The organism is Chryseobacterium sp. JUb7 (genome assembly GCF_024806495.1).
Lineage (GTDB): Bacteria > Bacteroidota > Bacteroidia > Flavobacteriales > Weeksellaceae > Chryseobacterium.
Map to the genome: position 1 here is coordinate 230,686 of NZ_JANUFF010000006.1, position 57,671 is coordinate 288,356.

General features: G+C 35.0%; 48 protein-coding genes (2 of these 48 only partly in view). 11 read left to right on the forward strand and 37 right to left on the reverse strand.

The window, feature by feature from the left end:
* Together M2373_RS13320 and M2373_RS13325 are read right to left on the reverse strand one after the other, a co-directional pair.
* Positions 1-1,339, reverse strand: partial view of a RagB/SusD family nutrient uptake outer membrane protein gene (locus M2373_RS13320; protein WP_259111535.1) — the 5' portion only. It extends 200 nt beyond the left edge of the window; 1,339 of the gene's 1,539 nt are visible here — the first part of the coding sequence; the start codon lies at positions 1,337-1,339; the stop codon falls past the left edge of the window.
* Between the two features lie 11 nt (positions 1,340-1,350).
* On the reverse strand, positions 1,351-4,458 hold the full coding sequence (locus tag M2373_RS13325; RefSeq protein WP_259111536.1) for a TonB-dependent receptor: 3,108 nt from the start codon (positions 4,456-4,458) through the stop codon (positions 1,351-1,353).
* 936 nt (positions 4,459-5,394) lie between these two features.
* Between M2373_RS13325 and M2373_RS13330 the strand changes: the two genes are divergently transcribed.
* The 3 genes from M2373_RS13330 to M2373_RS13340 all read left to right on the forward strand — a co-directional run bounded on the left by M2373_RS13330 (position 5,395) and on the right by M2373_RS13340 (position 7,239).
* The gene (locus M2373_RS13330) at positions 5,395-5,958 is read left to right on the forward strand and encodes a hypothetical protein (protein ID WP_259111537.1); all 564 of its coding nucleotides are present in this window, start codon (positions 5,395-5,397) and stop codon (positions 5,956-5,958) included.
* 83 nt (positions 5,959-6,041) lie between these two features.
* Positions 6,042-6,749 (forward strand): ABC transporter ATP-binding protein, encoded by a 708-nt coding sequence (locus tag M2373_RS13335; protein ID WP_259111538.1) that lies wholly within the window; start codon positions 6,042-6,044, stop codon positions 6,747-6,749.
* A gap of 49 nt (positions 6,750-6,798) precedes the next feature.
* Positions 6,799-7,239 carry a hypothetical protein gene (locus tag M2373_RS13340; RefSeq protein ID WP_259111539.1) on the forward strand — a complete coding sequence of 147 codons (441 nt, stop codon included), beginning with the start codon at positions 6,799-6,801 and terminating at the stop codon, positions 7,237-7,239.
* A gap of 34 nt (positions 7,240-7,273) precedes the next feature.
* Here the strand turns inward: M2373_RS13340 and M2373_RS13345 are convergent, their stop codons facing one another.
* From M2373_RS13345 to M2373_RS13440, 21 genes are all read right to left on the reverse strand, one after another.
* Positions 7,274-8,074: a patatin-like phospholipase family protein gene (locus M2373_RS13345; RefSeq protein WP_259111540.1), complete on the reverse strand. Its 801-nt coding sequence runs from the start codon at positions 8,072-8,074 to the stop codon at positions 7,274-7,276.
* Positions 8,075-8,235: 161 nt separating this feature from the next.
* Positions 8,236-8,835 (reverse strand): hypothetical protein, encoded by a 600-nt coding sequence (locus M2373_RS13350; RefSeq protein ID WP_259111541.1) that lies wholly within the window; start codon positions 8,833-8,835, stop codon positions 8,236-8,238.
* A gap of 64 nt (positions 8,836-8,899) precedes the next feature.
* Positions 8,900-9,514 carry a PH domain-containing protein gene (locus M2373_RS13355; protein WP_259111542.1) on the reverse strand — a complete coding sequence of 205 codons (615 nt, stop codon included), beginning with the start codon at positions 9,512-9,514 and terminating at the stop codon, positions 8,900-8,902.
* 292 nt (positions 9,515-9,806) lie between these two features.
* Complete coding sequence (gene lpdA, locus M2373_RS13360) at positions 9,807-11,195, reverse strand: dihydrolipoyl dehydrogenase (RefSeq protein ID WP_259111543.1); 1,389 nt, start codon at positions 11,193-11,195, stop codon at positions 9,807-9,809.
* Between the two features lie 230 nt (positions 11,196-11,425).
* A complete protein-coding gene (locus tag M2373_RS13365) occupies positions 11,426-11,686 on the reverse strand; it encodes a hypothetical protein (protein WP_259111544.1) in 261 nt (86 codons plus the stop codon).
* Between the two features lie 116 nt (positions 11,687-11,802).
* Complete coding sequence (locus M2373_RS13370; protein ID WP_259111545.1) at positions 11,803-12,225, reverse strand: hypothetical protein; 423 nt, start codon at positions 12,223-12,225, stop codon at positions 11,803-11,805.
* Positions 12,226-12,380: 155 nt separating this feature from the next.
* Positions 12,381-15,044 carry a beta-glucosidase gene (locus M2373_RS13375; protein WP_259111546.1) on the reverse strand — a complete coding sequence of 888 codons (2,664 nt, stop codon included), beginning with the start codon at positions 15,042-15,044 and terminating at the stop codon, positions 12,381-12,383.
* A gap of 244 nt (positions 15,045-15,288) precedes the next feature.
* Complete coding sequence (locus M2373_RS13380; protein WP_259111547.1) at positions 15,289-16,731, reverse strand: alpha-L-fucosidase; 1,443 nt, start codon at positions 16,729-16,731, stop codon at positions 15,289-15,291.
* A 129-nt stretch (positions 16,732-16,860) separates the two neighbouring features.
* Positions 16,861-17,358 carry a DUF1731 domain-containing protein gene (locus M2373_RS22540; protein ID WP_310468454.1) on the reverse strand — a complete coding sequence of 166 codons (498 nt, stop codon included), beginning with the start codon at positions 17,356-17,358 and terminating at the stop codon, positions 16,861-16,863.
* Between the two features lie 27 nt (positions 17,359-17,385).
* Entirely contained in the window at positions 17,386-17,760 is a 375-nt protein-coding gene (locus tag M2373_RS22545) for an NAD-dependent epimerase/dehydratase family protein (RefSeq protein ID WP_310468456.1), read from the reverse strand.
* Positions 17,761-17,869: 109 nt separating this feature from the next.
* Positions 17,870-18,595 (reverse strand): YqjF family protein, encoded by a 726-nt coding sequence (locus M2373_RS13390; protein WP_259111548.1) that lies wholly within the window; start codon positions 18,593-18,595, stop codon positions 17,870-17,872.
* Positions 18,596-18,733: 138 nt separating this feature from the next.
* Positions 18,734-19,192 (reverse strand): SRPBCC family protein, encoded by a 459-nt coding sequence (locus M2373_RS13395; protein WP_259111549.1) that lies wholly within the window; start codon positions 19,190-19,192, stop codon positions 18,734-18,736.
* 75 nt (positions 19,193-19,267) lie between these two features.
* Entirely contained in the window at positions 19,268-20,050 is a 783-nt protein-coding gene (locus M2373_RS13400; protein WP_259111550.1) for a fatty acid desaturase, read from the reverse strand.
* An 11-nt stretch (positions 20,051-20,061) separates the two neighbouring features.
* The gene (locus tag M2373_RS13405; protein ID WP_259111551.1) at positions 20,062-20,874 is read right to left on the reverse strand and encodes a DUF393 domain-containing protein; all 813 of its coding nucleotides are present in this window, start codon (positions 20,872-20,874) and stop codon (positions 20,062-20,064) included.
* Positions 20,875-21,361: 487 nt separating this feature from the next.
* Positions 21,362-21,763: a hypothetical protein gene (locus tag M2373_RS13410; protein WP_259111552.1), complete on the reverse strand. Its 402-nt coding sequence runs from the start codon at positions 21,761-21,763 to the stop codon at positions 21,362-21,364.
* Between the two features lie 7 nt (positions 21,764-21,770).
* Positions 21,771-22,115 carry a hypothetical protein gene (locus M2373_RS13415; RefSeq protein ID WP_259111553.1) on the reverse strand — a complete coding sequence of 115 codons (345 nt, stop codon included), beginning with the start codon at positions 22,113-22,115 and terminating at the stop codon, positions 21,771-21,773.
* Between the two features lie 70 nt (positions 22,116-22,185).
* A complete protein-coding gene (locus M2373_RS13420; protein ID WP_259111554.1) occupies positions 22,186-22,689 on the reverse strand; it encodes a GbsR/MarR family transcriptional regulator in 504 nt (167 codons plus the stop codon).
* Between the two features lie 250 nt (positions 22,690-22,939).
* Entirely contained in the window at positions 22,940-27,508 is a 4,569-nt protein-coding gene (locus tag M2373_RS13425) for a TonB-dependent receptor plug domain-containing protein (RefSeq protein WP_259111555.1), read from the reverse strand.
* A gap of 3 nt (positions 27,509-27,511) precedes the next feature.
* A complete protein-coding gene (locus tag M2373_RS13430; RefSeq protein WP_259111556.1) occupies positions 27,512-30,277 on the reverse strand; it encodes a hypothetical protein in 2,766 nt (921 codons plus the stop codon).
* Between the two features lie 222 nt (positions 30,278-30,499).
* Positions 30,500-31,603, reverse strand: coding sequence for a TonB-dependent receptor plug domain-containing protein (locus M2373_RS13435; RefSeq protein ID WP_259111557.1), 1,104 nt, complete (start codon positions 31,601-31,603; stop codon positions 30,500-30,502).
* Between the two features lie 12 nt (positions 31,604-31,615).
* Complete coding sequence (locus M2373_RS13440; RefSeq protein ID WP_259111558.1) at positions 31,616-32,134, reverse strand: RNA polymerase sigma factor; 519 nt, start codon at positions 32,132-32,134, stop codon at positions 31,616-31,618.
* A gap of 562 nt (positions 32,135-32,696) precedes the next feature.
* On the opposite strand from M2373_RS13440, the gene M2373_RS13445 reads away from it, so the two are divergent.
* Positions 32,697-33,899, forward strand: coding sequence for an aminopeptidase C (locus M2373_RS13445; protein WP_259111559.1), 1,203 nt, complete (start codon positions 32,697-32,699; stop codon positions 33,897-33,899).
* Between the two features lie 177 nt (positions 33,900-34,076).
* Positions 34,077-34,238 carry a bacteriocin-like protein gene (locus M2373_RS13450; RefSeq protein ID WP_259111560.1) on the forward strand — a complete coding sequence of 54 codons (162 nt, stop codon included), beginning with the start codon at positions 34,077-34,079 and terminating at the stop codon, positions 34,236-34,238.
* Between the two features lie 175 nt (positions 34,239-34,413).
* On the opposite strand, the gene M2373_RS13455 is transcribed toward M2373_RS13450, so the two are convergent.
* The gene (locus M2373_RS13455; protein WP_259111561.1) at positions 34,414-35,475 is read right to left on the reverse strand and encodes an NADH:flavin oxidoreductase; all 1,062 of its coding nucleotides are present in this window, start codon (positions 35,473-35,475) and stop codon (positions 34,414-34,416) included.
* 164 nt (positions 35,476-35,639) lie between these two features.
* On the opposite strand from M2373_RS13455, the gene M2373_RS13460 reads away from it, so the two are divergent.
* On the forward strand, positions 35,640-36,029 hold the full coding sequence (locus tag M2373_RS13460) for a helix-turn-helix domain-containing protein (RefSeq protein WP_259111562.1): 390 nt from the start codon (positions 35,640-35,642) through the stop codon (positions 36,027-36,029).
* A gap of 47 nt (positions 36,030-36,076) precedes the next feature.
* On the opposite strand, the gene M2373_RS13465 is transcribed toward M2373_RS13460, so the two are convergent.
* From M2373_RS13465 to queA, 7 genes are all read right to left on the reverse strand, one after another.
* The gene (locus M2373_RS13465) at positions 36,077-36,817 is read right to left on the reverse strand and encodes a class I SAM-dependent methyltransferase (protein WP_259111563.1); all 741 of its coding nucleotides are present in this window, start codon (positions 36,815-36,817) and stop codon (positions 36,077-36,079) included.
* Positions 36,818-36,911: 94 nt separating this feature from the next.
* Positions 36,912-39,344, reverse strand: coding sequence for a transketolase C-terminal domain-containing protein (locus M2373_RS13470; RefSeq protein WP_259111564.1), 2,433 nt, complete (start codon positions 39,342-39,344; stop codon positions 36,912-36,914).
* 431 nt (positions 39,345-39,775) lie between these two features.
* On the reverse strand, positions 39,776-40,753 hold the full coding sequence (locus tag M2373_RS13475; RefSeq protein WP_259111565.1) for a polyprenyl synthetase family protein: 978 nt from the start codon (positions 40,751-40,753) through the stop codon (positions 39,776-39,778).
* 72 nt (positions 40,754-40,825) lie between these two features.
* Positions 40,826-41,704: a hypothetical protein gene (locus M2373_RS13480; RefSeq protein WP_259111566.1), complete on the reverse strand. Its 879-nt coding sequence runs from the start codon at positions 41,702-41,704 to the stop codon at positions 40,826-40,828.
* Between the two features lie 181 nt (positions 41,705-41,885).
* Entirely contained in the window at positions 41,886-42,824 is a 939-nt protein-coding gene (locus tag M2373_RS13485) for a sterol desaturase family protein (protein ID WP_259111567.1), read from the reverse strand.
* Between the two features lie 73 nt (positions 42,825-42,897).
* A complete protein-coding gene (gene rlmN / locus M2373_RS13490; protein ID WP_259111568.1) occupies positions 42,898-43,932 on the reverse strand; it encodes a 23S rRNA (adenine(2503)-C(2))-methyltransferase RlmN in 1,035 nt (344 codons plus the stop codon).
* Positions 43,933-44,004: 72 nt separating this feature from the next.
* Positions 44,005-45,054 (reverse strand): tRNA preQ1(34) S-adenosylmethionine ribosyltransferase-isomerase QueA, encoded by a 1,050-nt coding sequence (gene queA, locus M2373_RS13495; protein WP_259111569.1) that lies wholly within the window; start codon positions 45,052-45,054, stop codon positions 44,005-44,007.
* A gap of 180 nt (positions 45,055-45,234) precedes the next feature.
* On the opposite strand from queA, the gene M2373_RS13500 reads away from it, so the two are divergent.
* The 4 genes from M2373_RS13500 (at position 45,235) to M2373_RS13515 (ending at position 49,422) form a co-directional block, all read left to right on the forward strand.
* On the forward strand, positions 45,235-45,927 hold the full coding sequence (locus tag M2373_RS13500) for an AIM24 family protein (RefSeq protein ID WP_259111570.1): 693 nt from the start codon (positions 45,235-45,237) through the stop codon (positions 45,925-45,927).
* A gap of 180 nt (positions 45,928-46,107) precedes the next feature.
* A complete protein-coding gene (locus M2373_RS13505; protein WP_259111571.1) occupies positions 46,108-47,499 on the forward strand; it encodes a Gfo/Idh/MocA family protein in 1,392 nt (463 codons plus the stop codon).
* The gene (locus M2373_RS13510) at positions 47,489-48,397 is read left to right on the forward strand and encodes a sugar phosphate nucleotidyltransferase (RefSeq protein ID WP_259111572.1); all 909 of its coding nucleotides are present in this window, start codon (positions 47,489-47,491) and stop codon (positions 48,395-48,397) included. Before M2373_RS13505 ends, M2373_RS13510 begins: the two co-directional genes overlap by 11 nt.
* Positions 48,388-49,422 (forward strand): phosphotransferase enzyme family protein, encoded by a 1,035-nt coding sequence (locus M2373_RS13515; protein ID WP_259111573.1) that lies wholly within the window; start codon positions 48,388-48,390, stop codon positions 49,420-49,422. The genes M2373_RS13510 and M2373_RS13515 overlap by 10 nt, the downstream gene beginning before the upstream one ends.
* A 257-nt stretch (positions 49,423-49,679) precedes the next feature.
* Here the strand turns inward: M2373_RS13515 and M2373_RS13520 are convergent, their stop codons facing one another.
* On the reverse strand, positions 49,680-50,168 hold the full coding sequence (locus tag M2373_RS13520; RefSeq protein WP_259111574.1) for a DNA-deoxyinosine glycosylase: 489 nt from the start codon (positions 50,166-50,168) through the stop codon (positions 49,680-49,682).
* A 124-nt stretch (positions 50,169-50,292) separates the two neighbouring features.
* Positions 50,293-52,287, reverse strand: a complete 1,995-nt coding sequence (locus tag M2373_RS13525; RefSeq protein WP_259111575.1) for a S9 family peptidase — start codon at positions 52,285-52,287, stop codon at positions 50,293-50,295.
* 118 nt (positions 52,288-52,405) lie between these two features.
* Between M2373_RS13525 and M2373_RS13530 the strand changes: the two genes are divergently transcribed.
* The gene (locus M2373_RS13530; protein WP_259111576.1) at positions 52,406-53,272 is read left to right on the forward strand and encodes a T9SS type A sorting domain-containing protein; all 867 of its coding nucleotides are present in this window, start codon (positions 52,406-52,408) and stop codon (positions 53,270-53,272) included.
* Positions 53,273-53,333: 61 nt separating this feature from the next.
* Here the strand turns inward: M2373_RS13530 and M2373_RS13535 are convergent, their stop codons facing one another.
* From M2373_RS13535 to M2373_RS13550, 4 genes are all read right to left on the reverse strand, one after another.
* Positions 53,334-53,675, reverse strand: coding sequence for a phage holin family protein (locus M2373_RS13535; RefSeq protein WP_259111577.1), 342 nt, complete (start codon positions 53,673-53,675; stop codon positions 53,334-53,336).
* Between the two features lie 222 nt (positions 53,676-53,897).
* A complete protein-coding gene (locus M2373_RS13540; RefSeq protein WP_259111578.1) occupies positions 53,898-54,782 on the reverse strand; it encodes a glycerophosphodiester phosphodiesterase family protein in 885 nt (294 codons plus the stop codon).
* Positions 54,783-54,789: 7 nt separating this feature from the next.
* Entirely contained in the window at positions 54,790-56,190 is a 1,401-nt protein-coding gene (locus tag M2373_RS13545; RefSeq protein WP_259111579.1) for a RagB/SusD family nutrient uptake outer membrane protein, read from the reverse strand.
* A 23-nt stretch (positions 56,191-56,213) separates the two neighbouring features.
* Positions 56,214-57,671, reverse strand: the 3' end of a protein-coding gene (locus tag M2373_RS13550; RefSeq protein ID WP_259111580.1) for a SusC/RagA family TonB-linked outer membrane protein. The gene runs 1,755 nt beyond the window's last position; 1,458 of the gene's 3,213 nt are visible here — the last part of the coding sequence; its start codon lies beyond the right edge, outside the window; the stop codon is at positions 56,214-56,216.

A 57,671-nucleotide genomic window follows, 5' to 3' on the forward strand; every position in this document is an offset into this window, starting at 1 on the left:
CCGTTGTAAAATCACTTCCTGAAATAGAGGTAGAAAGTGGGGTAAGTCCTGCTCTTTGGCGGATTTTATTAACATAAGGAACAGCTGCGGCGGTATTTCCTTCAGCATTTAAAACTTCAGCATACATTAAAAGCACATCTTCATAGCGGATAATCGGGAAATTAATCGGCCAGTCATAACGGTTGGTCAATACAATCCCCGGTTCACGGAATTTCACAAAATAATTGGCATTATCTACCTGTCCGTTTTGTGCTATAAATTGAGTTTTAATGGTTAAAGGACGTCTTAGGTCTCCCGTTTCATACGCATTGATCAACGATTGGGAAACTCCTAGTTCAGCAGCACTAAACAAACTTCCCTGAGGATTATATAAAGGATCATTGATTCCAAAATTCGGAGAAACATAACTTGGCAAATAAGAGCCCTGTGATAAGCCTCCATTGATATGCTGGATTTCAAAAACATGGTATTTGTTATCATTTGCACTCTTAAACAGATCTGCATAATTAGCAGCAAAAGTAACAAACTGACCTTCTCCCTGAATCACTGTATCTAAATGACTTTTTGCTTTCTGTAAATAAGAGCCATTGTTCAGAGGATATCCATTTCCGGTAAGATATATTCTTCCCAACATCGCATGGGCAGCTGACTTCGTTACTCTGCCTTTATTTTTGGCATCATATACGTTTTTTAAACCTGCAACAGAAGCTTCAATTTCTGAAGTTACAAAATCATAAAGGCTGGCTAAGTCTGTTCTCGGGATAGAAACAGCTTCTTCGGGAGTTACCGGATGATCTATCAGTGGTACTTTTCCAAAATTTCGCATCAGTTCGAAATAGGCATATGCTCTTAAAAAACGGGTTTCTGAGCGGTATTGTTCCTTTGTCGCCGAATCAGCAAAAGGAACGGCATCTATTCTTTCCAAAATCATATTGGCATAGGAAATTAACTGATATGCATCTTCCCAGAGAATTTCTACCTCTTCCGTTGAAGAAGTATCCTGAAAACGGTTGATCGCATAATAATCCCTGTTTCCGTTTTGTGAAATAGCATTAAAGTTATTGGAACGGACTTCTGATGCCAGTAAATAAAAATTAACATCAAAACCACCTCTTGAAGAAGAATTCACCATTGCAGAATAAACCCCTGAAACGGCCTGACTGATTTGCAGTTCTGTAGTATAAAAAGAAGTTTGCGTAATATTATTTTCAGGCTCCAGCATTAAATCTTTTTCACAGCTCAGCATTCCGAATGTTAAGGTTCCCCATATCAATGCCTTGCCTAAAGTTTTAAAATGTAGTGGAAAAAGAGGTGTATTTTTATTGTGTACTGTTTTCATTTTTAAAAAATTTAGAAGTTAAAGTTTAGACCCATCATATATACTTTAGCATTGGGATACGCACCGTAATCTGTACCGTCTGACTGTACAGACTCCGGATTATAACCACCGTAATAGTGATCTTTTCTCCAGACGTTTTCTAAACTGACATAAATTCTGAGATTAGAAATTTTTAATTTGCTTACCAGATCCTGAGAAAAACTATATCCTAATGTTACATTTTTAAGCTGGATGTAAGTGGCATCATACAGCCATCTCGTATCCAGCAGACTGCCTGTAGTCCCATCCAGTCTTGGAGTTTTTCCATCTCCCGGACTCTCATCGGAACGCCATCGGTTTGCCCAGTTTCCCATTACATTTGTGGTAGTCCCCATCCCTGTGCGATCGATTGCACGACCTAGTAAAGCATAGCTGTATCCTCCTTTTTGTCCCTGGAAAAATACTGAGAGATCAAAGCCTTTATAAGAGAAAGTATTGGTAAATCCCCAATAATAATCAGGAGTAGGTCCTCCGATGATATGACGGTCTTTTTCATCAATCACACCATCTCCGTTCACATCTCTGTACTTCACATCTCCGGCGATTGCTCCGTTTGTTTTAGCAACACCGGCATTGCTGATGTCTGCTGAAGATAATACTCCAATGGCTTCATACAGATAAAATGAATTCAGCTCTTCTCCTACTTTTATAATATTTGTGCTGTTGCTGAACCCCGTATAAATCGGTGCATTATCACTTCCTAACTGCAGCACCTTATTATTATTAAATGAGATATTAGCTGAAGTATTCCATTTAAATGGTCCCGTTAAATTTTTCGTACTTAACTCTAATTCCAGTCCTCTGTTCTGAACAGAACCTACATTTTTCCACATCGTTGAATAACCGGTTACTGAAGGTATCGGCAGCTCCAGAAGGAGGTCTTTTGTTTTTTTGATATAATAATCAGCTGTAAAATCAATTCTGTTAAATAATCCCAGTTCAAAACCAAAATCAGAAGACTGGGTCTTTTCCCATGTCAGATCACGATTGGCAATCGTATTAGGAATTAAACCATTCGATAAGTTTCCACCAAAAGAATAATTTCCACCCGCCAGCGTTCCGAATGCTCTGTAATCGCCGATTGAATTATTTCCGTTTTCACCCCAACTGTATCTGAATTTCAGATTATTAAGCCATTTTACATCTTTTAAAAAATTCTCTTCATCTACTTTCCAGGCTGTTCCGAACGCTGCAAATGTTCCCCACAGATTATTCCAGCCAAATCTTGAAGATCCGTCTCTACGAATACTTGCTGACAGCATATATTTCTTTTTGTAATCATAATTAACACGTCCGAAGACAGAAAGCAGCATCCACTCTGAAGCAGTATATTCTGAGTTAAGTACCGATGCAGACTGCGTAAAATTGAATGTTTTTAAATCATCATTTGGAAAACCTTTATTTCGGTTGTATTGAGAGGTTACTCTATAATTTTCAGCACTGTATCCTGCAATAGCATTGATCGTATGATCATCAAAAGATTTTTTATAAGTCAGCAAAGCTTCACCCAGATATCTGTTGTAATTTACCGTTCTGCGGCTGGCAATACTTACCTGTCCCGGAATATTGGTGATCAGATCAAAAGTCGGGGTATAGCCATTATTGAGATTGAAATTATTGGTTGCCCCACCTGAAATTTTTAAATTAAGACTCGGTAAAATATCATAGGACATATACAGACTGGAAAATAACCTGAATTCATTAGTGTTATTCGTGGTTTCTTCCATTACTCCGATAGGACTCTGTGTAGAACCTGCCCATCTGTACCTTGTATTATTCCAGAAATTGGTGTAAAGTCCTGCATTCAATTCTGCTACAGGAACCATAGAAAGCATTTTATGCGCTAAATTATCTTTTCCGTCAACCGTTGCCCCGTAACTTTTTGAATAACTTGGACGTAGTGCAATCCCTGCTTTCAATTTATCTGAAATGTTCACATCAATCACAGCACTTAAATTAAATCGGTTAAAACCGGTATTGATAGCCAGACCTTCCTGATCAAAATAAGCTCCGGAAATCATATATTTCACATTCTTATTTCCTCCCCGAACCGATAACTGATAATTCTGGATAGATGCCGGACGGTAAAACGCATCCTGCCAGTCAATATTGGCCACCTGATTCGTCCCCCATCGCGGATCAATCATATAGTTGATATTAGCCAGATTATAATCCGTGGTATTGGCCAGATTAAAATAATTGGCCCTAACAGCATAGCTATCCGATGCAGAATTTCCAGGAGCCAGAGCGACCCATCTTTTATTAATAGCTTCGGTCGCATAATCAATCCACTCTGCACTGGTCATAATATCCAGCTTTTTTTCAATGGTCTGAACTCCGTAATACTGAGAAAAACTGAATGAAGGCTTTCCGGATGCTCCTTTTTTTGTAGTGACGATTACCACTCCATTGGAACCCCTGGATCCGTACATTGCTGTAGAGGCTGCATCTTTCAGCACTTCAATAGACTGAATATCATCAGATGAAATATTTCCCAGATCATCTACAACCATTCCGTCTACTACATAAACCGGAGAATTACTTGCCGATATAGAAGCCGTCCCACGCACTCTGACTTCCAAGGCCTCGCCCGGCTTTCCCGTAGTAGAACGTGTTTTAACTCCCGCAATCTGTCCGGTTAATGCCTGATCAGCTCTTGCAATAGGGCGGTTTTTAAAGCTTTCAGGATCCACCCTTCCGACAGCACCGGTAACTTCCCCTCTCTTTTGAGTACCATAAGCAATAATAACTACTTCATCAATCCCATTAACTTTATCATTAGGATTCGGCTGCAGTGTAATTTTCACGTTTTCCTGATTTGAAACATCAATCTTTTTGCTAAGATAACCCTCATAAGAAATGGCAAGCTCAGGTTTACTTATACTTTCCGTTATCTGGATACTGAAAGCACCATCATTATCGGTAGCAACTTCCTGAGAAGTATTATTTAACTTTACGACAGCATTCTGAAGTGGCTTATCGTCCTGGCCTAAGACAATACCCGATATTTGTTTTTCCTGTCCGAAAGCAAAACCTGCAGTGCCTATTAAAAGACCTAACATTAATATAGAATTTTTCATTTTTTAGTTATTAATTGTTTAAAAAAATGACTGTTACATTTAACTATTTTTAAATTATTAAAGCAAAATCTGATAAAATATCGATCAAAATCGATTCTTTGTTTATTTTCATAAAAGTATACTTATAGAAAAATTCTGCTATCCTGTAGTTACCTGTTAATATTCTCTTAACAGAGAAATAGCGTCTAATCATTAATTATTTTAAGCTATCAGCCTGAAATTATTTAAAATACATTTTGAATAAGAAGGAAATGAGCCGAACTAAAAATGCGAAGAGTATAAAGAAGTCATTACTGCTTTGATGTGATTGAAATTATAAGCCTCCTTTTAAGAAGAATTTCGGATAAAAAAAATATAAGATCATTGGTCATATACAGATAAAATCCCTTCGGAAGGGTGTTTAAAGCACTTAAAAAAGATACAGTTCAGAGGAATTATTTTTTAATTAACTTTGCGCTCTTAATTTTTAAATATACACAATGAAAAAATTTTTAATCTACAATCTGTACGACCTTTTAAACAGGCCCTCAAAAAAACGATCATTAGTTCTAAAATCATTAATTCAGGTCATCTAAAACAAATCAATTGGTTTCCTGCATTTATATTAAACAGATTTAATATTTATTTTAATCCACCCGTTTTGCTGAAATTAATATTTTTTACACATTACTGTATTTCAATGATGTACAATAAAAAATCAAATAATTTCTTCAAAAATAATTTTTAAACACGTATTTCATCCATCTTTGTTTAAAATTCTTACAGTCAAATATTTAAACTCTAATTTGATTGTAATGGACTGCATAGTATCGGGCTTTTACGGATAACGGATATTAAAAAAAAGTGTTACTTTTGCTTTGAGAATAAAAATTGTTTTTTACCTTTTTTATTACTAAATTTAGGTACACCAATTATAAAACATTAAAATAAGTTCTAATGAGAAAAATACTTTTACTATTTACTTGCATGTTCGGTATCTCAGTTTTCTCACAAATTAAAGTGTTGAAAAACGAGAGTTTAGTGGAAATTGGTAAAGATAATTCCGTTGGTTTATATAAAAAAGACGATAAATTTACTATTAATTATCAGGATCTTAATACTGCCAATTTAAATACTTTCAGATCTTTTTCTTTCCAAAATCTTAACGGAGACGTATCTGGTCTTTATGCCATGATAACGAACGGTTTTATAGATGCACCGGAAGGAAATATAGTCCTGGAGCTTCCCAATGATATTATCGAGCTGCATTATGAGAAAAACTTTGGCCAGCCAACAGTTCAGTTCATCCAATATATCAACAAAAACAGAAAGTATGTTGGAAAATCGCAGTTTCTGAATAAAAAACAGGTTGATAAGATCTTTGGAAAAAGTAACGGCAAATCAGCTTTGTATGACAAGCCAGCTACCATAAACAATGTCAACAGCAGCAGACCGACATCCAATACGGCTTCTACTGCGGCACCTGCTTCTAACGGAAAAGACAAAAAAGCAAGAAAATAACAATAATTTTAAAATATTAACTAAACTCATTCACCCGAATGAGTTTTTTTATTTTTATTTTTGCAAAAAGATCATTACCAATTATGTCTCTTCAAATAAATCAACTAACGAAAAAGTTTGGTGAACAAACTGCACTGAATCATATAAATATTTCCATTAACAAAAATGAAATCATAGGTCTTCTGGGTCCGAACGGTGCCGGAAAATCTACGCTAATGAAATCTATTGTCGGTGCTTTAAAAATTGATGAAGGCGAGATTATTTTCAATGGTAAAAACATCTCTGAAAACGAAATTGAGACTAAGAAAAAAATAGGTTTCCTTCCGGAAAACAATCCTCTTTATCTTGAAATGTACGTGAAAGAATATCTGCAGTTTGTAGCTAATATTCATAAAATCCCCTCAACAAGGGTAGATGAAGTTATTGAACTTGTAGGCATTACTCCTGAAAAATCAAAAAAAATAAGTCAGCTTTCTAAAGGTTATAAGCAAAGAGTAGGTTTAGCACAGGCAATTATTCACCAGCCGGATCTTTTGATCCTAGATGAGCCTACCAATGGACTGGATCCTAATCAGATTATTGAAATCAGAAATGTGGTGAAAGAAATCGGTCAGCAAAAAACAGTCTTACTCTCCACTCACATTATGCAGGAAGTTGAGGCATTGTGTTCGAGGGTTATCCTTATTCACAAAGGAAATATTCTTCAGGATTGCCCTATTGATGAGTTTAGAGGTAAATTTGAAAGTCTGGAAGAAGCTTTTGCTGCGTACACCCGAACAGAACCTGCTTAATTAGCTTTAAATTTGATTAAAAATTAATGTAATCAATAAACATTAAAAAATGATCAGAAAAATTTTACTCGGAACATTCTGTATTGCTCAGTTTTCATTAGTTTTTGCTAATGAATCAAGAGTTATTAATATACATTCTAATCCGATCAACAGTGAATATTTGCAGAAAGCACCTAAAACGGTTATTATTAAAACTAAAAAGTTTAAAATAAAGATCGATCTGCAGCCGAATGGCCAGTACCTTTATCAGTCATGGAATGCCAATGCCAAGGTTACTTCAAAACCAAGCATGATCATCAGTAACGGAGATCTTATTCCGGATGGCTCAGGAAGTAATTATTACTATGAGTTTTCAAATGAAGGATATACGTATCAGGTTTGGAGAAATTATCTGACAGCTTCTGCTAAAAAAGCACCATATACCCTTGTTGTGATTGACCAAAACGGAAAAACGGTTGCCAATCAGGATGCAATGGTTGTAAAGAACTAATATAAAACTCTCACCTAAAAGTGAGAGTTTTTGTTTATGTACCGGATTGTTTTAATTCTGTTAAAAAATGACTTTCGGAAAAACTTTCTCTGGCGGCTTCGTATCCGATATTAAAAATTTCCTCCAAACGGTCTTTTCGTCTTTCAAAAGTTCCATAGCTCGACAATGCCTGTGAAGAAATAAACCAATCACAGTAATCAAACTTAATTTTTTCTATTCTGTAGGATAAAAGATCATAAGAGCGGGAAACAACAGCTTTAATGGTTTTAAGATCGTCCATTTTGATCTCGTGGGGCGGAGAAACAAAAACACCGATCAGCTTGTCGCAGTCATCCCGAATGATATCAGCCGGAAAGTTATTCAAAACACCTCCGTCACAATACATTTCATCATCAATAATATAAGGCGTTGTAATTCCGGGAATGGAACATGATGCAATGATAGCATCTACCACTTTAAAATTCTCGTCAAAAATTTTCTCTGTTCCGCCAACCAGTTCAGTGGCTACAATCTTCACTTCCTTATCCAGATCTCCTAATTTCATATCGTGAAAAATAGGGCTGAGATAATTTCTGAAAATGACTGAAGAAACCAATCCAGGCTGATTGAATGTAAAGTGTTTCCAGTTGAAAAAGTAAACCGAATTAAAGAATTCCAGAATTTCGTCCGGTGTTCGTCCGACAGCATGCAGACATCCAACAATAGATCCCGCACTACAGCAGGACAGAATATCTACATTGATGTTCTTCTCTTTCAAGAATTTTAAAACCCCTGCATGGGCAATACCTTTGGTACCGCCTCCTGATAAAACAAGCCCTACTTTCTCAAAATTCATAGAATAAAATTAATAAAACAGGGCGAGAAAATCGGATTAATTTTCACAAATATGTCAATTTTAAAATTATTTTAATAATTACTTCTTTACATTTTACAGTATCCTTTTGCAGACATTCATAAAAAAACCACAGAACAGAGTCTATGGCTTCTATTTAAAATTTATTTTTGGTCGTAGAGTTTCAGAACTTTCACCAGATCAATATCTTCCACTATATTATCAATTAGTGCAGAAACATCAGGATAATTATTGAACTTTTCTTTCAGCTGATAGATTGCACCGGGCAATCTGAAATGCAATTCCGTAATGCTTTTGTCTTTACGAAACAGTAAATAATCTGTATCATTGGTCTTGTAGGTATAGATAGATCCAGAATAAAAACTTTTCCTATACCAGGCAGTTTTCTTTCCGCGATACATCATCTGAAGCAGTCCTGTGTCTTTCGAAAAAACAGATTTACCATCTACAAATTTTCTTTTTACTTTTTTTAGATCTGTAATTTCCATATACCGGATATCATTTTCCGAAACTTTGATTCTTTTTCCGGAAGGATCCAAAACTGTCATCTGACGGATGTACGTGGCCGGAGAAAATTCTTCGTTGGTATAAATTCCAACATTCAGGACTTTTGTTTTTATCGTGTCTTTTGAACTTTTCAATACATATTTTACAGGAAAAAATACCTCCTGATACAGTTCTTCTTTTTGGGAGAACATAAAACTAAAGCAGAGAACGGACAATAATAAAGTTATTTTTTTCATAGTTGTTCTTTTATAAAAAAAGCCCAGAAAATTCCGGGCTTTAAATATAGTGCAAATTAATATTTTAGTTATTAATATACTTCTCAAAAATTCTTGAAAAATCTTTTTGATTATATTTATCAAAGCTGGTGGTATTCCATGCGAAAATATATTCATTAATTGTTCTTAGTTCCTGACTTTTCGAAACATTTTCCTGCTTTCCTGAAGCTACAGTTGTTACCGCTTTCTGCAGACTGTCATTCGCAAAGTTCAACAAAGAGTGGTTGTGGTGAACTTCCTGCTGAATCGCCAAAAGTGCTTTATACAAGTCTTTTAACTGATCAATCTGACCTTTTGCAACACTGATCATCAAAGGAACATTTCCTATATTAAAAGAAATTTCAACATCTAAGTCAATTGTTCCTGCAGTTTGCAAAGCAATATTGGAAAAAGGAAACTGGTAATATTCGTATCTTCTTAAAATTCTCTTTTTATCCAGAGCACTTGCTCCGTCGATATGAATTAATGCTCTATTTGTAAAGCAGTATTCATCTCTTTTAGATTTAATTAAGAAAAAAATTTTCTCATTATCTTCTGACAAAATATAATCATCTGAGTCTACTTTATCATAATCCTGAGCAGGAATAATTTTACCGATATCTCCTAATCCTAACGCTTCAGCAGCTAATTTTTTGAACATAATTAATTTTAATTTGTAGTTTATTTAAGTCAATAAAATTAAAAAAATAAGTGAGATACAATCAAAAAAATTATCTTGAAGCTTATTTAAATTTGACTAGATATTAAAATCATCATCCATTTTTTTGACGCAAAGATTTTATTTAAAGACTTAAAAATAATGCCTAAAGTTGAATTAAAACTTTGCGTTTAAAAAATAATAGAATTATAAAAATTTAAACAGACACTTACAAAATGAAAAAACCACAGACAAAATCTGTGGTTTTAATATATTTAAAATTGATTATCTCAAATTAAATGTGGATTACTTCTCCGTAAGCAGCAGCAGCAGCTTCCATAATCGCTTCAGAAACAGTCGGGTGCGGGTGGATAGATTTGATGATCTCATGACCTGTCGTTTCCAGTTTTCTGGCAACAACAGCTTCAGCAACCATATCTGTAACACCTTCTCCGATCATGTGGCAACCTAACCACTCTCCATACTTAGCATCGAAAATAACTTTAACGAAACCATCTGTATTTCCGTTTGCAGTCGCTTTTCCACTTGCAGAAAGAGGGAATTTACCCACTTTGATTTCGTAACCTTTTTCTTTAGCCTGCTTTTCTGTAAGACCAACAGAAGCAACCTCAGGATGACAGTACGTACATCCAGGAATATTGCCATAGTCGATTTTCTCAACGTGCATTCCTTTGATTTTTTCAACACAAGTGATTCCTTCCGCAGAAGCAACGTGTGCCAAAGCCTGAGTCGGGATGATATCTCCGATCGCGTAATATCCAGGCACTGAAGTTTCGTACCATTCGTTTACCAAAACTCTTCCTTTATCTGTTTGAATTCCCACTTCTTCAAGACCAATGTTCTCGATGTTTGCAGCAATTCCTACAGCAGATAATAAGATATCAGCTTCAAGAACGATATTTCCTTTTGCCGTTTTTACAGTAGCTTTTACGCCTTCTCCGCTTGTGTCAACACTTTCTACAGAAGCATTTACCATAATTTCGATACCTGATTTTTTCAGAGATTTTTCTAAGTGCTTAGAAACGTCCTCATCCTCTACAGGAACGATGTTTGGCATAAATTCAACAACAGTTACTTTTGTACCCATTGTGTTATAGAAATCAGCAAATTCTACCCCTATTGCTCCAGAACCTACAACGATCATAGATTTTGGCTGCTCAGGAAGAGATAATGCCTGTCTGTATCCGATTACTTTTTTACCGTCTTGTGGCAAGTTTGGTAATTCTCTAGAACGAGCTCCTGTTGCGATAATAATGTGATTTCCTGTATATTCAGTTACTTTTCCTTCATTATCTGTCACAGAAACTTTTTTACCTTTCTGAACTTTCGCAGTACCTAAAATAACGTCGATTTTATTCTTTTTCATCAAGAACTCGATCCCTTTGCTCATTTTAGATGCAACACCACGGCTTCTCTGAATTACGTTTGGAAACTCAAAACTAGCTTCCACTTTATTCAAACCATAATCTTCAGCATGATTTATATAATGAAAAACCTGAGCCGACTTCAACAAAGCTTTAGTTGGAATACATCCCCAGTTAAGGCAAATTCCCCCTAAATTTTCTTTCTCGATAATTGCAGTTTTGAAACCCAATTGCGCCGCTCTAATTGCAGTAACATATCCACCAGGACCACTTCCGATGACAATAATATCGTAATTCATTAGTTTAAAATTTTTATGCGAATTTAAGGAAAAATATTGGATGAAGCACGTTTCTGTAAATTCGTAAAGCAATGCATAATAAATGTAATTTTCATTCCATTTTACACAAAAAAAGAGAACATAAAAACGTTCTCTTTTCAATAATTTTTATTTTAATTTAAAAATTTCGTAAAATCAAAATGTTTTAATTAAGCCATTTCAATTTTATTATTTTTAAAAATTAACAGATATTACATCTTTTTAAGCAATTGTTTTTGGCTTCTGTATTTTTCATTTAAAGCCTTTAACTGATCCTGTTTCATCTTTTTCGTTGCCAATGGATGGTTCAAAATCGCCTTTTTTTCCTGATTGTATCTCTTATCAAGTTCTTTGGATTTTATATTCACCAACTCACTTTTCGAAGGATGTGGTGGTGGCGTTGGATGTTTCTGTGCAGAAACGTTCATTGATAAACCGACTAATAAAATTGTTGATATAAATAACTTTTTCATGACATTTACTTTTTGTGAATGATTTCCTTCATTCGAGTTCGAAGCAAATATTACATATATCGTACCAAGATTATTTTTCCCTTTATTAATGAGACTATACAAAGGTTTTCAATGAACTAGATTTTATCTTTTTCTCTTTTCAATACCTCTTTTTGGCTTTCATATTTCTTTTTTAAAGCTTCTTTTCTCGCTTTTTTCTGAGCTTTGGTTAAAGTTTTATGATCATCAATCAAATCTTTTTCTCTGTCATATTTTTTTTCCAGCTGCCCCATTTTATCTTCTACCAACTTCTTTCTTCCCTCTTTAGAAGTTCCGTATTTCTTTTTGTAAGCCGCATCAAAAACTTTATTATCCTGATCCTGTTTTAAAGCCAGTTGTTTTTTTAATCGGGCTTTTTCCGGACCTGAAAGTTTTGGATTCTCATTGATTTTTCTGTACTGTACAGCATATTCTTTATTGATTTGTTCCTGTGTTTTCTGAGCAGAAACATGAGCTGATAAACCTAAACACAATACGGTTAAAATAAAAAATTTGTTCATGACATTTATATTTAAAGATTAAATAATATTTATTGTAAAAAACGGCAGAGTGAGGGAATTTTATTTTACACAATAAATATTAAGGTTAAAAAAATTTAGTTCCAACATGCAGATATTGTACCACAAAGTTATTGATCTCAAAAATATGACACATCTCATTGAATCTCAACATTCTGTTTCAAAGGCAGATTTTTCGAAGAATTTCCGATAAAAATTCTGTAGGTTCCTTTTTCAACGGTCCAGTTCATTTTCTCATCTAAAAAATGCAGTTCTTTCACAGGAACTTCAATCGAAATCTGTTTCGATTCTCCCGGTTTCAGATCTATTTTTTTCAACCCTTTCAATTCTATAATCGGTCTTGAAACTGAAGCCAGCAAATCTTTTACATATAACTGTACCACTTCACGCCCTGCTTTTGAACCTGTATTTTTTACTGTAACTTTTGCAATAATTGTATCGTTTTCAGAATATTTTGTTTGGTTTAATTGTAAATCAGAAATTTCAAAAGTCGTATAACTCAATCCAAAACCAAACGGATATAATGGTTCGCCGCTCAAATCATGATAATCATTTCCTCTTCCGGTCGGATGATGATTGTACGTCAAAGGCAATTGCCCTTCTTCAATTGGAAACGTAATGGGTAATTTCCCCGAAGGATTTTCTGACCCAAAAAGCACTTTTGCAACCGCATTACCTCCTTCTTCGCCGGGATACCAGACATCTAAAATCGCCCCAACCTTGTCTTTCCAATCAGTCGTTTTTATTGCAGAACCACCGACTAAAACAACCGCTGTCGGTTTATTTAATTTGGAAACTTCCTGAATAAATTCGTCCTGATTTCCGGGAAGGCCCAGTGAAGAACGATCCTGAAATTCACCTTCATGAATGCCGGCAGTGATAATGATGTAATCTGCATTTTGAGCCAGTTTCAAAGCATCATTGAAATCTTTTTCATAATCATTTAAACCGTAATTCCAGATCAGTTCGATATTCGCTTCTCCCCTGTTTTCATGGAATTCTACTGAGATATCATATTTCTGACCTTTATTAAAATCTAGAGCAACGGTTTTTGTTGAATAACTCAATTTTTCCCAATTGTCAATCAATAATTTTCCATTTACATATAATCTGAAACCATCATTCCCACGAAGTCCCAATTGATATTTTCCCGAATTTGGAGCTTCCAGTTTTCCTGTCCAGCGAACGCTGTAATTGTCTGGTTGGAGTTTTTCAGGATTTGGAGAATATAAAGTCCATTTAAAATTCAATTGTTCGTCCTGTTTTTCAAAAGCCGGATTTCCTTTTAAATCAGAATTGGAAAAATAATTTCCTTTCAACCCTTTCTGATTTTCTGAAGATAAAAATTCAGCTGGAACGGTCGTGAAATTCTTTAAGTTCCAGTCAATTCCTTTTGAATAATTTACTTCAATATTTTTATTTTTAACGAAATTTTTAATTCCGTCCAAAATACTCACTTTCTTATTTCCCGGCCCGGAATAACCACCCAGTCTTGCATCAACAGCATCAGTTCCAACCACTAAAATCTTTTTATAATTTTCTGAAATCGGAAGTGTCTGATTATTATTTTGAAGTAAAACAAAAGATTCAACGGCTGCTTTTTCCGCTAAAGGTTTATGATTAATTTTCTTTAATTCTTGAATATTTTTATCAGAAACATAAGGGTTTTCAAACAAACCCAGTTCAAATTTCGCTCTCAACACTCTCGCCACCGCATCATCAATTCTTTCTTTTGAAATCCTTCCATCTAAAAATGGCGGCATAAACAATTTATAATGCTGATATTCTGTCTGGAAAATCACATCAAGTCCAGCATTGATTGCCTGTGCAGAAGCATCGTCGTAATCTTTCGCTGTAAAATGAAGAACATTTGCACCACCAACCGCACTTGCATCGCTGATGACAAAACCTTTGAAATTCCATTCATTTTTTAACTTTTCAGTTAGCAGCCAATGATTGGCCGTTGAAGGTCTTCCATCCAGCAAATTATAGGAGGTCATCACTGAACGACTTCCCCCTTGTTTAAAGGCTTTCTGAAAAGGAACCAAATGAGTTTCCTCCAAATATTTTTTGCTCCAATGAATTGGATATGAATCTCTTCCGCCTTCCCCAACATTCGCCAGAAAATGCTTTGGTGTCGTAATAATTGCCTGATTTTCAAAGGAACTGACAAAATTCACGCCCATCACAGAAGTTAAAAACGGATCTTCCCCGTAGGTTTCCTCTGTTCTTCCCCATCTGACATCGCTCGCCAGATTAACAACCGGAGTCAGAATCTGACGGATTCCTCTCAATTTAGATTCTTTTGCAATCGCTGCCGAAACTTCTTTCATCAACTCAGGATTGAAGGTTGCCGACAAACCGATCGCCTGTGGAAAAGCGGTTGCGCCTTCCCTCATCAATCCGTGCAACGCCTCATCAAAAGGAATAATTGGAATTCCCAATCGTGATTCTTCAACAAAATATTTTTGAATAGCATTGATTTTTTTCGCCAATCTTTCCGCATCTTCATTGGCGTTGTATTTCAGCAATTGTCCAGCTACTCCACCACCCTGATTTCCAGCGCTCACCTGTAAACCAAAAATTCCGTGCACATACTGGCCTTTCGGAACATTATCCAGATCTCCAGGAATCATAAAACACTGCCAGAACTTTTCTTCAGGAGTCATTCTTTTTAATAAATCCCGAATTCTGGCTTCAATAGGTTGTTTGGGGTCTTTATATAATGGTTTTTGAGCTGAAATAATTACAGAACTTAATAATGAAATTGCTATGATTTTAAAACGAAATTTAAAGCACATAAATAATTTGATTTAATTATTGTTCTTTTGCCTTGAAACAAAAGAACCAAAAATTCAAGACTTGGAACTCTCTGCTAAAAATTAAAATTTAATCCTAAAATTCCCAAAACTTGCGCGAATTCAATATTCGTTCTTCGGTTCAATATTGGTGTCGCACTTCAAACAGTGGGAATTTCTTAACGGATTAAGTTTTAATTTTCTTAACGCTTCGATTTCCTAGGTCGTTTTTATAGACAGTTTATAGTTATTGTGTAATTTGAATTACGGTTGAATATTTTAATTGATTTTTTTCTTTTGGTAAATTAACTTCAATGGAATTCCCCAATTTTTTCCACTGAACTTTATTTGATAATCCTAAAATCTTTAAAGATTTTGGTTTAAAATTATCAGGAATAGTAAAATTTAATGTTGCTGGAGATTCATAATTCACTTTTTCATCCAAATGGAAAATATTTACTGTTTTACCATCTTTACTTTGGGTGTAATAAAATTTTCCATCATGATAGGGCGCAATACTTCTCGTTGCAAAAACTGCCGCCTGATTTTTATCCATCCAACCTGAAATTTCATTTAATCTTTCATAAACAATCGAATCGTAATCTCCGTTTGGTCCGGGAGCAATATTCATCAGGTAATTTCCACCTCTCGAAATGATTTTAACTAACGTTTCAATGATTTTCTGAGAAGATTTATAATTGTCATTCGGAACATATGAAAACGAATCGCCCATCGTGATACAGCTTTCCCACGGAATCGAAAGCGCCTTTTCCGGAACGGCTTGTTCCGGAGTCACATAATTCTCCCATTTTCCGGGAACGGTACGGTCTACAATGATAATTCCGGGTTGATTTTTTCGAGCCATCGTTCCGATTTTATCCATGTCGATATCCTGCTCGACCTTGATGGTTCTTTGCCATTCAACATTCGGATCGATGGTGTGAAACGGGCGAACCCAGCCTCCATCTAACCAAAGAATATCGATTTTACCATAGTTTGAGGTGATTTCATTTAGCTGGTTGAATGTGAAATTTTTGAAATTGTTCCATCTTTCAGGATATTTTTTCGGATTGTAATTTACATTTCGATCTTTTGGTGGAAAATACGACCACCAATAATCATCAGAATGCCAATCGGGTTTTGAAAAATAAGCTCCGATTTTGAAGCCATCTTTTCTGAACGTATTGAAAATCTCTTTTACTACATCTGCTTTTGGATTTTTAGAGAATGGCGTTTTTGAAGAAGTAATTTTATAATCAGACTGTTGCGTATCAAACATGGAAAAACCATCATGATGTTTTGTTGTGAAAACCACATATTTCATTCCCGCTTTTTTTGTAGCATCTGCCCATTTTTGCGGATTAAACTGAGTCGGATTGAAAGTAGTTTGAAGATTTTCGTAGTTTTCTACGTATTCATTGTAAGATTTTCCATGTTCAGGTTTTCTTTGAGTCCAAGATTCATCTTCGGGACATAAACTCCAACTTTCGACAATTCCCCATTGGCTGTATGTTCCCCAATGCATGAAAAGACCGAATTTTAAATCCTGCCAATTTTCAAGGTTTTGAACAACAGCCGGATCAGTTGGCTTTTGATAACCTTCTGAAACGTTATGAGCCTGGGAAAAAAAAGAGGTTGATATCAATAATGATGAAAGAAATACGGTTTTCGTTTTTGGTTTAATTGGCATTGAAGTTTAGTTTGTGCTAATTTAATCATCATTTATTAAAACCGCAAAAAGCATTAAACTTTCAGACTAAGTATGAGATTTAGTTTAAGATAAATGAAAAATTACTTATAAATTCATAAGAAACTCTTATCATATTTTTACTAAATCTTTAAACACAGAATCTATCTCATAGTAAGAGAATTGAAAACCACTTTTCATTAATTTTTCAGGATAAACATTTCTGCTTTTTAATAATAATTCCGTTTCTGTATTTAAAAATACAGAAGCTATTTCCAATTGCCAAACAGGTGCATTTAATCCAAATGGAACATTCATTTGCTGTCTTAATTTCTCCATGAATTTTTCATTAGACAAAGGATTTGGAGCTGTAATATTAATTTCTCCTGAAATATTTTTATCATTAATGATAAACTCAATAGCTTTACAAAAGTCATCGATATGAATCCAGCTTATATTTTGATCTCCTCTACCCTGCTTTCCTCCAAGTCCAAATTTTGTAATCATTTTCAGTTTTGGAAAAGCACCTCCGTTATTCCCTAAAACAATGGAAGTTCTCAAAGCCACTTTTCGTACATCTTCAGTGTTTACTTTAAAAAATTCTTTTTCCCAGCTTTTACAGATGTTCATGGAAAAATCATCTCCAATAATTCCGTTTTATTCTGTGTTTAATTGTGTTTCTGAGTGAGTGTAAATTGTCGCTGAACTTGCATTCAACCAAACTTCAGGTTTATTGATGCATTGATCAACCGCTTGTTGAAGCACTTTTGTACTATTAATTCTTGAAGAATAAATTTCCTTTTTATTTTTTTCTGTGTACCTGCAATCAACAGATTTTCCGGTTAAATTGATCAAAATATCTGAATTTTCGAGGAGGTTTTTCCATTCACCTACTGTTTTTGAATCCCAATAAATTTCGTTTTTACGTTTTGGGCTTCTGGTTAAAATATAAACTTCGTTTCCTTTGTCTATGAAGTACTTTTCGAGGTTTTTTCCGAGGAAGCCGGTTCCGGCGGCGATGATTATTTTCATTGGATTTTAATTAAGAATTGTTTGTTGAGATTTAGATCGTTGAGATGCTTCGACAAGCTCAGCATGACATTGCGAATACTAACTGTTTTAAAAGCCTATAAACGACTTTTTACTTAATACTTTTTCCTTGGCTCTTAAGATATCTCTTCGTTTTCACTTCAATTTCAGAGCCTTCTGCAAGCATGACGGAAATTGGTTTTTGAAGATTTAAACATTCAAAATCATTTCCGTAAACAGTTTTAAAATCAATATTGAGCTGATGATTTTTCACTAAATAATAATCCCATTTCGGATGGCAAACTTCGTACTCCGAGGTCGAGTTTCCCTTTTTTGTGAAACCGTAATAATGTTCTGTGATAAACTCAAACTCGGAATTGGTTTCCATTTTTAAGGGTTCATTTTCTGCTGTGATTTCAATGGAATTCCATACTTTATCCTTCCAATAGTATTTTATTAATAGTTCTTTGTCTTTTTCATGAATAATATTTTTCATCGGCATCGTTTTGTAATTTTCTTTGTAAATTGAATTGGCAACAAAACTCAATGCGGGTTTTGGAACGATTTCTTTTATAAAAACCACTCCTCTTTTCCATTCATTTCCTTCTTTTTTCTTCACGTAAAATCTAAGATTCACTTCCTCAAAATTTCGATGAAAGAGAATTGGAAATCCTAATAATTTTGTATTTAAAAACATAAATCCGACAAGGCTTACATAACACTTTCCTTGATAGAAATCGAGTTCTGTTCCTTTTGGAAGATATTTTTGTAAAATTTCAGGATTGATTTCGTAGTTGATGATGGCTAGTTTTCGCCATTCGGCTTTTAGGAAGTTCATAATGTTGATTTTGGGTTGTTAGTTGATGGTTTTCAATATGAGAATGCTTTCCTTCGTCAAGCTCAGGATAAACTTTCAGCTCAGCATGACATGATGAATACTAACTGTTTTGACGCTCGCTTCGCTCGCGCTTTGTCTTTATTTTTTATTATTTTCTGCCGTAGTTTTAATTAATTTATTTCGTTCTAATAAGAATCTTTTCATATAATTTTTAAGAAATACGGCATTGAAAATTTTTCCGATAATTCCGAAAGGTGATTGAAAATCAAAAACATCTGTCATGATTGTGTTTTTACCTTCCTGTTTGAAAATATGCTGATGCCTCATAGATTTAAAAGCCCCTTCTAACATCACATCTGTAAACCGATGAGGCTTTTGCATGCTGATAATTTTTGTTGTTAAAGTTTGGTATACCCCCAAATGCTTAGCTTTCCAAGTCACTGTCTCGCCTGCCTCAATCAATCCGGAGGTTCTTCCGGCAATAGCTTTCTCATTGGTTTTTGATGTCGATTTCTGATGCAGGTCAATATCTCTTGCCAAATCGAAAACAACCTGAATATCTGCTTTTATTATAGTTTTTAAATGAATTGTTGCCATTTTTTATTTTTTTATAAAGATGCTTCGACAGGTTCAGCATGACATTTCTAAAACTAACTTTTAATCAAGCCTTATTTAAAATGTTTGCTTTTTATCAAGTTCCGGTAAAATTTCGTCAATTCTTTTTGCGAGTTTTGGAAGCTTTATGGTAGGAACGGCCGGAAAAAGATGATGCTCCATATGATAAAACATACTGAATGTCAGTTTATTTTTCCAAAATCCACGTTGAGTTCTTGCGATATCCGGATTTTCGTGTGTGTCGTGATGAACTGTCCAAACGGCGAAAAATGCCATTAAAAACTCTCCAAAAAACATTACTGAAATGTGATATATTAAAAAATGAATTTGAAAATAAAAAGCGGTAAAAATCATTATGAAAATTGAAATCAATTCTAACATCATGTTCTTCTTATAATTTTTATTCGCTCGTCTGAAAGTGATCCAATGAATGAGAAACATATGTTTTGGGCCGTATAAAATTGCTTCATACCATTTCATTGAGGCAGATTTCCCTTCGTAATCTTCTTCTGAAAGACAGAATTTATGATGTCGGATATGATTAAACTTTACTGCATGAATAGAAGTCATCATCGAGATGCTGTTGAGATACAAAGACAGCCAAGTCAGAAATTTACCTGTTCCCAATGAATTGTGAAAGCCATTATGAACCTGCCTGAGAGCCGTCAGAAAATAGAATCCCGAAAACGGAAGAGCTGCCCAATAATAGCCTTTGTATGCCAAAAGCAAAGAAATGATCAACCATGGTAAGCTGATGTTATTTCCAATCAACATTTCTTTAACAGAAAGTTTTTTAAGATCTTTCCATTCTACTTTTCTTATTAATTCCAGATGATCCATTTTCTGTGTTTTTAAAAATTAAACGAAATAATTATTATTAAAGCTGTTATTCTGAAAAGTATCCATGAGAGTGTTGGAAGGAAATTTAATTTTAAGATTTTACACCTTCTCCAATGCTCTAAAAGCATTATTAAAATTACAATCCCAAAGTAAATAAGATTAAAAACAGCAGGTACATTGAGAAATAAAGCTGGAAGTAAAAGTAAAGTTCCTATCAAAGAAACAGTCATCATATTTCCGAGATAATCCCAGATTTTAGTTTTTAAATATTTTTTTAAAAATATGGTCTGCCAAAAAATCTGTCCTAAACAAACCAGTAATTCCCGAAAATAATTCTGACTAAAATTCAATCCTAATTTGGTTGAAAAAACACTTAAAACAGAAGCTGAAAAAAATACAACAAAAGTGATATAAGCAATTCTGTATTTTAAATTGAAGTCGGGGATACATGATTTTTCAGGAATATCTTTTGCTGATGGAATGATCTGTTTTCTGTTATATGAAACAAATGAATACAATTTTTTGAAAAACCAGTGTAAAGACCTTTTCCTGGCTATTTTTTCTAATAATGGAAACGAATTTCCGATAATCAAAAGTAAACTATCTAACCCGTAGATCACTTGATTATTTTCATGATCAACTAAAGCAATTTCGTTTTTTGCACGGTTAAAATCGATTAACTCCTTATTCCTGAAAGTTAAGTCCGTAAAAGCTTCTCTCCCCTGTCCATCAAGCATTCCAGATTTTACAAATGCTTTTGAATAGATGTTGCACATCGGGCATTCATTGTCGTAGATCAAGGTGTGATTTTTGAGTGTTTTCATTGTAATAAATTTTAATTAACATCTATGAATTCTATAATTTCACGGTATAATCATTCGATTTTTCTTTACAATAAAAAAGATAGGCTATTGCTAGAAAAGGACTGTAAATCACTCCTAAATAAGTAATAAAAAACAGGAAATCTATCGATATACCGAAAAAATACAGAAGAAAAATTAACCAAATGGGCAAAATCATTATTCCATATATTTTAAAAAATAAATCGCTCCAAAAACCCAGGGTTAATCTTATTAAATAACTTATTAGTTGAGTTCCTCCAACCACGAAATAAAATAGAAATAAGCTGCTAAAAAATTCGCTGTTCATAAAGCTATAAATCACTCCGGATATAATGTATCCAATAAAAAATAAAAGTTGGAAATAATAATCGATTTTTAAAAAAGTTTTCATGGTCATTAATTTTAAAGATTCAAAAAATCTCCTCTTGTCCGTTTATTCTGTAATTTGAAAGTGAAATACATCCAAATTTTAAAGATCAGTGTTTTCATTTTGAATTTGTTTTTCTTTGTTGATTGAGTGTTTACGCCCTTTTAAGAAAAGTAAAAGATTTAAAAGCATCATCACTCCCAGATAAATAGAAAATCCTCCGATTTTCTTGCTTAAAGCCACAACCAGTCTTTCAACAGTTTCGATTTGGAAAAACTCTATAATACACAAGGCAAAACCTATATTTAAGAGATAGAAACCTATTTTAAAAAGTGAATTTGTGGCCATTGCAATATCTTCTTTCTGATGAAAAATATCAATCATAAAAGTTTTTGAGTTTTTGAAAAGAAATTGAGACACCAATATGGTAAGTGTGATCACAATAGGTAAGTAAATCATGTACGCTGAGAAATTGTACGTTTGGGTAAGGATCGTTGCAGTCATAATAGTTTTATTTTAATGTTAATTTTTTTCTTAAAATATAAAGCATGAGAATATTTGTAAAATGTAAAAAACAAAGAATCAAAATGATATAGCCGATACGGGTAAAAACGGTAGTCAGCAATACATTCAAATTCGTTATTTCTCCCCAGGAACTTAAGCTAATGGCAATGTAACCGAGATTGACCAAATAATAACTTCCTAAAAGGATTCTGTTCACTGTTAAGCAAAAATCTTTGTCCTTGATCAGATATTCCAGATACACTTTTCCTGAATTAAAGCATCTCCTCCCCACATCTACTATAATGTATGAGCTGATAGCAAGGAAAAGCACATATGAAATTATATTGAACATTTTATAAATATTATATTTTCAGTAATTTTTGAAAGTTCATTCGAAATAAAAAAGGATTTTGAAGTCCTTTTTATTTTAACAAGTTGGTAATTTTTCCTACCAGCCAGTGATCATCACTTTTTATCGCCAGATCCATGATATTATTGATTTTTCCTGTTACAGAACTAAAATCTTCCATTAATCTGATAAATTCCTTAGCCCCTTCAGCATCTTTATCTTCAATATTTTTAAGCTCTTCTAAAAAGGCTATAACAGGTTCTATTTCTCTTTTTCTACGCTCTTTTGTAATCTGTTTGAACAGATACCAGACATCTTTTTCCGCTACAAAATATTCTTTTCTTTCGCCTTTTACAAATTCTTTTCTTACAATTCCCCAATCTATTAAGGCTCTGAGATTCATATTGGCATTTCCTCTCGAGATTTCCAATTGCTCCATTACCTCATCTGTAGAAAGCGCTTTTCCACTCGCCAAAAGTAAAGCATGAACCTGTGCCATTGTACGGTTTATCCCCCAATTGGTTGCAAATGTACCCCAGGTCTGAATGTATTTTTCTTTAGCTTCTGAAAGTTGCATATCGTTTATCTTTTCTGATATAAATGTAATTATAATTTTCGAACTTTCAATAATTTTTGAAAATTAATTTTATTTTTTAATGATGTTAGCGGAAAACACAATGTTGGAGATATTTTAGCTGTAATTTTTGACACTTATCACCTCCCTCTTCCAACCTATCTCCAACTTTTAACTTTAAAAATAAAAAAATCCCTGCTCAAAACTGATACAGGGATTTTTAGATATATATTGACGTTTATTAGTTTATAAATTATGGCTCAATGGCAGCAGTAATTCCCTGATTCCAATATTTGGCCTCCGGCATGTAATATAAATAGACATTACTCGATTTTCCGGTGTATTCTCCTGCAAATTCTACTTTCAGATCCAGATTGATCACTTTCGTCTCATTGGCATCAAAATGTTCCCAATATAAAACCAGATAATTATCAAAAATTTCATAGTAGGAAATCTGCTTTTTATCAAGTAAATCTTTTAGTAAAGCATTTTGTAGGCTCAACCCCGCAGGAATTCCAATCTTTGCTGTTGCCATCGGCAGTTGACCGTTGATTCTATTCTTGATCGTAACGGTCAGTCTGTTGGTTTCTCCTACTTTCGAAGTTCCGGAATTTAACTTGGTTTCCATGATTAAAGGAATATCAGCACTTTTTGGGACCTGTAAAGTGAAATACTGATAATCCAGTTTATAAGGAAGTCCTTTGCCTGTCGGGTAATTTACGGTAACATTGTTGTATCCTGTTTTAAAAGCAGATGCGAAAGAATTATTGGGTGTAATTTCCGATCCGTTCACCCTGATCAACGGCTTAGTATTACCATAAAGCTTTTCATTTTTCGCAAAAAACTCAGCTAAAGTTTCTAAAGCTAAAGAAGTTGCCTGTGTAGATCCGAATCCATAATAACCGTTATAGTTAATTAATTCATCTGCCACTTCAGCAATTTTTAACTGATTGATTTTTTCATCTTTCTGTAATGCCATCATATACAGCGATAGGGTTTCTGAATCGGCCGAAATTCCTTTTGAGCCGGTAAAAGTGGTTTTTATTTTTACCGTTTTATTCTGATACTGAAGATTCAGAAAATCCATCAATGTTTCATATTCTTTATGCTTTCCGAGATATAGAGATGTATTGGCCATTAATGCAAGTTGATAAGAATCTCTTGTTGCAAGGGATTTTTTCAGGTTTATCTGATAGACTTCTTCCAATCCGGTCTTTAATCCTATTTTAGATAAAGCGTACAGTACATACATATTTCTTGACCATGCATAATCTGAATAAGGAGCTGTCATTTCATAATTTCTTCTTACTTCAAAAGTTCCGTTCGTATTTTTCTTTGACATAATAAAAGAAGTCAGATTCTGGATCAGTTTTGAATCTATATTCACATATTTTTTAAGATCCCGAAACTCCAGCAAAGCAAATGCAGACAACGCCACGTCAGACTCTGATGATCCAAAATAAGAAAATCCACCGTCTCTGTTTTTATAACTCAGCATTTTATGATACCCTTTTTTCAAATTTCTAACAACCAGGCTTTCTGTTTCGGGAGTTATTTTTTTTACAGATTTCAGATAATCCAGAATGAAAATATTAGGATAAACTGTTGACGAAAGCTGTTCAAAACACCCATGAGGTTCTTTTTTCAGCCGTTCGATATCTTCAAACATCTGTAAAGCCGGGTTTTCGTAAACATAATAGGACGAGAATAAACTTCCGTTGATAAATTCCGGAATATTGATTTTTAAGCTGTCCGACCGGTTATTGATTATCGAATAATAATGAGGAAACCCTTTTTCTTCAACAGCAAAAGGAAGGATCATTGTTTCTCTGAAATCCCCAGACCTTACCGTAAACTGGATATTAGAATTTATTATTTTATCTGTCTTCAACGTCACAAACAGTCTTCCGGATTCCAAAGGTTTCAACGTGATGCTGCTATCCTGTTTCATTACTTTCACATGATTGGGAACGATGATATTCAGTTCCATTTTTTTCGTTTCCGAAGCATTATTTTTAATGACTACAGGAATGGTCATCTTATCAGTGCGGGTAAGATATTGGGGAATTTTAGCATCAACAGAAATAAGACTTTGAGCAGCATAAGTCGTTTCATCTCTTCCGATCAGCCCTGAAGAAGAAATTCCCTCGGTTATAATCCTGAAAGCAGAATTGGCATCAGAATTATAAAATTCAACCTTGGCTTTTCCGTTTTTATCAGTTTCCACAACAGGATTCCAATATAAAGTTTCTCTGTAATCGTGGCGATAAGAAGTATTGGTTGTCTCATATACCGGATAATAGAAATTTCGGTTGTACGAATAGGTATTCAGACTATCACTGGGAATCGATAATGTAGCATAATACGATTTGGGGGTAATATTGATTTTAATTTTTGACCTATTGTTTTTAAAAGAAGTAATCACTACAACTCCATTTGCTCCACGGCTTCCATAAACAGAGGTTGCTGCTGCATCTTTTAATACTGTAATACTGTTGATATCATTAGGATTAATAACTGTTTTAATATTTTCTACCGGAACACCATCCACAATATACAGAGGAGTCTTATTTGAAATCGAAGCACTTCCTCTGATCTGAACATTGAGATAACCGCTGCCGGGATGACCTGCAGGGCTAATTTCAATTCCGGCTACTTTCCCATTTAAAACCGAGCTCATATTTGAGTTTTGAAATTCATTTGACATCGTAACCGAAGAAGCCGTTGATTTCATCTTTGTAGAATGGCTAGAGTAACCTAGCACCACAACCTCTTCAATGTTTCTCGATCCTGAACTGTCACTGATACTGTTATTTGGTCTTCTCAGTCTTGAGGTATTAAGACGGTTTTCGCTTACATTTTTTTTACTTTCCGGCTCTTCTGCCTTTTTATTCGCCTCTTCCTTCAATATTATTTTTCCTGATTCTTTTAAAGCTTCTTTTACGATTTCTTCAACATCGACATGATTGGGAGATTTTTTTGACAGTGGATTTACAGCCATTTTGTAGGACAGAATTCTGATTTTAATATCCTGTTTAGGCTGGAAAGATTTTGCAATCAGCTGATATGAGCTGTTACCCTGAAGATCAGAAAAATAAAAAGTTCCGTCCTCTGAAGTCACCTGCTTCAAAATCATTGAGCTGGCAATCAGATATACCTCAGCTTTTACAGGATTTTTGTTTTCGTCTTCTACCATACCGTAGATCGGATTCTTTTTCTCAGGCAGGTATTTATATTTTTGATTTTTAACAACCTCCGGAGTCAGTTCAAAATATCTGTAACCATTCGTCAGCATCAGCAAATCAAGACTTTTTGTGGCTTTTTCTTCTTTCTTATCAAAATAAAACTGAGGCTTTTCAATTTTCCCTTTCAGCTCAGAATCCATCAGCAACCATGAGAGAATATGATTTTGCTTATCATCCGCATAGGTCCAGAGTTTATCATCAATGACACTCATTCCTAAATTTGCAGGAATTGGTTTATTATTTTCATCAGTCGTTTCAATGTTGACCACTACTTTTTCTCTGGGCTGATAATTTTGTTTTACAGGTTTTACTTTTACATTCAGCTGTTTATTTTCATTAGCAAAAACAATCCGTTCAGCCAATGGGATATCGTTTTCTAAAATTGTAAATCTGCAAATACCGATCGGAAGCTCTTTTTCAGAAATTTCAACCGAGTTCAACCCTTTTTTCAAAGACAGAATTTTATGGTAAACCTCTTTTTCACGAAAGCTCCCGTGAATGATAATATTTTTATCATCAGTCGAATACATATTTAAATTGATCTTCCCATTATTTTTACGCACTATAAAAACAATACCATCCTCTTTGGCATCCGGGAACTGATAAATCTGAGTAATATTCTCCGGTTTTATGACTTTCGCATAATAAGTATCTCCTTTTTTGGGTGTAAAAAAGAAACTTCCCATTCCGAAATTATACGCTGCTGCCTCTGTAATTTTCTCATGATTCTGGTTAAAAACTGCGACAACAGCATCAACCGGTTTTTCATATTCATCTAGAGCTTTAAAGGCTACATTCTGCTCCAATCCATTGATAAAAGTTCCTCCTTCAGGCATGAATTTTACATCCAGATCGTTCAGAACAATCGGAATATTTCTTGAAACAGATTCTGTAAAACCGTCAAAGCTGACTTTAATATTCAGTAAAGCATCAGAAGATTTTAAAACAGCAGGAAGACTAAACTTCAGCTGCTTTTTTCCTTCTTTATCTGTAATCAGTTTGCCCTCAGAGATTTTTTCTCCGTTATGCATCACTGTGTAATCTGCTTCATAAAAGGGAATCGGTAAGTTACTCAGACTTCTCATCGAAAAATCAGCCAGTACCTCATCTCCGGCTCCATAGCCTTTTTTAGGAAAATCAAGTTTCATTAAAATTCTCGGCGAGACCATTTTCTGTAATGTAATTTCTTTTTCAAATGCATTTTTCCCATCCTCATTCAGCATCCAGTTTGTAAATGCACGAATCTTATAAATTCCGCCTTTCATATCATCCGAAAAGTAAAAATATCCTTCAGAATATCCTTTTTTGATTTCGTATTTGGCTTTCTTAATGACGCTTCCGCTGGGATCTAACAATTCAAAATTGACCACTTTACTTTGGTCAGCAGGAAGATTATCTTCTGATTTTATAGTATAGATTTTAAAATACATTTCATCACCAGGCTTATAAAAAACATGGCTGGTCTGTATATACGTTTTTTCTTTCTCGAAGTCTTTGAACTGTTGCTGGGCGTTCAAACTAAAATTTGAAGCCAGAAAAATCAACAGTATCAGACAGGTAGTAATTTTGAAATTCATAAATTAAAATTGAAATGAAACCATACATCCAAAAGTCTTATAAGAAGGCAGATTGAAAAAATCCATCCCTTTTCCGTTATCAAAATCATAGAAATTCTGATTGGAGTCTACTCCTTTATTTGCCTGCCAGAGCAAAATATTATTCACATAAAATGTTACACCTAATCCTCTTTTAAATTCACCTACATCAAATCTTGCGGTTAATGAAATTGTATTTATCCTTATATAATCTGCTTTCTGAACATAATCTTCCGCTACGCCCAGATAGCCGTATCTAGACCACCGGTTTTCTGAAGCAGATTGATCCGGATTATAGAAATCAACAGGCGTCTGATTGATATTTCCATTGGAATTCACGCCCTGAAAAACATAATTTTTAGTATTGCGTAAATCAGCTGAAGTCTGAGATCTGCCATAATAATCGAGAACAGCTTGGGTTCCGTTCCAGATCTGACCGCCTTTTTTCCATTCCCAGTTGATATCCAGAGAAAACATTTTGTAGGATATGCTATGATTGAATTTTAATACAAAATCCGGGGTGGGATCTGCTATAATTTTTAAACCATCAGCCTTTTTAGGATATCCGAATTCATCAATAATTAAATCTCCGCCGGCATTTCTTTCAAAATAGCTCCCTACCACAGCGCCTACAATCTCACCTTCCCTCAATGTTTTGTAAATATCTCTAAAACCCGAAAGTGCCAGCCCGTTATATCCGGAATTTGCTCTGTCAACCTTATCCTGATATTTGAAAAAAGAAGCTTTGTGACCTGTTCTGAAATCTGTTCCTAAATAGATATTATCATATAAAAAACTGATGTCATAACCCGTATAGGTATGGTCTGCAAGATTCTTTAATTGTAATTGATTTCCTTCAAAAACAGGAAAAATATCATCTGTAATCTTTCTTTTAAAATATTCAGCTTCAAAAGCCAGATTGTATCGATAGGCCAATTTTAAACCACCCTTCCATTCACCGCTGTTGATTGTAGAAAGATTTTTGACAGTCTCAACTTCCTGTACCGGAAAATATTGATAGGCATTTTGGGCATTCAATAAAGTAGTGCCGTAAGAAGCATAAGATCTTGTCATTTCCGGCTCGTTACTTAATTGAGTATAGGTTCCGAACATTTTTAAATTAACATTATACCAGTCAAAAATGTTATCGAAGTTAATATAAGCACCCGCTTTTGGAAGCCAGTATTTATTTTTAACAGCAGTATTTGAAATGTAGAATGAGTTTCCTACATTGAAGCCCATTAAAAAATCATCATGATCGTTATAATCAAATTTATAGTTTAATAGATAATCCTGTGCCGTTCTCTGATAAAAATATGATCTGTTGCTCAGGCTTTGAAAAATATCTGATTGCTGATCATTCAGAATATAATTAAGGCTGATCACATGGTCAGTATGATATCCATCGAAAGAATATGATCCTAAAATATTGGAATTATACAATTTATTATTCTGACTTCGCTCATTCTTCACTCCATTGATAAAGCCATACGTGGATGGCTGGTACTGGTCGAAATTCCAGAAATAATCATTTTCATAAGACTGACTGATATTTAAATTAAAATGTCCCCAACGTCTTGCAAGATCAAAGCTAAACTGTCTCCTCCTGTCCTGATAATTGTATTTATTTTCCTGATCGAGCAGAAAATCAGGATTGTCTGCCTGTCTGCTGTAGCTTCTCTGAGAACCGTCCGGTAATAGTGATCCCTGACCATTTGAAAAAGAAACCGGCGTCAATAAAGAATTTTGATAAACTCTGTTAAACAGCCCTATTCTGTTAGAATTTGTCGCTTTGTTATCTTCATAATTTAATGCAAAATTTAAGTCGAATTTTAAAATTCTCGTACTTAACTTCGTTTTTAATGTATTCATCACATTATACTGATCAACAAAGTACATCTGATTTTTCTGCTGACCCAGATCCAATGAAAGACGGATTTTCTCATCATACTCTCTCTTAATAAATGCATTCAGTCTCAACTGATTGTTATATCCTACCGTCGTTTTAAAAAGGTCCTTATCATAGGCTTTCGCAGAAGAGTTTCCTTTGGTAAGAGGAATCAGCATTCCGTTCTGATCATACGGATACGGCTGATGATCAAACGCTAAAGTAGATATATTAGGTCCGAAACTTAACATTTCATCGGTTTCAGGTCCTCTCCAGACAAGTTTCCCTTTTTCCGATCTTCCCTGAACATATTGTTTTTGAGTCTGTGGAATAGAATTTCTGCTTTTAATATCAAAAGAGGTCGTAAAACTTCCGTTAAGAAATAAATATTTTTCCTGCAGTCTTTTCAGTTTGAAATTGTTTTCGCTGACCTGTTTTAGCTTTCTTACTTTAAGAACATTATAATCTGAATCTAATGTTAAAAACTGACGGGAATTTTCAAGGCTGTATTCGTCTTTTGATTCTTTTGAAACCAAACTGTCGTAGGCGCTGCTATAGATATCCTGTACTCTTTCTTTTACAATTTTGCTTTCTAAAATACTTTTTAGCTCACCTGGATAATAGACGATCTGCCTATTTTTCCCGTTATTCCAAACCAGCGTATCATAAGCTTTTGCAGCAATAATAGCGTACCCTTTTTCATCGGTAAGCTCATATACTCCGCTGTTTTTATTATATACTTTTAAAAAATTCTGGGGTTTATTTTCTCTGTTTAAAAATGTTCCTGCATGATACAGTTGTGAATTCTGCGCCGGAATCATGACAAAACCTGGCAGAAATAGCAATACATAAATTTTTTTCATTGTTTATGGTCATTAGAAAATGAAAACTAAAAATGCTTTTGAAGAAAAGGATTTCTTCAAGATATAATCAATTAAATAAAAAGGAGATTTGAAGCCGGATACCGAAAGTTATTGATTTTGAGAAATAATGAATTCCATTAACTATTTAATCAAACTTTACCATAACCACCATAGCGTAATAACTTCCAGCTTCCCTCCTCCGGCTTCAAATCAGTTGTATTTTTATTTCTTTTCGGGTGAATTTGCTTTAATTAATTTTTCGACTGCCTTTTTCTGTTTTTTAGAAATATCCTTTGTCGTGACAACAATAATTCCGTTGGCTGCGCGGCTACCATAAACGGCTGTTAATGTCAAGTTTGCATTATTTAATACCGTTACGGATTCTATTTTTTTAGGATCTAGGTTTTTGAAATTTATAGAATCTGATATTTCCCCATTCACCAGATACAAAGGATTTTTATTTTCTTTTTCAGCACTTATTCCTCTCACAGAAACCGATCGGTTGGTATTATAGTTTACATATCCCGAATTAACATTGATCCCGGGAGCAGTTCCCTGCAGTGAATTCATAAGGTCTTTGCTTGAAACGGTAGTGGTAGACGCCGTAAAACTTTTAGATTTAGCAAGCGGTCTGTTGTATCCTATAATCGCCATTGATTCTTTTTTGTCAAATGAATCTAAAGAAATCGACTGAGCAGTGTCTCCCACAGAATTTATATTCGTCGGATATCCATCATTGGATGACATTCTGAATGAAGAATTCAATATAGATCGTTTTTCTTTTTTTACCCCCATGGCAATGACTTCTTCAATATTCTTTTCTTTAGGAGAATCCGAATTGCTAACTACCGGCGATGACTGAGAAATATCCGCCTGAGGGGCATAAGACGGTGGAGATATTGCAGGTACATAAACAGTAGATAACGGAGTTTCAAGAGCCAGTGTTTTTACGACCTGAGGTTTTAATATTTGTTTTTCAATATTTTCTTTAACCGTATGATCAATTTTTTGAATATGCGGCTCAGGAACAATCGCTGCTGCGGGTTCAGGTAATACTTTATGATCTGCCATTACAGCATTCGTATCCTTTTGAATCACTGTTTTTGTATCATCAGCCGTGAAATACAGAGCTCCGAATCCGATGATTAAACTTGCCGCAATTCCATAAGGAATCCACATCGGAATGATTCTTTTTTTAGATTCTTTTTTATCGAGTTTTTCTTCAACTTTACTCCAAACTTTTTCAAACCCAGGAAATGTCTCAGGCTCATCTAAAGCTTTAGATGCTTCATTGAAAGTTTTATCTATATCGTGATTATTTTCCATTGTTGTAAAAGTTTAAATGTTTTGATTAACCAAAAGTTCCTGTAATCTTTTTCTCGCAAAATTAAGTTGTGACTTTGATGTTCCTTCACTGATGGAAAGCATCGTCGCAATTTCTTTATGAGGATATCCTTCAATTGCAAAAAGATTGAAAATCGCTCTGCAGCCCTCCGGAAGAAAATTCAGTAAACTCAGAATATCCTTTTCAAACGAAATACTTTCTGTAGCAGATTCTGAGGAAAATACATGACTGTCTTCCAAAGAAATGTGCAATGCCTTTTGGCTTCTCAATTTTTGAAGGCATTCATTGACAGCAATTTTTTTGGCCCAGCTTTCAAAAATATCCGGATTTTGCAGTTGGCTCATCTTAGTAAATATTTTATAGAAAGTATCCGCTAAAACTTCCTCAATGTCTTCATCATTTTTCAGATAACGTTTACAGACTGAGTATATCTTACCCGCCATTTTTTCGTACACCTGCCGCTGCGCATTGCGGTTGTTACGTTGACATTCTAACAGTAATTCTCTTTCCATAGTCAGGCATTATACTCTTATAGATGCATTAATTTTCAAAAAGGTTGGAAGCATGTTAAACTTTTTTTAAAAATAGTGGAAAACCGCGGATATTGCAAAGAGATTATCATGATGAAAGCGGGAGGTTATTGTGATTTGGGAAATTGATAATATTCACAACTTGTTTCCTTGAGTTACCAAGAATCTGTTTAAACTTTTATTTGGCTTTTTTCATTTACTCTTTATTAGGGTGTTCGATAAGCGCAGACTGACAAACCTAATACTAACTGTTTTATTTCAGCATCCTATTTTGTAGTTGAGCTCAGCCTGTAGTGAGCTTGACGAACTATCGAAACCTTATATTTTTTTAGAGTTCAATTTAAATGAGTACTCAAAGTTCAGACAAGTTCCCAAGAAAATCCTGTTCTAAATTCTGATTAAAAGTATTTTCCGTATGAACTTCAAGCTTTTACTCTCTTCCATACCCCTTTTCATAAAAAAATTTTCTTTTACATTTAACTTTTGCCTCTGTAACAAATCTATAATAGCATCGACTATTCATATAAATAATCTTTTTATAGTAATGAAAAATACCAAAATTGCGTCATTACTTTTTGTTTTGTCTGCAGGAAGTATGATGTTTGCTCAGGATGACTTAATCAACAAGCTAAAAAACAATCAGTCTCAAAATGCTAATTTCCAGTTCACAACGTTGAAAGATGTTGGTGCAACTTCAGTAAAAAACCAAGGTTCATCAGGAACCTGCTGGAGTTATTCAGGAAACTCTTTCTTGGAATCTGAAATGCAGAGAATGGGTAAAAAACCTGTTGATTTGGCAGAAATTTTTACTGCAAGGAATTCTTATCACGACAAGGCAAAATTATATGTTTTAAATAATGGTGCAATCAGTTGGGGTGACGGTGGAGAATTACACGATGTAATCAACATGTATAAAAAATACGGAGCTGTTCCTCAGGAAGCTTATACAGGGCTTAAAGAAGGACAGACACTGAACAACTTCAAAGAAATGCAGGGTAAATTAAAACCTGTTTTGGACAGTTTGGTTCAGGCTTCATCAAAAGGAAAACTTTCTGACAACTGGATGGCTTCCGTAGATGCAATCCTTGACGAATATTTAGGAAAAGTTCCTGCTAATTTTACTTATCTGGGAAAAAATTATACGCCAAAAACTTTCGCTAAAGAAGTTGTAGGCATCAATCCTGAAGATTATGTAGAAATATCTTCTTATAAAGATTATCCTTACTATCAGAAATTTGTAGTTCCAATTCCTGATAACTGGAGCCACGATTCTGACTGGAATGTTCCGATGAAAGACTTAACAGCAATCGTTGACAATGCAGTAAACAAGGGATATTCTGTAGGTTGGGCAACAGATGTTTCCGAGCCTTATTTCTCTTATAAAAACGGGGTTGCCTATGTTCCGGACATTGATTTGGATCAGATCACTGCAGAAAACAAAGGAACTCTTTTCACAGAGCCTAAAAAAGATAAAACAATCACTGAAGATATGCGTCAGAAAGCGTTGAATAACCTTTCTACAACAGATGATCACGGGATGCACATCGTAGGATTGGCAAAAGATCAATCCGGAAAAGAGTATTATATGGTTAAAAACTCTTGGGGTGTAACCAATGACTTTGAAGGATATCTTTATGTTACAAGACCATATGTTGAGTATAAATCAACAGCAATTTTACTGCACAAAGATGCTCTTCCAAAAAGCATTAAAAAGCAACTAAAACCAACCAAGAATATTGGTTTATAAAAAGAATCACTTTTTGCCTTTTAGGGCATTAGATATTTAAATCTGTTAAAAGCCGCTTTCAATTTTTTGGAAGCGGTTTTGTTTTACAGTTATTTGACCATCATTTAATTCACATCGTTGAGATTTTACAATAAAAACATTTAATATATTTGTATTGATCAGCAAAATATTATTACTATGAAAAATCTAAAAAAATTAGCAAAATCAGATCTGAAAAGAATTAATGGCGGAAATCCTCCGGACTGCGAAGTGAATACAATAGAATGTTATTACCCTCCTAAAAACGGAAATCCCGGATATTGGAGATGCGTTCCGGTCAATGTAGGATGTCCTGATTAAAATTAAAACCAGCTTTCAGAAATTCTGAAAGCTGGTTTCGTTTAAAAATTTAAATAGGTAATCAAGATATATAAGATTGTGAATAGTGAATTTCACTTCGCCAGTGAATAGTTTGCTAATAATATTGAAGGTTAAAAATTAACAGCCAAGTCAACCCACCATTCACAATGGTCTTTTAATAAAGTACAGCCAGGCTTTCTGCCGAGAAATCCAAAAGCTCTTCTGTATTTCCTTCTTTTACTTTTTTCACCCATTCAGGGTCCTGTAAAAGAGCACGTCCGACAGCCACAAGGTCAAAGTCTCCTCTTTCCAGTCTTTTTGTAAGTTCAGTTAAGTCCGCTTTTTCAGTTCCCTGTCCTGCAAAGGCTCCCATAAAGTCACCTTCAAGACCTACAGAACCTACAGTAATTGTTGGCTGACCGGTGATTTTCTTAGCCCAACCTGCAAAGTTCAAATCAGAACCTTCAAATTCTGCTTCCCAGAAACGACGTTGCGAACAGTGAAAAATATCAACTCCGGCTTCTTTTAATGGCAATAACCATTCTTCCATTTCTTCCGGAGTATAGGCTAACTTCGTTTTATAATCCTGCTGTTTCCATTGAGAAAGACGGATAATAATCGTAAAATCATCACCTATTGCGGCTCTGATTGCTTTTACAACATCAACTGCAAATCTGCTTCTTTCTTTCAGGGTTTTTCCGCCATATTCATCAGTTCTTGTATTGGTTACTTCCCAAAAAAACTGGTCGATGAGATAACCGTGCGCTCCGTGAATTTCAACAACATCAAATCCCAGATCTTTTGCAGATTTTGCTGAAGCTGCAAACTGGGCAATCGTATCCTGAATATCTTCCAACGTCATAGTAGAAGCCTTTTCCATATCAACCAACGGATAATCTGCAGAACTTCTTGTATCACCTACATGCCAGATCTGCGGTCCCATTTTTCCTCCATTGGCATGTACAGCATCAATGACGTTTTTCCAGCCGTTTAATGCTTCTGTTCCGTAGAAATCAGGAATATTCTGCATATTTTTTGATCCCGGTCTGTTGATCACTGTCCCTTCAGAAAGGATCAACCCAACTTCAGACTCAGCTCTTCTGGCATAATAATCTGTAATCGCCTGTGTAGGAACTCCATTATCAGATTGAGCTCTCGTCATCGGAGCCATTACGATTCTATTCTTAAGCTGTAAATTTTTATATTGAAACGGTTTAAATAATGATTCTGTACTCATCTTTATATTTATATTTTATAATTGTTACACAAAGTAACTAATAATAGTTCATATTTGTTCCTTATGAATTAAAAAAAGTGGTAACTTTGCAGTAACTTACATTAGTAACGTAGAAGTAACATATGAAATATTGATTTCTTATGGCTTAAAAACAACATCCGTCTATGAAAAAGAACGAATTAATGGCTTACAGCTGTCCTTTGGGGAAAGCAATGGCTGCTTTGGGAAGCAAATGGAAACCCATCATTGTATTGGTCATCAAAGACCGGAAACTTCGTTTCGGAGAACTTGCTGTACGAATTAATGTGATTTCACGAAAAGTTTTAACCGATCAGTTGCGTGAAATGGAAGCCGACGGATTGGTGATTCGTGAAGAGTTTAAAGAAATCCCTCCAAGAGTTGAATATTCACTGACAGAAAAAGGATTGGCACTGTTGCCGATTTTATACCAACTGGAAGAATGGGAAACGAAATATCATGTTTATGATCCTGAGAAAGAGAAAGATTGTAAGACTCTGCTGGAACAAAAGAATACAAAAAAGGCTGTCGTTTGATAGCTTTTTTTTATTATTTATTAATAATTAGCTTATTAAGTATTATTTCAATTTCTTTTTGCTACAACCAGCATATTAGCAAAAGGCGTAATTTTTTTATTTTCAACAATCCTTAAATCTCCTTCTTTGATCGCATTTTGCCACTGTTTTTTACTTAAAAAATGAAAAGCTCCGATATTGAAGAAAATAAAATTAACGAAATCTCTGAACTGTTCTGAAATAATAATTACCCCATCATCTTTCAAAATTCGTTTAGCTTCTTTAAAAAATAAAACCCGCTGCTTATGATCTAAAATTTCATGCAGCGAAGTTACCGCAAGAATAACATTCTGAGATTGATCTTCAAAGGGTAATTGGTCCGGTGAGATTTTTATTTCCTTAGGATTAGGTGGAAATATTTTCTTTGATGTCTCAATCCCTTTATCGTGCTCATGCCTGTTTCCATAAATATCACAGACTGTTAAGTTTAAATTAGGATATTTTTCTTCAAGATGCTTCGAAAGAGGATCGAAACTTGCATGTACCAAAATGGCATTTTCAGTTTGATTCCAATCTATTATTCCGTTTAAATTTTTCAATTCATACAAATCAGAAGTATCATATAAAATATAGGAAGCAACAAGAGAAGCAATTATATTTAACATGATCAAACCACTGAAGATTCTCAGTATAATAACCAGCCAATCTGAATTTATCAAGTATGATAATCCCAAAAAAAGAGCCGAAACAATAAATCCTAAGACAATTTTTTGATAATTGAAGAGAATTACAAGTCGGGTAATTTTCATGTTTATGTTTTTGAGTAATCTACAATTTACAAATAATTCAACAAAAAACCGCCTCCCAAAAGAAAGCGGTTTCAAAATTTATCTAAAATCCCAATTAAAATATCGCAGGATATTTCTGAGGATTTGTTTCATTAAACATAGCGTAGATTTTTTCTACCATATCATCCGAAGATGGCTTGCTGAAGTAATCTCCATCACTTGCATACGCAGGTCTGTGATCATTGGCAGCAATCGTCAGCGGATCAGAATCTAAAAATCTGAATGCTTTTTGTTTCTCTAAAATCTGTTGCAGAATAAATGCTGAAGTTCCACCTTCCACATCTTCGTCGATTACGACTAATCTGTTGGTTTTCTTTACAGATTCAGCAATTTCATTCGTTAAATCGAAAGGAATTAATGACTGAACATCAATAACCTCCGCAGAAATTCCTAATTTCTCCAGCTCTTCTGCTGCTTCCATTACAATTCTCCAAGTCGAACCGTAAGTCACCAACGTTACATCTTTTCCTTCTTTTGTAACTTCAATTTTTCCGACAGGAACAGTGAATTCACCCAAGTTATCCGGTTGTTTTTCTTTTAATCTGTAACCGTTCAGACACTCAACAATAACCGCAGGATCATCACTTTTAAGCATCGTGTTGTAGAATCCGGCAGCTTTCGTTAAGTTTCTTGGCACTAATACCAAAATCCCTTTTGAAAGGTTTAAAATTCCCGCCATCGGAGAACCTGAATGCCAGACTCCTTCCAATCTGTGACCTCTCGTTCTGATGATTACAGGAGATTTCTGACCACCTTTTGTTCTGTACTGAACTGTTGCCAGATCGTCACTCATTCCCTGTAAACAATATAAAATATAGTCTAAGTACTGGATTTCAGCGATAGGTCTCAACCCTCTCATTGCCATTCCGATCCCCTGACCTAAGATGGTAGCTTCACGGATTCCTGTATCGGCAACACGGACGTCACCGTATTTTTCCTGCATTCCTTCAAGCCCCTGGTTTACGTCACCAATATTTCCGGCATCTTCACCAAATACTAAAGTTTCAGGGTATTTTTCGAAAATTTTATCGAAATTATTTCTCACCACTACTCTTCCGTCAACATCTTCAGAACTGTCCGAATAGATAGGTTTGATTTCTTTTACGTTTTCAGCTTTCCACTGAGACTGAGAATATAAATGAGAAGAATAATTGTCTTTTTCTACCTCAAAAATCTCATCGTATTTCTGCATCAATTGAGTTCTTTCTGCAGAATTTGTTCCTCTTGTAGCCAATAAAGATCTTCTTACCAAATGGAAAACATCTTTTTTAGCTTTTGAAACTAATTTATTGAACTGACCGATATAGCTTTCAATCTCAGCATTCTGCCCTTTAAGATTTTCAACCAAAGGTAATACTGAATGTACTAAATCTGTAATGGTCTTCTGATAACTTTCCCAAGCTATTTTCTGTCCTGCTTTTACCGTTTTTTTAGCTTCTTCATCTATTGAATCCAATTCTTCAACGGTAGCGATGATTTCTTCTTTACCTTCAATCTCGATTGAATAATTTAAAATCCACTCTCTGAATTTTACCAATCCGTCAAACTGAGATTCCCAAGCAAGACGCTCTTCATTTTTATATCTTTCGTGAGATCCTGAAGTAGAGTGTCCCTGAGGCTGCGTAACTTCAATTACATGAACGACAACAGGAACGCTTTCCATTCTTGCAAACTGCTCTGCTCTTGCATAAGCATCCAGCAATGAAGGATAATCCCAAGCTTTCACCTGAATGATTTCACACCCCTGGTTTTCGCCCTCTTTTCTTTGGAAACCACTCAACATTTCAGCGATATCAGCTTTTGCTCTCTGATTTTTTGTAGGAACCGAAATTCCGTATCCGTCATCCCAGATCGACACGATCATCGGAACCTGAAGCGCACAAGCCGCATTCAGTGTTTCCCAGAAATGACCTTCAGCAGTAGAAGCATCTCCGATGGTTCCAAAAGCGATTTCGTTACCTTCTTTTGAGAACTTTTCAGAACCGTTAAATTTTACTGATTTATATATTTTTGAAGCCTGAGCCAGCCCTAACAATCTTGGCATTTGCCCTGCAGTAGGTGAAATATCAGAAGAAATATTCTTCTGAGCCGTTAAATCTTTCCAACTTCCGTCTTCATTCAAACTTCTTGTTGCAAAGTGTCCGTTCATCTGTCTTCCCGCAGAAGCAGGTTCTCTTTCAACACTTGTATCTGCGTATAATTGTGCAAAAAAACTTTCAACCGTCAAAGCATTTACAGATAATGCAAAAGTCTGGTCTCTGTAGTATCCTGAACGGAAATCTCCATTCTTAAATACTTTCGCCATTGCTAACTGAGGAAGCTCTTTACCATCCCCAAAAATTCCGAACTTAGCTTTTCCTGTAAGAACTTCTCTTCTGCCCAAATAAGACATTTCGCGAGAAATCCTTCCTAACTTATAGTCTTCAAGTATCTGATTTTTAAAATCTTGAAAGGAAATTTGCTGTGTTTCAATATAGGTTGTCTGCATAGCCAAATATAAAATTTTTAATTCTCGAAGTATTTTGCTAATATACACTTTTTAAATTAATTTTAATTTTTAATAATCTTTTTTAAAAATTTGATAATAAAAAAAATTGTGTTTATCTTAGAATAAATTTGTAAAGATGGAAAAAAAGTCATCTCATATTCTTAATGCATCGAGTAATCTACTGGGGTTTTCCTTGGTGATTATCACGTCATTAAAAATCTCTAAGATCAGTCAGAGCACGCATTTGGACGAGTTTGCAGGGGTTGCTTGTTTATTTTTTGCATTCAGTTGTTTCTTTTCGTTTTTGGCGATAAGATCAAAGAATGAAACACGTGGAAACAAGTTTGAGAATATTGCGGATTATTTATTTTTAATCGCTTTATTTTGCATTGTTCTAGCTGTTATAATTGTGACAATGAGAGTTATTTAATTTAAAATTTCCTCTCAATTACATAATCCAGCATAATTAATAACGATTTTTTAGCTTCAGAATCCGGAAATTCATTCAAAATATCTTTGGCCTTTTGTTGAAAATTTTTCATTACGGTAATAGCATATTCAAGACCGCCGGAAGTTTTCACGAAAGCAATCAGTTCTTTTACGCGCTTTTGATCGTTATTATAACGTTTAATAGTATTAAAATAGTATTTTCTTTCCTTTTCGTCTGCCATTTTTAAGGTATGAATCAAAGGAAGTGTCATTTTCTGCTCCTTAATATCAATTCCAACCGGTTTTCCGATCACATTTGAACTCAGATAATCAAAAAGGTCGTCTTTGATCTGAAAAGCCATTCCGGTATAGGTACCGAAGTCCATCATTTTTTTTGCTAAATTTTCATCCGCATTATTTGATAAAACTCCGATTTCACAGCAGGCAGCAATTAAAGTAGCTGTTTTCTGGCGGATAATTTCGTAATAAACATCTTCCGTGATATCCAGCTTTCGGGCTTTTTCCAATTGGAGAAGCTCACCTTCGGACATTTCACGAATAGTTCTGGAAATCACCCCTAATAAATCATAATCTTTATGATCCGTTGACAGCAAAACAGATTTTGACAGGAGATAATCTCCCACTAAGACCGCAATTTTGTTTTTCCACAACGCATTGATTGAAAAGAAATTACGGCGTTTAAAACTTTCATCTACCACATCATCATGAACCAGAGTTGCCGTATGAATCAACTCAATCATGGAAGCTCCACGATAGGTTTTCTCATTGACATCTCCTACCAGTTTAGCACAAAGAAATACGAACATAGGACGCATCTGCTTCCCTTTTGTAGTAACGATAAAACGAGTGACTTTATCTAATAAAGGTACTTTACTCTGCATTGATTCATAAAACTTTTGTTCGAAAAGTTTCATTTCCTCATTGATCGGTCGTTTGATTTCTTCTACAGTGTTCGCCACAATCTTCGAATGATGGATAAATAATTATTAATGATCACAAAGATAATTTTTTTCAGTCAATTTTAAGGGAAATTAATCTTTGAGTTTATCTTTTGGAATAAAAAACAAGCTTTGTTTTGCTCCTCCCAATGGCGAATGGAATTTTTCCCCTGAAATATAAACCCCGGTTTCATCAACGGCAATCCCCTCAATCTGACTAACAGACAGTGAGCTTCCCAAATAATAATGCCTCGGAGTCTCTTTAAAAAATATTCCGGGTTCTGTTTCATTAAAAATATCCAAAAATACCTCTGTTTTCTTTGTGTAGCCTATCAGATAAAGTTTTTTATCAAAGTAAGAAGCATCTGTAACTACAAAATTAGTTTTGTAAGCTTCTACCTTCAGGGCTTTTTGCTTATCTGAAATTTCAGGATCGATAATATAATGCGAGGTTGATCTTGCCCCCCATTCTTTCGTGAAAAGATGAATTTTTCCATTCAGATAAATCATCGCTTCTGCATCAAAATTGGTTTCCATATATTTAGGTACAAACTCCTTTTGCTCAGGATATTCAAAAGAGATCAATTTAATATCCTCATTCTTAAACTCATTATTTTCAAAAGGGACTTTATAAATCTCCAGGTGTCTTCTTGTACCTCCGTTATTTCCAAAATCTCCGATGTAGAAGTTATTCCCATCATTGGTCAGTGCTTCCCAATCTGTATTTTTTCCGTTAATTTTAAAAGTATTATTGATTTCTCCGGACTTTTTATCAATTTCAAATAATTCCGGCGTATTTCCACTGTCATTGAAGGTATATAGTTTTCCATTCAAAAGACTCAGACCTGATGTCTCTTTTATTTTTTCATCTAAATAATTCACCCGATATATTCTAATCTTTAGAAAATCGGTTCTCTGAGAAAATGATAATGTAGAAACGACAATAGCTAATGCCAGAAATATTTTTTTCATGGGGTAAAATTAAGATTTTATTTAAACACAAATAAAACTCACTTTGATACTGATTTGTTACAAAAAGGACGAACAAAAGTTCGTCCCTAGTGATTATATAGATTATATTGAAAAATATCAGACGCTGTTCAGCTGAAAATTAATCTATCCGAGAAAACATTTCTACTATTTGTGTTATAAACTAAGCAGATTTTTTCTGAACATTTTCTTTTTTCATGTTCTTTTTCGCCTTGTATTCTTTTTGATATTGTCTTACCGTTTTTCCGGTACCATCATGCCTCCAGCCTGGAGAATTAAAGAGATAATTGATCCGGTCTGAAAATTTTAATCCCGGCTGCTTAATATCTTTCCATATTTTACGCCATTCATACAAGAGAACGGTATCCGGCTTATTATCAGGCATTTTTGGATAAATGCCATATTTTACAGGAATAGCAGGATCTTCTTTTTCAAATGTCCCGAAAATCTTATCCCAGATAATCAGACACATTCCCATATTTCGGTCCAGATATTTGATATTACATGCATGATGAACACGGTGATGAGAAGGCGTTACCAAAATATATTCCAAAAAGCCCATTGTTTTTACGGTCTGCGTATGAACCCATGTTCCGTACACCTGACCGATTGCATAAACAACCATAATGTGCCACGGATTAAATCCTAAAAATGCCAGTGGAGAAAAATATAAATATCGGTAAAGCGGTTGTAAAACAGGGCTTCTGAAACCTGTTGTCAGGTTAAAATATTCCGAATTATGATGGGTAATATGCACTGCCCAAAACGCTCTGGAATGGTGATCAACATAGTGTAAAACATAATAGGCAAAATCCGTTATCACAAAACAGATCAGCCAGTACCACACCGTAAAATTCCACGAAAAAAGTCTGTGATTGTAAAAGAAAAACATCACTCCCATCGCGAAAACCTTCATCACAAGATCAAGCCCGAAGTTCATTAATGCTAAATAAACACTCGTAGCCACATCTTTTCCATTGTATAATTTAGCCTCCGAAACATGGCTGTAAATCATCTCAGCTAAAATCACGGTGGCATGAATAGGAATAGACCAGGCATAGACATTTTCAAGCCCGTCTTCGCCCATAAGGAAATCCATCATTGCACATTAGTTTAGTACAAATGTAAGATTTTAAGAAATTGTTAAGAATTAATTTTGTTTTTTTAAGGAAATTTTAATCCGCTGTTTTATTCGCCAACTGACCACAGGCCGCGTCAATATCACCGCCACGGCTTTTACGGATCATCACGGTAATACCGGCATTTTCAAGTTGGCGAACATAATTTTCTTCCGCCTGCTTGTTGCATTTATCGTATTTTCCGTCTCCGATCGGGTTGTATTGAATTAAATTAACTTTGGAAGGAACCTGTTTACAGTATTTAATCAAAGCTCTGATGTCTTCATCGGTATCATTAATACCTTTCCAGACACAGTATTCAAAAGTAATAACAGAACCTGTTTTCTGATACCAGTACTGAAGAGATTCCATAATATCCGTTAATGGAAATTTATCCGAAAACGGCATGATTTCATTACGCTTAGCTTCAATGGCTGAGTGAAGGGACAACGCCAGTTTCACACGCAGATCATCATCGGCCAGCATTTTGATCATTTTGGGAATTCCTGATGTAGAAACAGTAATTCTTCTTGGTGACATCCCCAAACCTTCCGGCTGGGTGATTTTTCGGATCGCTTCAACCACATTTTTGTAATTCATCATCGGCTCCCCCATTCCCATAAAAACGATATTGGAAAGTGGTCTGTCGAAGTACATCTTACTCTGGCTGTCGATTAAAGCTACCTGATCCACGATTTCAGCGACCTCAAGATTCCTCATTCTTTTGAGCCTTGCTGTGGCGCAGAATTCGCAGTTAAGCGAACATCCCACCTGTGAGGAAACACAAGCAGTAGTTCTTGTTTCTGTAGGAATTAATACAGATTCTACCAATAAACCGTCATGAAGTTTCACACCGTTTTTAATTGTTCCGTCTGTACTTTTCTGCAGAAGATCCACAGAAACAGGATTGATAGTATATTCTTCGGAAATTCTTTCACGAAGGGTTTTCGAAAGATTCGTCATTTCATCTATCGAATGGAGATTTTTACTCCACAACCAGTCATATACCTGCTTCGCACGAAACGGTTTTTCTCCCAAAGACATAAAATAGTCTTTAAGCTGGTCTAGTGATAAAGTACGAATATCTTTCATTTGAGGGTTTAGGTATTAGGACTTAGGATCCAGGGACAAACTAATCCCTAAATCCTATTTCCTATTATCTTTTTATAAAATTAACATTGCATCTCCATAAGAGTAGAATTTATACTTCTCTCTTACCGCTTCTTCGTAAGCCTGCATTACAAAATCTCTTCCTGCAAACGCTGCAATCATCATAATTAATGTAGATTTTGGCGTGTGGAAGTTGGTGATCATTGTATTGGCAACTCCGAAATCGTGAGGCGGATAAATAAATTTATTGGTCCATCCCTGGAAAGCAGAAATCTTTTTGTTTGAAGAAACAGAAGTTTCCAGAGCTCTCATTGTGGTTGTTCCCACAGCACAAACTCTTCTGTGAGCATCTACTGCTCTGTTGATGATATCAGCATTCTTTTCATCGATGATGATTTCTTCAGATTCCATTTTGTGCTTAGAAAGATCTTCAACTTCAATAGGGTTGAAAGTTCCCAATCCAACGTGAAGTGTAACTTCAGCAAAATCGATTCCTTTGATTTCCAATCTCTTCATCAAATGCTTAGAGAAGTGTAAACCTGCAGTAGGTGCCGCTACAGCGCCTTCGATTTTTGCATAAATAGTCTGATATCTTTCTGCATCTTCAGGCTCAACATCTCTTTTGATGTATTTCGGAAGCGGGGTTTCCCCCAATTCTTTTAATTTAGCTCTGAATTCTTCGTAAGAACCGTCAAATAAGAATCTTAATGTTCTTCCTCTTGACGTTGTATTGTCAATAACCTCAGCTACCAAAGATTCATCTTCTGTAAAGAATAACTTGTTACCAATTCTTATTTTTCTTGCAGGATCTACCAAAACATCCCAAACACGAGTTTCTTTATCAAGCTCTCTTAACAAGAAAACTTCAATTTTAGCACCTGTTTTTTCTTTATTTCCATAAAGACGGGCAGGGAAAACTTTAGTGTTGTTGAAGATGAATAAATCTTTTTCATCAAAGTAATCAACAACGTCTTTAAATAACTTATGCTCAATAGTTTGAGTTTTACGATCAAGAACCATTAATCTTGCTTCGTCTCTGTGCTCAGCCGGGTGTTCTGCCAATAATTCTGCAGGAAGGTCGAAATTAAAATCGGATGTCTTCATTTTTTAAATTACGGTTTAAAAATTTATTGAAATTACAAGGTGTAATTTTCGAGGTGCAAATATACGACATTCGATACCCCTTTGTCAAGTATTATTTCAAATGAAATTAAAAACCGTGATATTACGGTGATTTGTAAAGAGAAAAAAGTTTAGTTTTGGAACACAAAAAATTGTACACTCATGAGCAAATATTCAATTGAATCTTTCGTCAACGAGACAAAAGAGAATCCAATGGAAAGAGATTATTTCGAGCTTGAAAAGCCTCAGCTGCTGGAAATTAATCTTAATAACCAATCTGTCTGGACAAAAGCAGGAAGTATGGTTGGCTACATCGGAAACATTAAATTTGAAAAACAGGGAATGCTTTCCGGAGGACTTGGAAATCTTCTGAAAAAAGCCATCAGCGGAGAAGGCGCCAAACTGATGAAAGCTGAAGGAACAGGAAAATTATATGTCGCTGACTCAGGGAAAAAAGTTCGTATCCTTTATTTGAATAACGAATCTGTCTGTGTTAACGGAAATGATGTCTTAGCCCATGAGCAGAGCATTAAAAATGATATTACCATGTTGAAAAGTGTTGCCGGAGTAATGTCAGGGGGCTTATTTCAGGTAAAACTTTCAGGAACAGGGCATATTGCCATCACCACTCACGGAGATCCGTTAACATTACTGGTAACACCGGAAAATCCTGTTTTTACAGATCCTAATGCAACAGTAGCATGGTCTGGAAACCTAAGCCCGGAATTGAAGACCAATGTTTCTTTTAAAAGTTTAATAGGAAGAGGAAGTGGTGAAGAATTCCAGATGAAATTTTCAGGACATGGCTGGGTATTGATTCAGCCTTATGAAGAAGTGTATGCTGTAGAAAAGTAACATTCATAGATTTAAATATTTTTAATAAAAGTGTGTTTTATAATATAGAACACACTTTTTATATAAAACCAAATAAAAACGTTCATAGATAATGATTAATTGATTTATCCATCCCGATAATTTGCTAAAATTCGTTTTTTCGTAATGATATTTTAATATCTTTAAAATAAAAATACATTTATGAATAATTCCCGTAGAAGCTTTATTAAAACTGCTGCCTTAGCAAGTTTTGGAGCCCTTGTTTTACCCAACTCCCTATTTGCATACTCCGAAGGTTTTACAACTGATAAAAAAGTCCGGGTAGGTTTTATCGGAGTGGGCCTCAGGGGACGTGAGCATGTAAAACTTCTGGCCAAAAGAAATGATGTAGAAATTATAGCCTTTGCAGATCCAAGCAAAATCATGCTTTCCGAATGTCAGAAAATCCTGAAAGACAACAATAAACCAGCAGCCAAAGAATTCTCTAATGGTGAGCTTGATTACAAAAATCTTCTGAAGCTTAAAAATATTGATGCAGTCGTGATCGCAACCCCGTGGGAGTGGCATCTTACTCAGGGAGTGGAAGCTATGCGAGCCAAAAAAATTGTCGGAATGGAGGTTTCCGGAGCGATAAAACTTCAGGACTGCTGGGAGTTTGTAAAAGCTTATGAAGAAGCAAAAGTTCCGATTTTCATGATGGAAAATGTCTGCTACCGAAGAGATATCATGGCCATACTTAACATGGTACGAAAAGGAATGTTTGGAGAGCTTGTTCACGGACGGGGCGGTTATCAGCATGATCTTCGCGGAGTTTTATTCAACGATGGCGTTACACCTTACAACTCAGGAGTCGAATTCGGAGCCAAAGGCTTTAGTGAAGCAAAATGGAGAACGGAGCATTATGTAAAACGAAACGGAGAGCTCTACCCTACTCACGGTTTAGGTCCTATCGCTATGGCAATGGACATTAACCGTGGAAACAGGCTGACGAGACTGTCCTCTTTTTCATCAAAAGCCCTTGGTCTTCACAAGTATATTGTAGACCATCCGAAAGGCGGAGAGAATCATCCGAATGCCAAAGTGAAATTCAACCAGGGAGATGTTGTTACCACTCAAATTGCCTGTGAAAATGGAGAAACTATACTTTTGACCCATGATACGAGTCTTCAGAGACCTTATGATCTGGGATTCCGGGTACAGGGAACAGAAGGATTGTGGCAGGATTTCGGATCAGGCAGACCGGCTGAGGGACACATTTATTTTGAAAAAATAATGAATCATACCCATAAATGGGATAATTCCGAAAAGTGGCTGAAGGAATATGACCACCCTATGTGGAAGAAGTTTGAAAATCAGGCTACCGGTGCCGGACATGGCGGTATGGATTTCTTTGTTATGAACACTTTTATCGAATGTATTAAACGAAATATTGAATTCCCAATGGATGTATACGATCTTGCTACCTGGTATTCTATAACGCCACTCAGTGAGGAGTCGATTGCTAAAGGCGGACAGGCTATTGATATCCCTGATTTCACAAAAGGACTATATAAAAACCGTAAACCTGTATTTGGAATGACCGATGAATTATAAGAAAACACTTCTCATATTAGCCGGAGGGCTTGGAACTCGTTACAAAGGACTGAAACAGGTAGATGGAATTTTAGAGAACGGTTCTCCCATTCTGGAATATTCTATTTATGATGCTTTGGAAGCCGGTTTCAATAAAATTGTTATTGTAATCAACAGGTTTGTCCCCGAAAGTTATATCGAGAGACTACAGAATATCTCAAAACAGAAGAATTTTGAACTGATCTGGGTATATCAGGAGATGGAAAAAGGAGTTCCTGAAGATCAAGATATTTCCTCCCGGGAGAAACCATGGGGAACGGGACATGCCGTTCTTTGTGCAAAAGCAGTAATTAATGAATTATTTGTTGTCATTAATGCAGATGATTTTTATGGCAAAGAAATTTATCAGTTAGCATCCACAGAGATGGATTCAGGAGATATTTCTGCTTCACAGTTTGAATTAATTGCTTATCCCGTTGAAACGACCTTAAGTGAAAACGGTACGGTTGCAAGAGGAATCTGTACGCTAGATTCCGAAAATCATTTATTAAAAATTGAAGAGCAGACTTCTGTAAGAAGAGAAAATAATGCTATTATTTACACTGAAAACGATACAGATGTAAAAATAAGTCCCGATACTTTAGTTTCAATGAATTTCTTTGTTTTTCATCCCGAATTTTTCAATTCTCTGGAAAACTATTTTATTGAATTCATTAAGTCAAACCCAGCTCCTAAAGAAGAATTTTATATCCCTTTTGCCGTACAGAGCATGATTAATGAAGAAAAAATAAAAGTACTGGTAAAATCATCACCTTCTCAATGGATAGGAATGACTTATGCAGATGATAAAATCATTCTTAAAAACAATCTTACCCGTCAGATTCAACAAAACCGATACCCAGAAGACTTATGGAATTAGACCTTATTGTCAGAAAATTTATTGGCACCGATCATTATGATATTCATCCGATTACCAACGGATTGATCAATTCCACTTATCTTCTGGAAAACTATGATAATGATAAAAAATATATCCTTCAGAAAATTAACAATCTTATTTTTAAAAATCCAAGCACTATAATTATTAATCATCTGCTTATCAATTGCCTGCTTCAGTCTCATCATTATGAGTTGGCAATTATTGATCCTATTTCAGCCTCTACTCAGGAATTTCTAGTTCATGATGAAAACGAACAGCCCTGGAGAATGCAAAACTATATTGAAGACAGTACAACTTTTTTAAAAGTACCCTCTAAGGAAATAGCTTATGAAGCAGCAAAAGCATTCAGTCATTTTCTTGATATTGTGAATACCGGAGATTCAATTGAAATAGCAGATACCCTTCCCGATTTTATTAATTTTGAGAAAAGGATTTCAGATTACAAAAAAGCATTGAGAGATGCAGATCCTGTTTTAATGGAAAAAGCGACAGGAGAAATAGAACTGACTAATCAGCTTTTAACGTTACCCGACAAATGGATTGAACTGGTAAAAAATAAAAAACTTCCTGAAAGAATAATTCATGCTGATGCCAAAATAAGTAATATTCTTTTTGATGAAAACGCTGAAGCATTAGCTGTTATTGATATGGATACCGTGATGATTTCTACCATTTTATACGATTTCGGCACGATGATTCAGTCATATACCAATACGGCTAATGAAGACGACGGAAATGCCACAGATAATTTTAACCCTGAAATTTATAAAGCTGTAAAAGAAGGTTTTCTATTTCACCTTAAAGAAAAATTAACCCCGGAAGAATCTGAAAATCTGGATTATGCAGCACAAGTGGCGATTTATATTCAGGAAATCCGTTTTCTGACGGATTATTTAAATGGCAGCACTTATTATTCAACGAAATATCCTGATCATAATCTGGACAGAACAAGAAATCAGCTTCAACTTCTTGAGGGATTGAGAGAATATCTGAAAAATATTTAATTCAAAATGCTTTGGCAGGTTTAGGATCTCCTTAAAACCAGCAATTTATTTATTGTTTTTTAGGAAGAGGAATGCTGAGCCTGCCGAAGTACCTTTGAAAAACAAGGACTTATAATGTCCAAAATTCAACAACCTTTCGACGAACTCAGAGTGACAGCCCGAATAACTCCTTGTTTCAGACTACCATCACAACTCAGTCATGCTGGGTTTAAAGTTTACCTTAAGCTTGACGAAGGAAAACATCTTATATTATAATTTCAAAGAAAGTTCAAGATCACTTTCCAGTCTTCAATTTTTTTTTCAAAAGAGATCGTATGAAGTGGACTTGTAGAAGGCAGTAGATGAACGGGAATTCTAAAATTTTTTCCAAGAATTTTCTGCAGATTCTTATATGACTTTGCCCCGTTGCAAAATATAGCTTTAATATTGGGATATTCTTCCAAAAGTTCTCCAATTTTATTCGCTTCTTCATTTCTGATCTCCGAATCAAGACTTCCTTTTCTTTCACAGGAATCGATCACATCCCAAATTGCAATATGATTTCTTTTTAAAATGTCAACTCTCTCAGCATAATCATCTGTAAATTCTTCATTAAATAATTCAAAGATTATTTTCCAGAATTTATTTTGTGGATGAGCATAATACTGTTGTTTTTCTAAAGATTTTACACCCGGAATTGAACCTAAAATTAAAATTTCAGATGATGAATCAATAAATGGAGGAAATGAAGAAATTCGGTTCTGCATAATTCAAATATATAAATTTTGGCTAAAGCCACAGTATTTTACAAACAAAAAGCGGGCTAAAGCCCGCTTCTATTGATATTTAAAATGTGATTTTTATTTCTTAATCGTCCTGAAAAAGGACATTTTAAAGTGTTTCTTTTAACCAGTCAAAGAATTCTCTCTGCCAAACCAATCCGTTCTGAGGGTGTAGAACCCAGTGGTTTTCGTTAGGGAAATAAACCAGTTTAGACTTTAAACCTCTCAGTTTTGCAGCCTGAAATGCTTCCTGTCCCTGTTCATAAGGAACACGAAAATCAATTCCCCCCTGAACGATCATAATCGGTTTGTTCCATTTTTCAACGAAATTACTAGGATTGAATTCGGTGTATGCCTTTGGCAGCGGCTTTTCCCAGGGAGAACCCAAATCCCAGTTGGCAAACCAAAGTTCTTCTGTCGTCAGATACCATGATTTCATGTCAAATAACCCATCATGAGCGATGAAAGTTTTGAATCTGTTTTCGTGGATTCCAGCTAACATGAATACACTGTAACCACCATAACTAGCTCCTACAGCTGCTACTCTGTCACCATCTACATAAGGCAATGTTTTAGCATAATCTGTCGCCGCAAGATAATCTCTCATCGGCTGTCCGCCCCAGTCTTTAGAAATTTCTTCATTCCATTTTGTTCCCCAGCCCGGCATTCCGCGGCGATTTGGAGCCACTACGATATATCCGTTGGCAGCCATAAGCGCAAAATTCCATCTTACACTGAAGAATTGAGTTAACGCAGATTGAGGACCACCCTGGCAATATACTAAAGTCGGATATTTTTTATTAGGATCAAAGTTAGGCGGATAATGGAACCATACTCCCATTTCTTTTCCGTCCGAAGTTTTCACCATTTTCAATTCAGATTTTCCCTGCGCCAATTTTGCATAAGTATCTTTATTGGCCTCTGTAACCTGCTTCATATCTCCGTTTTTCACATTAACAGAGAAAAGATCCGTAGCGTGGTTTACATCAGTTCTTCCTACTAAAAGAGAATTTTTAGTATCAGCAAATATTTCATTAACATCAAAATCACCTTTTGTAATCTGCTGAACTTTTGCGTTTTTAGGATCTAAAGAAAATAACTGTTTAGTTCCTTTGAAAGCTGCCGTGAAATAAATATTTTTTGAATCTCCACTCCAGAAAACATCTCCGGAAACACTTTCATCCCAGCCACTGGTAAGGTTTGAGATTTTACCTGATTTCCAGTCTAAAATTTTGATATCATTTTTATCCGCTTCATATCCATCTCTGGCCATGCTTTGCCAGATTAATGATTTTCCGTCAGGACTGAATTTTGGATTTACATCGTATCCTTTATTTGCTTCCGTTAAATTTTTTGTTGTTCCAGAAGCTAAATCGTATGCAAAAATATCTGTATTGGTACTTGTTGAATATTCTTTACCGCTTTTCGGTTTTGTAACATATAAAAGCTGAGCAGAATCCGGGCTCCAGATAAAATCTTCAGCACCTCCGAAAGGTCTTTGTGGAGAATCCCAGGTTTTACCTTCCAGTAAATCTTTTGCAGAATCTACAGTTGCAGAGGTATTCACTACAAAAACATGGTTATACTTTCCTTCATTAAAGTAATCCCAGTGTCTGTGATTAAGATCTGTATATACCTGAGCGGTTGTTTTGGGAGTATCTGAATATTTATCTTTCCCCATTAGTTTTTCAACTAAAACCTGCTTACTGAAGGCTATTTTTTTACCATCCGGAGAAATTACAATATTATCAGCCTCTCCGATGGTATAAAATTCTGACCAGGTTTTTCCGCTGTCTTTTGAAAGATAAATTTTATCTCCTTCCTGAGCATAAATCCCATTTTTATCCCACTGGATTAAAGCTTTTTTGCCGAAATCTATTTTGATAGACTGATTGTTAAGAACATTTAAAAAGTAGTTCTCATTTTTTGTTTTTTCAGTTTTAAGATCAACCTGTCCTATTTTATAAATAACTGAAGATTGGTCCGGAGAAACTGCCTGTACTCCCACTTTTTTCAAAGTCCAAAGGATCTCAGGCGTCATTACTTGTTGTGCATTCATTAAAAGCGGAGCTGCCAAAGCCAGCAGACTGTACTTAAGTTTCATAAATTCCTGTTTAATTCAAAGATTTCCAAAGGTATGCAAATGTGTTTAAAATTCAAATTAATAAACCATTTTATCATGCTATTTATTAACTTTGAAATTCTCTGTTAAACTAATTTCCATGAAAAAAAATCTATTGACTGCTTTCCTTTTTTTACCCTTTTTTATATTTTCTCAAATTTCCATGACTCCCGGAGTTACCCATTATGACAATCCTTACCAGGTAACGGTTTCCGGAAACGGAACTATTTATTACACCACCGATGGCAGTCTGCCTACTTTGAGTTCCAGTTCGGCAGTAAACAATGTACAAATCAATATTAATCAGACTAAAGAAATCAAAGTTTTTTTGGTCAACGGATCAGGAACGACCTCAGCTGTATTCAGCAAAAAATATTATACAGGGACTATCCCAACGGCAAGTATTTATTTTAAGGCTCCTTCCAACTGGACAAACGGAGGCTGTGTGATGGTAGATATGGTGAGCCCTAATGCAATCAACGGATTTGCCATTGATACTCTCTGGCCCGGATTTACAATGACAGATGCAGGTTGCGAAGGCTGGTATAAGCCAGTAAGAAACTTTGAAAATGCTAATGTAAGATTTAACAACTGTTCGCCTTTTGAAAATATTCCGGGGAGTATCGGCACCAATCTGATTCCGATGGGAAGCACTCTTTATTATGATTTTACGGATGGCGTTATCAGTAATCCGCCTTCATGTGTCAACCTGAATATTAATGAGGCTAATAAAAATAATATCGTTCTGATAAAAGTATATCCCAATCCGGTTTCCGATATATTGAAAATCAATACAGATAAGGATTTTAAAGAGTTTGAAATCTTTGATTTATCAGGGAAAATAATCTCAAAAAATAAATTTTCTTCAAAAGAAATTCCTATTTATCATCTTACTACAGGAAAGTATTTTATTAAATTAAAAGATGGACAGGGAAACATTACCCTTCTAAATTTCATAAAAAAATAATAACAAAAATCCCGACCATGTACATGATCGGGATTTTTTATAGTGATATGAATATAGTGTCTTAATCATCCGAAAACATCGAATTGGCAAAAGAAGTAATAATAGACAGTAAAATACTGAAAATAAACGCCCACCAAAAGCCTCGTACTTCCATACTGTCTATGAAATAATCAGCAATTAAAATAATTAAAGCATTTATTACCAATGCAAAAAAACCGAGTGTTATAATCGTTAACGGTAATCCCAGAATACTTAAAATCGGTTTAATTGTCAAATTCAAAACGCCTAAAACGATCGCAAAAATAAGGGCTGTTGAGAAGCCTTCAAAATGTACTCCCGGTAAAATTTTGGTCAAAAGAAATGCAACGATTGCCGTTACAAAAAGTCGTATTATTAAGTTCATAGTAATTGATTTTTAAAAGTTGCTATTAAGCTTACAAAAGGCGTTCCAATCGGCATGAAAAGATTAACCAACAACAGTAAGTTTACATTGAAAACCGCACAATTCATTCAATTACAATTAATAATATTTTTACTATTTCTTATATTTATTAATAAGTCGCGTAAAAAAGAAAGAGCCATCCATACAGCGAATGACTCTTTCAACCTATAAAGAATTCCGGTTTTAGTTTGTTGAAGAATATTTTTTCATTTTTTTCAAATATTCTATAAGCTCCTTCGGTCGGTCGGTCTGAATAATATTGACATTATTTTTAAGATACCATTCGTATGCGTTAGGATTTTCAAGGATTAAATCATCGTTGTGACTTGCAGAAAGATCCGGCCACAAAGAATTCACCCATACTCTGACGCCTTTTTTCTGAACCTCTTTGAAATCAATCAAATGACTTTCATCAAGCCCCAGAGTAAATTCAAAACCGTAGACTTTGTAATTTTTTAAATATCCGTTGATCTTCTCCCAGCCTTCATTGGCACTTAATCTTACGATAGGCATATAATGAATCTCATTTTTAATTTTGCCATACTTCTTATTAAAGTCTTCATAGGTTGCAGTTCCTTTAAAAAGAATCTGGTCAAACATATTTCTCTTCTTCAGAATAGGATATACCAAATCAAAATAATCAAATGCTTTATCCAGATTAATGAATATTTTACCATTTGTTACATCCAAAACCTCTTCAAGGGTAGGAATTTTCATCTGTGTCGGTGACCCTACTCCATCTCGCAGATACAGTTTTTTTATTTCCTCTAAAGTATAATCTGAAGGTTTCCCTTTTCCGGTTGTCGTTCTGTCAATCGTCTGGTCATGCATTAAGATTAAAACATTATCTTTCGTGAGTGCCAGATCTATTTCCACCATATTGATTCCTTTATCAATCGCTTTTTTCACGGCCATCACAGAGTTTTCGGGAGCTTCTCTCCAATCTGCCCTGTGTGCTACCACCATTATTTTATCTTTCGGAAATTTATTTAATGATATTTGCGAATAAGCAATTACAGAAATAAAAACGAATAATACATTCAAAAAGTTTAAATTCAGTTTTTTCATACGTTAATTAATATCCTGGATTTTGTTTGATTGCCGGGTCGGTATTGATCTGATCCTGAGGAACAGGCATTAAAAGATTATAAGGCTTAATAGTTGCCGTTCCATAACCTGGTGTATTCTGGAAATAACTGGTCATTACTGAAATTGCTTTTCCGGTTCTTACCAGATCAAACCATCGGTGGCCTTCACCTACAAATTCTTTTCTTCTTTCCAAAGCGACCTCATCCAGCAGTTGAGTCTGGCCGGTCAGATTTACGGAAGCAAGTCCGGCTCTGTTTTTAATTTTATTTAAATATAAATTCGCATTCGTGAAATCATTCGCGACTGCATAACATTCTGCCATTGAAAGATAAACATCTGCCAAACGGAGAACCACTACATTACTTCCCCCGTCAATAGGTGCCGTAGTAGGCTTTGACAGCTTTTTGGAATAAGGAACATTATTAGACGTAAGTCCGATATAGGCATTTCTTCTGGTATCGCCGGATGTATAAATATTGTAAACATTCATTGTAGGAAGATTATGACCTTTAGCCCCCGACACAAAACCAGACGGACTAAACATTTGGTATGCCTGGCTTCCTTCCGTATTTCCGTTCACACCTGATGCAAACTGTACATCAAAAATAATTTCCGAATTATTTTTATTAGCAACATCAAAAATCTTTGTCACATCTGTTAAAAGGCTGTATCCAAGAGGTTCTATCTGCTGCAGGTAAGGCAAAGCTTCACTGAATTTATTTCTTGTGATTAATACTTTTCCTAAAATCCCTAAAGCGGCACCTTTTGTAACTCTTCCTTTTTGAGTTTGAGAAGCCGGAAGTAGGTTTAACGATTCTTTCAATTCGGTTTCAATAAAATTGTAAACAGTGTCTGCAGAAGTTCTTCCCTGCCCGAAATATTCATTAACATCCGTGGTTTCTTTGGTAGCCAAAGGAACATCTCCAAAAATTCTTACCAGGTTAAAATACATTAAAGCTCTCAGAAATTTCACTTCTCCTATACGGGTATTTTTCAGGGTCTGGTCCATTGAAACCGCTCCGATTCTGTTCAGCACAATATTAGCCTGCTGAATTCCTATATAATTGTCTCTCCAGGTATTTGAAATCAGTGAATTATTGGGCTGAATGGTAAAAAAATCAAATTCACCATACGTAAAACTGTCATTAGCAGGAACCTCATCATAGGTATTATCAGAAGGTATTTCCCCGATAGCTAGCATTGCCAGCTGATATTGACCATTGTATTGAAGTGAGCCGTAAACTGAGCTTACCCCTTGCTCCAGCTGAGCCTGATCCTGATAAAACTGAGCAGTTTGCTTGATCGTTTCAGGGGAGGTATTCAATACATCAGATGAGCAGGCCTGCAATAAAAATATTGAAAGTAATGGAATATATATTCTTTTCATTTTAAATTGTATTAAAGATTTGATTAAAATTTCATATTCATTCCGAAAGAATATGTTCTTGCCACAGGATAGTATCCGTTGTCATAGCCCTGAGTAAGCATACTGTCGGAGTTCGCATCCAAATTCTGACCTTTATATGAAGTGAATGTCAAAAGATTATTCCCTACAAAATATAACTGAATCGATCTTACTTTCAAAGCAGATAATAGATCCTCCGGTAAATTATAGGCTAATCTTAATGATCTCAATCTTACATAATCTCCGTTTTTAAAAAAGACACTTGAAGTTCTGGCTTCTTTTCTGTTGTTGGAAAAGTTCATATTCGGCATGGCATAGAACCCATTAGGATTCGTTACAGGATTGTATCTGTTATCAAAATAATACTGATTGGCGATCCCGAAACCTTCTCCGGATTCTGTAATGCTCACCTGATCTCCATTATAAATTTTTCTTCCCAGCTCACTGTATAATGTAAAATTCAATTCAAAGTTTTTGTATTTAAACGAGTTGGTAAAACCTAAAACATATTTCGGAATTCCCGACCCAAAGCTTTTTTTATCATTGGCATCAATTTTCCCGTCCTTATTTAAATCTTCCATAATATAATCTCCCACCATAGTTCCTGTAATGTGAGGAGAATTATCTATTTCTGCCTGAGATTTATAGATCCCAAGAATATTGTAGCCATACATTTCGGCAATAGAACCGCCAACTTTGGTTACCGCAAAATTGTTTGCTCCCGCTACAATCTGAGTCTGGTTATTGGCTAAAGCCAGTACTTTATTTTTATTGGCCGAAAAACTGAAATTATTGGAATATTCAAAGTTTTCTCCGATCTGAACAGGTCTTAAAGACACCTGCAATTCCAAACCTGTATTTTTCACTCTCCCTATATTCTGAAGAGATGTTGTATACCCGGACTGTTGAGGAACCGGAACATCCAGCAAAAGGCCGTCTCTGTTTAAAATATAATAATCTGCAGAAACATTTAAGTATTTATTAAACAATCCGAAATCAACTCCAAAGTTGGTAGATTTTGATTTCTCCCAAGTAAGATTAGCATTGGAAGGCGTATTGGATCTGTAACCCGGTGATAAAATTCCTCCGAAAACATAATTTTCCTGTGCCATCAAAGACATAGATCCGAAATTTGGAATCTGATTATTTCCATTGGTTCCTAAACTGGCTCTTAATTTTAATGGATTTAAGAAATTATTTTTAGGGAAGAAATTTTCATTACTTAAGGTCCAGCCTAAAGAAAGAGCATAGAAATCTCCCCATTTTGTATTTAATCCGAATCGTGAAGAACCATCTCTTCTGTAAGAAGCCATAAAGCTATATTTGCTGTTATAGGTATAATTGAATCTTCCGAAATAAGACAACAATGCCCAGGTATAATCTGTAACATCTATTTTAAAAGAACTCCCTCCGGAAATATTGGGAAGACTGTTATCCGCAAAATTGGCAGCCAGTGTGGTCAC

Excerpts from the sequence above, each read along its gene's own strand:
- M2373_RS13325 (WP_259111536.1), bottom strand. The coding sequence starts at position 4,458 with ATGAAAAATTCTATATTAATGTTAGGTCTTTTAATAGGCACTGCAGGT.
- M2373_RS13330 (WP_259111537.1), top strand. The coding sequence starts at position 5,395 with ATGAGAAAAATACTTTTACTATTTACTTGCATGTTCGGTATCTCAGTT.
- M2373_RS13335 (WP_259111538.1), top strand. The coding sequence starts at position 6,042 with ATGTCTCTTCAAATAAATCAACTAACGAAAAAGTTTGGTGAACAAACT.
- M2373_RS13340 (WP_259111539.1), top strand. The coding sequence starts at position 6,799 with ATGATCAGAAAAATTTTACTCGGAACATTCTGTATTGCTCAGTTTTCA.
- M2373_RS13345 (WP_259111540.1), bottom strand. The coding sequence starts at position 8,074 with ATGAATTTTGAGAAAGTAGGGCTTGTTTTATCAGGAGGCGGTACCAAA.
- M2373_RS13350 (WP_259111541.1), bottom strand. The coding sequence starts at position 8,835 with ATGAAAAAAATAACTTTATTATTGTCCGTTCTCTGCTTTAGTTTTATG.
- M2373_RS13355 (WP_259111542.1), bottom strand. The coding sequence starts at position 9,514 with ATGTTCAAAAAATTAGCTGCTGAAGCGTTAGGATTAGGAGATATCGGT.
- lpdA (WP_259111543.1), bottom strand. The coding sequence starts at position 11,195 with ATGAATTACGATATTATTGTCATCGGAAGTGGTCCTGGTGGATATGTT.
- M2373_RS13365 (WP_259111544.1), bottom strand. The coding sequence starts at position 11,686 with ATGAAAAAGTTATTTATATCAACAATTTTATTAGTCGGTTTATCAATG.
- M2373_RS13370 (WP_259111545.1), bottom strand. The coding sequence starts at position 12,225 with ATGAACAAATTTTTTATTTTAACCGTATTGTGTTTAGGTTTATCAGCT.
- M2373_RS13375 (WP_259111546.1), bottom strand. The coding sequence starts at position 15,044 with ATGTGCTTTAAATTTCGTTTTAAAATCATAGCAATTTCATTATTAAGT.
- M2373_RS13380 (WP_259111547.1), bottom strand. The coding sequence starts at position 16,731 with ATGCCAATTAAACCAAAAACGAAAACCGTATTTCTTTCATCATTATTG.
- M2373_RS22540 (WP_310468454.1), bottom strand. The coding sequence starts at position 17,358 with ATGAACATCTGTAAAAGCTGGGAAAAAGAATTTTTTAAAGTAAACACT.
- M2373_RS22545 (WP_310468456.1), bottom strand. The coding sequence starts at position 17,760 with ATGAAAATAATCATCGCCGCCGGAACCGGCTTCCTCGGAAAAAACCTC.
- M2373_RS13390 (WP_259111548.1), bottom strand. The coding sequence starts at position 18,595 with ATGAACTTCCTAAAAGCCGAATGGCGAAAACTAGCCATCATCAACTAC.
- M2373_RS13395 (WP_259111549.1), bottom strand. The coding sequence starts at position 19,192 with ATGGCAACAATTCATTTAAAAACTATAATAAAAGCAGATATTCAGGTT.
- M2373_RS13400 (WP_259111550.1), bottom strand. The coding sequence starts at position 20,050 with ATGGATCATCTGGAATTAATAAGAAAAGTAGAATGGAAAGATCTTAAA.
- M2373_RS13405 (WP_259111551.1), bottom strand. The coding sequence starts at position 20,874 with ATGAAAACACTCAAAAATCACACCTTGATCTACGACAATGAATGCCCG.
- M2373_RS13410 (WP_259111552.1), bottom strand. The coding sequence starts at position 21,763 with ATGACTGCAACGATCCTTACCCAAACGTACAATTTCTCAGCGTACATG.
- M2373_RS13415 (WP_259111553.1), bottom strand. The coding sequence starts at position 22,115 with ATGTTCAATATAATTTCATATGTGCTTTTCCTTGCTATCAGCTCATAC.
- M2373_RS13420 (WP_259111554.1), bottom strand. The coding sequence starts at position 22,689 with ATGCAACTTTCAGAAGCTAAAGAAAAATACATTCAGACCTGGGGTACA.
- M2373_RS13425 (WP_259111555.1), bottom strand. The coding sequence starts at position 27,508 with ATGAATTTCAAAATTACTACCTGTCTGATACTGTTGATTTTTCTGGCT.
- M2373_RS13430 (WP_259111556.1), bottom strand. The coding sequence starts at position 30,277 with ATGAAAAAAATTTATGTATTGCTATTTCTGCCAGGTTTTGTCATGATT.
- M2373_RS13435 (WP_259111557.1), bottom strand. The coding sequence starts at position 31,603 with ATGGAAAATAATCACGATATAGATAAAACTTTCAATGAAGCATCTAAA.
- M2373_RS13440 (WP_259111558.1), bottom strand. The coding sequence starts at position 32,134 with ATGGAAAGAGAATTACTGTTAGAATGTCAACGTAACAACCGCAATGCG.
- M2373_RS13445 (WP_259111559.1), top strand. The coding sequence starts at position 32,697 with ATGAAAAATACCAAAATTGCGTCATTACTTTTTGTTTTGTCTGCAGGA.
- M2373_RS13450 (WP_259111560.1), top strand. The coding sequence starts at position 34,077 with ATGAAAAATCTAAAAAAATTAGCAAAATCAGATCTGAAAAGAATTAAT.
- M2373_RS13455 (WP_259111561.1), bottom strand. The coding sequence starts at position 35,475 with ATGAGTACAGAATCATTATTTAAACCGTTTCAATATAAAAATTTACAG.
- M2373_RS13460 (WP_259111562.1), top strand. The coding sequence starts at position 35,640 with ATGAAAAAGAACGAATTAATGGCTTACAGCTGTCCTTTGGGGAAAGCA.
- M2373_RS13465 (WP_259111563.1), bottom strand. The coding sequence starts at position 36,817 with ATGAAAATTACCCGACTTGTAATTCTCTTCAATTATCAAAAAATTGTC.
- M2373_RS13470 (WP_259111564.1), bottom strand. The coding sequence starts at position 39,344 with ATGCAGACAACCTATATTGAAACACAGCAAATTTCCTTTCAAGATTTT.
- M2373_RS13480 (WP_259111566.1), bottom strand. The coding sequence starts at position 41,704 with ATGAAAAAAATATTTCTGGCATTAGCTATTGTCGTTTCTACATTATCA.
- M2373_RS13485 (WP_259111567.1), bottom strand. The coding sequence starts at position 42,824 with ATGATGGATTTCCTTATGGGCGAAGACGGGCTTGAAAATGTCTATGCC.
- rlmN (WP_259111568.1), bottom strand. The coding sequence starts at position 43,932 with ATGAAAGATATTCGTACTTTATCACTAGACCAGCTTAAAGACTATTTT.
- queA (WP_259111569.1), bottom strand. The coding sequence starts at position 45,054 with ATGAAGACATCCGATTTTAATTTCGACCTTCCTGCAGAATTATTGGCA.
- M2373_RS13500 (WP_259111570.1), top strand. The coding sequence starts at position 45,235 with ATGAGCAAATATTCAATTGAATCTTTCGTCAACGAGACAAAAGAGAAT.
- M2373_RS13505 (WP_259111571.1), top strand. The coding sequence starts at position 46,108 with ATGAATAATTCCCGTAGAAGCTTTATTAAAACTGCTGCCTTAGCAAGT.
- M2373_RS13510 (WP_259111572.1), top strand. The coding sequence starts at position 47,489 with ATGAATTATAAGAAAACACTTCTCATATTAGCCGGAGGGCTTGGAACT.
- M2373_RS13515 (WP_259111573.1), top strand. The coding sequence starts at position 48,388 with ATGGAATTAGACCTTATTGTCAGAAAATTTATTGGCACCGATCATTAT.
- M2373_RS13520 (WP_259111574.1), bottom strand. The coding sequence starts at position 50,168 with ATGCAGAACCGAATTTCTTCATTTCCTCCATTTATTGATTCATCATCT.
- M2373_RS13525 (WP_259111575.1), bottom strand. The coding sequence starts at position 52,287 with ATGAAACTTAAGTACAGTCTGCTGGCTTTGGCAGCTCCGCTTTTAATG.
- M2373_RS13530 (WP_259111576.1), top strand. The coding sequence starts at position 52,406 with ATGAAAAAAAATCTATTGACTGCTTTCCTTTTTTTACCCTTTTTTATA.
- M2373_RS13535 (WP_259111577.1), bottom strand. The coding sequence starts at position 53,675 with ATGAACTTAATAATACGACTTTTTGTAACGGCAATCGTTGCATTTCTT.
- M2373_RS13540 (WP_259111578.1), bottom strand. The coding sequence starts at position 54,782 with ATGAAAAAACTGAATTTAAACTTTTTGAATGTATTATTCGTTTTTATT.
- M2373_RS13545 (WP_259111579.1), bottom strand. The coding sequence starts at position 56,190 with ATGAAAAGAATATATATTCCATTACTTTCAATATTTTTATTGCAGGCC.